General features: G+C 50.6%; 48 protein-coding genes, 2 tRNA genes and 2 pseudogenes (1 of these 52 running past the window's edge). 27 read left to right on the top strand and 25 right to left on the bottom strand.

Going from position 1 to position 57,671, the window contains the following annotated elements:
• The 6 genes from CFERDRAFT_RS08080 to bchE all read left to right on the top strand — a co-directional run.
• A protein-coding gene (locus CFERDRAFT_RS08080; RefSeq protein WP_006366725.1) for a TonB-dependent receptor crosses the window boundary here: on the top strand, window positions 1–2,217 show its 3' portion. 201 nt of this gene lie to the left of the window's left edge; the window shows 2,217 of its 2,418 coding nt (coding positions 202–2,418); its start codon lies off the left edge, out of view; it ends in the stop codon at window positions 2,215–2,217.
• Between the two features lie 148 nt (window positions 2,218–2,365).
• Window positions 2,366–6,169, top strand: a complete 3,804-nt coding sequence (gene bchH, locus CFERDRAFT_RS08075) for a magnesium chelatase subunit H (protein ID WP_006366724.1) — start codon at window positions 2,366–2,368, stop codon at window positions 6,167–6,169.
• Between the two features lie 389 nt (window positions 6,170–6,558).
• Entirely contained in the window at window positions 6,559–6,972 is a 414-nt protein-coding gene (locus tag CFERDRAFT_RS08070) for a hypothetical protein (protein ID WP_040433516.1), read from the top strand.
• A 130-nt stretch (window positions 6,973–7,102) separates the two neighbouring features.
• A complete protein-coding gene (locus CFERDRAFT_RS08065; RefSeq protein ID WP_006366723.1) occupies window positions 7,103–10,933 on the top strand; it encodes a magnesium chelatase subunit H in 3,831 nt (1,276 codons plus the stop codon).
• 49 nt (window positions 10,934–10,982) lie between these two features.
• Window positions 10,983–11,681, top strand: coding sequence for a magnesium protoporphyrin IX methyltransferase (gene bchM, locus CFERDRAFT_RS08060; protein WP_040433515.1), 699 nt, complete (start codon window positions 10,983–10,985; stop codon window positions 11,679–11,681).
• A gap of 147 nt (window positions 11,682–11,828) precedes the next feature.
• Window positions 11,829–13,469, top strand: a complete 1,641-nt coding sequence (gene bchE / locus CFERDRAFT_RS08055) for a magnesium-protoporphyrin IX monomethyl ester anaerobic oxidative cyclase (protein ID WP_006366721.1) — start codon at window positions 11,829–11,831, stop codon at window positions 13,467–13,469.
• A 70-nt stretch (window positions 13,470–13,539) separates the two neighbouring features.
• Here bchE and CFERDRAFT_RS08050 read toward each other — a convergent pair whose 3' ends face one another.
• From CFERDRAFT_RS08050 to CFERDRAFT_RS08025, 5 genes are all read right to left on the bottom strand, one after another.
• Window positions 13,540–13,959, bottom strand: a complete 420-nt coding sequence (locus tag CFERDRAFT_RS08050) for an Hsp20/alpha crystallin family protein (RefSeq protein WP_006366720.1) — start codon at window positions 13,957–13,959, stop codon at window positions 13,540–13,542.
• Between the two features lie 290 nt (window positions 13,960–14,249).
• On the bottom strand, window positions 14,250–15,185 hold the full coding sequence (gene trxB / locus CFERDRAFT_RS08040) for a thioredoxin-disulfide reductase (protein WP_040433520.1): 936 nt from the start codon (window positions 15,183–15,185) through the stop codon (window positions 14,250–14,252).
• 58 nt (window positions 15,186–15,243) lie between these two features.
• Window positions 15,244–15,573 (bottom strand): thioredoxin, encoded by a 330-nt coding sequence (trxA, locus tag CFERDRAFT_RS08035; RefSeq protein ID WP_006366718.1) that lies wholly within the window; start codon window positions 15,571–15,573, stop codon window positions 15,244–15,246.
• A 338-nt stretch (window positions 15,574–15,911) separates the two neighbouring features.
• The gene (locus tag CFERDRAFT_RS08030; RefSeq protein WP_006366717.1) at window positions 15,912–16,808 is read right to left on the bottom strand and encodes a DUF4438 domain-containing protein; all 897 of its coding nucleotides are present in this window, start codon (window positions 16,806–16,808) and stop codon (window positions 15,912–15,914) included.
• A gap of 32 nt (window positions 16,809–16,840) precedes the next feature.
• The gene (locus CFERDRAFT_RS08025; protein ID WP_156778037.1) at window positions 16,841–17,575 is read right to left on the bottom strand and encodes a hypothetical protein; all 735 of its coding nucleotides are present in this window, start codon (window positions 17,573–17,575) and stop codon (window positions 16,841–16,843) included.
• A gap of 546 nt (window positions 17,576–18,121) precedes the next feature.
• On the opposite strand from CFERDRAFT_RS08025, the gene CFERDRAFT_RS08020 reads away from it, so the two are divergent.
• The 3 genes from CFERDRAFT_RS08020 to CFERDRAFT_RS08010 all read left to right on the top strand — a co-directional run bounded on the left by CFERDRAFT_RS08020 (window position 18,122) and on the right by CFERDRAFT_RS08010 (window position 20,880).
• The gene (locus CFERDRAFT_RS08020) at window positions 18,122–18,733 is read left to right on the top strand and encodes a hypothetical protein (RefSeq protein ID WP_006366715.1); all 612 of its coding nucleotides are present in this window, start codon (window positions 18,122–18,124) and stop codon (window positions 18,731–18,733) included.
• Between the two features lie 525 nt (window positions 18,734–19,258).
• On the top strand, window positions 19,259–19,756 hold the full coding sequence (locus CFERDRAFT_RS08015) for a hypothetical protein (RefSeq protein ID WP_006366733.1): 498 nt from the start codon (window positions 19,259–19,261) through the stop codon (window positions 19,754–19,756).
• A 62-nt stretch (window positions 19,757–19,818) separates the two neighbouring features.
• Entirely contained in the window at window positions 19,819–20,880 is a 1,062-nt protein-coding gene (locus CFERDRAFT_RS08010; RefSeq protein WP_006366714.1) for a radical SAM/SPASM domain-containing protein, read from the top strand.
• A gap of 217 nt (window positions 20,881–21,097) precedes the next feature.
• Here the strand turns inward: CFERDRAFT_RS08010 and CFERDRAFT_RS08005 are convergent, their stop codons facing one another.
• The 8 genes from CFERDRAFT_RS08005 to CFERDRAFT_RS07970 form a co-directional block, all read right to left on the bottom strand.
• On the bottom strand, window positions 21,098–22,333 hold the full coding sequence (locus CFERDRAFT_RS08005; protein WP_006366713.1) for an ABC transporter permease: 1,236 nt from the start codon (window positions 22,331–22,333) through the stop codon (window positions 21,098–21,100).
• 77 nt (window positions 22,334–22,410) lie between these two features.
• Window positions 22,411–23,676, bottom strand: a complete 1,266-nt coding sequence (locus CFERDRAFT_RS08000; protein WP_006366712.1) for an ABC transporter permease — start codon at window positions 23,674–23,676, stop codon at window positions 22,411–22,413.
• Window positions 23,673–24,362: an ABC transporter ATP-binding protein gene (locus CFERDRAFT_RS07995; RefSeq protein WP_040433512.1), complete on the bottom strand. Its 690-nt coding sequence runs from the start codon at window positions 24,360–24,362 to the stop codon at window positions 23,673–23,675. Before CFERDRAFT_RS07995 ends, CFERDRAFT_RS08000 begins: the two co-directional genes overlap by 4 nt.
• An 8-nt stretch (window positions 24,363–24,370) precedes the next feature.
• Complete coding sequence (locus CFERDRAFT_RS07990) at window positions 24,371–25,624, bottom strand: efflux RND transporter periplasmic adaptor subunit (protein ID WP_006366710.1); 1,254 nt, start codon at window positions 25,622–25,624, stop codon at window positions 24,371–24,373.
• Window positions 25,625–25,651: 27 nt separating this feature from the next.
• Window positions 25,652–27,088 carry a TolC family protein gene (locus tag CFERDRAFT_RS07985; RefSeq protein WP_006366709.1) on the bottom strand — a complete coding sequence of 479 codons (1,437 nt, stop codon included), beginning with the start codon at window positions 27,086–27,088 and terminating at the stop codon, window positions 25,652–25,654.
• Between the two features lie 76 nt (window positions 27,089–27,164).
• On the bottom strand, window positions 27,165–27,785 hold the full coding sequence (locus CFERDRAFT_RS07980) for a hypothetical protein (protein WP_006366707.1): 621 nt from the start codon (window positions 27,783–27,785) through the stop codon (window positions 27,165–27,167).
• On the bottom strand, window positions 27,782–28,891 hold the full coding sequence (locus CFERDRAFT_RS07975) for a D-alanine--D-alanine ligase family protein (protein WP_006366706.1): 1,110 nt from the start codon (window positions 28,889–28,891) through the stop codon (window positions 27,782–27,784). The genes CFERDRAFT_RS07980 and CFERDRAFT_RS07975 overlap by 4 nt, the downstream gene beginning before the upstream one ends.
• A 16-nt stretch (window positions 28,892–28,907) precedes the next feature.
• Window positions 28,908–29,321 (bottom strand): CoA-binding protein, encoded by a 414-nt coding sequence (locus tag CFERDRAFT_RS07970; RefSeq protein ID WP_006366705.1) that lies wholly within the window; start codon window positions 29,319–29,321, stop codon window positions 28,908–28,910.
• A 259-nt stretch (window positions 29,322–29,580) separates the two neighbouring features.
• Between CFERDRAFT_RS07970 and CFERDRAFT_RS07965 the strand changes: the two genes are divergently transcribed.
• The 15 genes and pseudogenes from CFERDRAFT_RS07965 (at window position 29,581) to CFERDRAFT_RS12110 (ending at window position 41,863) form a co-directional block, all read left to right on the top strand.
• Window positions 29,581–29,895, top strand: a complete 315-nt coding sequence (locus CFERDRAFT_RS07965) for a DUF4136 domain-containing protein (RefSeq protein ID WP_006366704.1) — start codon at window positions 29,581–29,583, stop codon at window positions 29,893–29,895.
• Between the two features lie 64 nt (window positions 29,896–29,959).
• Window positions 29,960–30,196: pseudogene (locus tag CFERDRAFT_RS12385) on the top strand (DUF4136 domain-containing protein); the annotation flags it as partial.
• Between the two features lie 154 nt (window positions 30,197–30,350).
• Window positions 30,351–31,181, top strand: coding sequence for a lipoate--protein ligase family protein (locus CFERDRAFT_RS07955; RefSeq protein ID WP_006366702.1), 831 nt, complete (start codon window positions 30,351–30,353; stop codon window positions 31,179–31,181).
• A complete protein-coding gene (panB, locus tag CFERDRAFT_RS07950; RefSeq protein WP_006366701.1) occupies window positions 31,178–32,011 on the top strand; it encodes a 3-methyl-2-oxobutanoate hydroxymethyltransferase in 834 nt (277 codons plus the stop codon). The genes CFERDRAFT_RS07955 and panB overlap by 4 nt, the downstream gene beginning before the upstream one ends.
• Window positions 32,012–32,222: 211 nt before the next feature.
• Window positions 32,223–32,945, top strand: a complete 723-nt coding sequence (pssA, locus tag CFERDRAFT_RS07945; protein WP_006366700.1) for a CDP-diacylglycerol--serine O-phosphatidyltransferase — start codon at window positions 32,223–32,225, stop codon at window positions 32,943–32,945.
• Window positions 32,946–32,973: 28 nt separating this feature from the next.
• Window positions 32,974–33,228, top strand: coding sequence for a phosphoribosylformylglycinamidine synthase subunit PurS (gene purS / locus CFERDRAFT_RS07940; protein ID WP_040433508.1), 255 nt, complete (start codon window positions 32,974–32,976; stop codon window positions 33,226–33,228).
• A gap of 15 nt (window positions 33,229–33,243) precedes the next feature.
• A complete protein-coding gene (gene purQ, locus CFERDRAFT_RS07935; RefSeq protein ID WP_006366699.1) occupies window positions 33,244–33,948 on the top strand; it encodes a phosphoribosylformylglycinamidine synthase subunit PurQ in 705 nt (234 codons plus the stop codon).
• 42 nt (window positions 33,949–33,990) lie between these two features.
• A complete protein-coding gene (locus tag CFERDRAFT_RS07930) occupies window positions 33,991–35,247 on the top strand; it encodes an MFS transporter (protein WP_006366698.1) in 1,257 nt (418 codons plus the stop codon).
• Window positions 35,248–35,265: 18 nt separating this feature from the next.
• Window positions 35,266–36,555 (top strand): YihY family inner membrane protein, encoded by a 1,290-nt coding sequence (locus CFERDRAFT_RS07925; RefSeq protein WP_006366697.1) that lies wholly within the window; start codon window positions 35,266–35,268, stop codon window positions 36,553–36,555.
• The gene (gene dnaX, locus CFERDRAFT_RS07920) at window positions 36,555–37,763 is read left to right on the top strand and encodes a DNA polymerase III subunit gamma/tau (protein WP_006366696.1); all 1,209 of its coding nucleotides are present in this window, start codon (window positions 36,555–36,557) and stop codon (window positions 37,761–37,763) included. Before CFERDRAFT_RS07925 ends, dnaX begins: the two co-directional genes overlap by 1 nt.
• Before the next feature lie 140 nt (window positions 37,764–37,903).
• Complete coding sequence (locus tag CFERDRAFT_RS11745; RefSeq protein ID WP_006366695.1) at window positions 37,904–38,326, top strand: hypothetical protein; 423 nt, start codon at window positions 37,904–37,906, stop codon at window positions 38,324–38,326.
• Window positions 38,327–38,413: 87 nt separating this feature from the next.
• Window positions 38,414–40,237, top strand: a complete 1,824-nt coding sequence (aspS, locus tag CFERDRAFT_RS07915; protein WP_040433506.1) for an aspartate--tRNA ligase — start codon at window positions 38,414–38,416, stop codon at window positions 40,235–40,237.
• A gap of 196 nt (window positions 40,238–40,433) precedes the next feature.
• The gene (locus CFERDRAFT_RS07910; protein ID WP_040433504.1) at window positions 40,434–40,667 is read left to right on the top strand and encodes a type II toxin-antitoxin system Phd/YefM family antitoxin; all 234 of its coding nucleotides are present in this window, start codon (window positions 40,434–40,436) and stop codon (window positions 40,665–40,667) included.
• A complete protein-coding gene (locus CFERDRAFT_RS07905; RefSeq protein ID WP_040433502.1) occupies window positions 40,664–41,059 on the top strand; it encodes a type II toxin-antitoxin system VapC family toxin in 396 nt (131 codons plus the stop codon). Before CFERDRAFT_RS07910 ends, CFERDRAFT_RS07905 begins: the two co-directional genes overlap by 4 nt.
• Before the next feature lie 258 nt (window positions 41,060–41,317).
• Complete coding sequence (locus tag CFERDRAFT_RS12110) at window positions 41,318–41,863, top strand: transposase (RefSeq protein ID WP_006366731.1); 546 nt, start codon at window positions 41,318–41,320, stop codon at window positions 41,861–41,863.
• Window positions 41,864–41,906: 43 nt separating this feature from the next.
• On the opposite strand, the gene CFERDRAFT_RS07900 is transcribed toward CFERDRAFT_RS12110, so the two are convergent.
• From CFERDRAFT_RS07900 to CFERDRAFT_RS07845, 12 genes are all read right to left on the bottom strand, one after another.
• A complete protein-coding gene (locus CFERDRAFT_RS07900) occupies window positions 41,907–43,316 on the bottom strand; it encodes a B12-binding domain-containing radical SAM protein (protein ID WP_006366693.1) in 1,410 nt (469 codons plus the stop codon).
• Between the two features lie 161 nt (window positions 43,317–43,477).
• Window positions 43,478–43,927, bottom strand: coding sequence for a hotdog fold thioesterase (locus tag CFERDRAFT_RS07895; protein ID WP_006366692.1), 450 nt, complete (start codon window positions 43,925–43,927; stop codon window positions 43,478–43,480).
• A 32-nt stretch (window positions 43,928–43,959) separates the two neighbouring features.
• Window positions 43,960–44,032: transfer RNA gene (locus tag CFERDRAFT_RS07890), tRNA-Gly, on the bottom strand.
• 7 nt (window positions 44,033–44,039) lie between these two features.
• A tRNA-Met gene (locus tag CFERDRAFT_RS07885) sits at window positions 44,040–44,116 on the bottom strand.
• Between the two features lie 78 nt (window positions 44,117–44,194).
• Window positions 44,195–44,926: a 2-C-methyl-D-erythritol 4-phosphate cytidylyltransferase gene (gene ispD, locus CFERDRAFT_RS07880; RefSeq protein WP_006366691.1), complete on the bottom strand. Its 732-nt coding sequence runs from the start codon at window positions 44,924–44,926 to the stop codon at window positions 44,195–44,197.
• A gap of 23 nt (window positions 44,927–44,949) precedes the next feature.
• Window positions 44,950–45,990 (bottom strand): tRNA preQ1(34) S-adenosylmethionine ribosyltransferase-isomerase QueA, encoded by a 1,041-nt coding sequence (gene queA, locus CFERDRAFT_RS07875; RefSeq protein ID WP_006366690.1) that lies wholly within the window; start codon window positions 45,988–45,990, stop codon window positions 44,950–44,952.
• A gap of 116 nt (window positions 45,991–46,106) precedes the next feature.
• Window positions 46,107–49,268 (bottom strand): HAD-IA family hydrolase, encoded by a 3,162-nt coding sequence (locus CFERDRAFT_RS07870; protein WP_006366689.1) that lies wholly within the window; start codon window positions 49,266–49,268, stop codon window positions 46,107–46,109.
• A 23-nt stretch (window positions 49,269–49,291) separates the two neighbouring features.
• Window positions 49,292–50,554 carry a hypothetical protein gene (locus tag CFERDRAFT_RS07865; protein WP_006366688.1) on the bottom strand — a complete coding sequence of 421 codons (1,263 nt, stop codon included), beginning with the start codon at window positions 50,552–50,554 and terminating at the stop codon, window positions 49,292–49,294.
• 149 nt (window positions 50,555–50,703) lie between these two features.
• Window positions 50,704–51,342: a dTMP kinase gene (gene tmk / locus CFERDRAFT_RS07860; RefSeq protein ID WP_006366687.1), complete on the bottom strand. Its 639-nt coding sequence runs from the start codon at window positions 51,340–51,342 to the stop codon at window positions 50,704–50,706.
• Window positions 51,343–51,371: 29 nt separating this feature from the next.
• Entirely contained in the window at window positions 51,372–52,070 is a 699-nt protein-coding gene (locus CFERDRAFT_RS07855; protein WP_006366686.1) for an SDR family oxidoreductase, read from the bottom strand.
• A gap of 11 nt (window positions 52,071–52,081) precedes the next feature.
• Entirely contained in the window at window positions 52,082–53,569 is a 1,488-nt protein-coding gene (locus CFERDRAFT_RS07850) for an amino acid permease (RefSeq protein ID WP_006366685.1), read from the bottom strand.
• Between the two features lie 135 nt (window positions 53,570–53,704).
• On the bottom strand, window positions 53,705–54,397 hold the full coding sequence (locus tag CFERDRAFT_RS07845) for a zinc metallopeptidase (RefSeq protein WP_006366684.1): 693 nt from the start codon (window positions 54,395–54,397) through the stop codon (window positions 53,705–53,707).
• Window positions 54,398–54,808: 411 nt separating this feature from the next.
• On the opposite strand from CFERDRAFT_RS07845, the gene CFERDRAFT_RS07840 reads away from it, so the two are divergent.
• The 3 genes and pseudogenes from CFERDRAFT_RS07840 to CFERDRAFT_RS07830 all read left to right on the top strand — a co-directional run.
• Window positions 54,809–55,621: a phosphate ABC transporter substrate-binding protein gene (locus CFERDRAFT_RS07840; RefSeq protein WP_006366683.1), complete on the top strand. Its 813-nt coding sequence runs from the start codon at window positions 54,809–54,811 to the stop codon at window positions 55,619–55,621.
• A 207-nt stretch (window positions 55,622–55,828) separates the two neighbouring features.
• Entirely contained in the window at window positions 55,829–56,992 is a 1,164-nt protein-coding gene (locus CFERDRAFT_RS07835) for a PstC family ABC transporter permease (RefSeq protein WP_006366682.1), read from the top strand.
• A gap of 48 nt (window positions 56,993–57,040) precedes the next feature.
• Window positions 57,041–57,671: pseudogene (locus CFERDRAFT_RS07830) on the top strand (phosphate ABC transporter permease PstA); the annotation flags it as partial.

Raw genomic sequence — 57,671 nt, 5'->3', positions numbered from 1 at the left:
GACATGAATGGCAACTTTACACTCCCCAGTGTTCCCGCAAAACAGCAGAAAATCTCCATCTCCATTGTAGGTTACGCCCCGGCAAGCCAGGTTGTAACCGTTGCTAACGGCCAGACTTACCAGATCAACCTGCAGATCGGCCAGACCACCATTATGGCTTCCGAAGTCGTGGTCGGTGCTTCGCTCTACAAGCAGAACCGCCTTGATGTACCGGTAACCGCCAACGTGGTCTCACAGGAAAAGATCAAGCAGCAGGCCAACCCGACTCTTGACAGAGTGATTGAGGATGTTCCCGGTGTTGTGGTAACCCGCGCAGGCGGCCAGACCTCCTCCGGTGTTCAGATCCGCGGTTCCAACACCTATCAGGGTGGCGGTATCGGCACCCGTGTGACCGCCCTGTATGACGGCTTTCCCATCAATGCACCGGAGTCCGGTGAAGTGGCCTGGTCTTCGGTCAACATGAATGCCGCAGACAAGGTTGAAATCCTCAAAGGTGCTGCTGCAACCCTCTACGGTTCAAGCGCCATGGGCGGTGTTGTAAACGTTTTCGGTCACCTTCCGGACAAACTCGAAGTAAAAGCCGGTTTAAATGGCGGCTTCTACGCTCAGCCCCCGTCAACCGACCAGAGTGTGTTTTACAATGACAAGCATACCCCATGGTTCTGGAACACCTATGTCGGTTTCGGCAACAAGAGCGGAAAACTGAACTACAACATCCTCTACACAACCAGCCGGGATGATGGCTACCGCCAAAATGCCAATACGATACTTGATGATATAAAACTAAAAGTTCGTTACGATATCGATGCCAGCCAGTATCTCCTGCTCAGCGCCTTTTACAATCAGACTGAAGGCGGCTATGCCTATGAGTGGTATACCGGAGACAGCTTCACGGTATTCACCGCCCATCCTGAACGTGGCTATGATATCAATAACAACCAGTACTATTACGATGACATGATCAAGCGTAATAATGCACTGGTCGGTCTGAACTATGTCAACCTTATCAGTGACAATCTCAGCATTGATACCCGGCTGTTCTTTACCCATAACGGAACCAGATATTTGTACAATACAACTACTGCACCACAGATTTCTATACCTTTCTATAATAAAGCTGTGGGCGATTTCAACGAAACCTATTCCAATCGTTTCGGTGCAGGCACAAAAATCGACTGGAGAGCAAACGACAACAACAGGGTGCTGTTGGGTGCCGAGGGAAGTACAACCGATGTCATGACAACCCAGCTTACCGCCCAGTGGCCGACAGCAAATGTCCTTGGCGATATCAGGGAAGACAATCGGGCTCTCTTTGTTCAGGATGAGGTGAAGGTGACGGACAAACTGACCTCCCTGCTCTCACTTCGCTATGACTGGAGCGGTATCAATGCCGATCTGGCACAGTCATCAGCAGGTGGCTCCTATGTAGCGATTGAGCACAAATCAGTCGATGCGTTCAGTCCCCGTGTTGCACTCAACTTCAAAGCAATGGATGATATGTCCCTGCGAGCTTCATGGGGCAAGAGTTTCCGTGCGCCTACCCTCTACGAACGCTTTGTTCGCAGTGCAGGACCATACACCGGATCACCTAATCCGGCGCTGAACAAGGAGACCATGACCGCTTATGAGGTTGGCATGTTCAAGGAGTTCGGAGACCAGCTCTCACTGGATATAGCAGGATTCCTGAACAACTATAATGACCTTATCGAGTCGGTCATTACCCAATCAACCAGAGCGTTTCAGTACAGGAACATCACCAAAGCGCGTATCTTTGGCGTGGAAACCGGTCTGAACTACAGACCCTCATCCGACCTGGCATTCAACGCGGCATACACCTACATGAAGGCCAAAAACCGGTCCTATGTAGCAGGTGCGGATGCGACGAACGACCTGAACCCTGATCCATACTGGCTTGCATACCGTCCTGAGCATACCGCTTCTGCCGGCGCAACATGGAAACCAACCGGCAAGCTTTCGCTTAACGTGAATGCTCGCTATGTATCTCTTTACAAATCGGTTACGTCACATCCAAACGCAACCAGTGCCAACTATCCTGGTGATTTTGTGATATTCAATACCGGTCTGAAGTATCAGGCTGCTGAAACCGCTTCGGTGAGCCTGCTTTGCAAAAACATCGGCAATACGCAGTATGAAGAGGCCGAGTGGTTCCGTGCTCCCGGACGCAGCTATGTTGCAGGTGTAGATTTCACCTTCTGAGAAATCCACAGGCACTTTAGCTATCACTTCTGACGCCAGCCCCTCCCCCGGAGGGGCTGGCTTTTTTAATCGTTAGCATTCATCAAGGGATTTTATTACATTTTCAATCCTGTTACAACCACATCAAACGCACATCTTTTGTAATTCTATGCATGATAAAATCAGAATTGCCGCTATTGTCGGGATGGAGCAATGCAATCAGCGGGTATGGCGCGAGGTCACGGCTAAAATTTCCGCACATGCCGAATTGACCCAATGGACCGATCAGGACCTTGAACATCAGAACCCTGAAACGGCTGAAGCCATCCGCAATGCCGACTGCATTTTCACCACACTGATACAGTTCAAGGGACAGGCTGACTGGCTTCAGGAGCAGATAAAACAGTCGAAGGTGAAAACCATCTTTGCCTATGAGTCTATGCCTGAAGTGATGCAGATGACAAAAATAGGCAGTTATGTCGTCTCCGGAGACGGAAGCGGTATGCCCGATATCGTCAAAAAGGTTGCCAAGATGCTGGTAAAGGGACGCGATGAGGATGCGCTTTACGGCTACATGAAGCTGCTGAAAATCATGCGCACCATGCTGCCCCTCATCCCGAAAAAGGCAAAGGATTTCAAGAACTGGATGCAGGTTTACACCTACTGGATGAACCCGACCACTGATAATCTGGCATCGATGTTCAACTACATCATGGCAGAGTACTTTGAAGCGGGAGTCAAGGTTGAAAAGGTGGTTGAGGTCCCGACGATGGGCTTCTATCACCCGGATGCACCGGAGTACCAGAAGGATCTGCACCACTACGAAAAATGGCTGCACAAGCATAAGAAAGGTTCTGAGAAAAACAGAAACATCGGCCTCCTCTTTTTCCGCAAGCATCTGTTGCAGGAGAAGGAGTATATCGACAATACAATCCGGGCTATTGAAGCAAAAGGACTTAATCCCCTGCCGGTTTTTGTCATGGGTGTTGAGGGTCACGTTGCTGCCAGGGAGTGGTTTACCCATAACAATATCGACATGCTCGTCAACATGATGGGCTTCGGATTTGTGGGCGGCCCGGCGGGCGCAACCACACCGGGCGCATCATCAGCCGCGCGTGACGAGATTCTGGGCAAGATCAATGCACCTTACGTCGTTTCACAACCGCTTTTCATACAGGACGTTGCCTCCTGGAAATCGCAGGGCGTGGTACCTCTCCAGTCTGCGATGACCTACTCACTGCCGGAAATGGACGGTGCCGTATGCCCGGTTGTACTCGGAGCGATCAAGGATGGCCGTCTTCAGACTGTTCCTGACCGTCTTGAGAGGCTTGCAGGAATCGCCAAAAAATTTTCCGAACTGCGTCAGCTTCCGAACAAGGCCAAAAAGGTTGCCCTTGTAGTCTACGACTATCCGCCCGGCATGGGTAAAAAGGCAAGCGCAGCTCTGCTGGACGTACCGAAAAGTATCTACAATATTCTGTTGACGCTTAAAGCTGAAGGGTACAATGTCGGCGAACTGCCGGAATCACCGGAAGCCCTGCTTGCGATGCTCGACAAAGCTACCGATTACGAAATTCAGGCACATGAGCAGGAGTGCTTTGCCATTGACCGCGAGACCTTCAACAGCATCACCAGTTCAAGAGAGCGTGAACGCATTGAAGGGCGCTGGAGCGGCTTCCCCGGCGAGATCGGGCCGATCAAGCCCGACAAGCTCTTTATCGGCGGACTCACACTCGGAAACGTCTTTATCGGTGTTCAGCCGCGCCTCGGCATCCAGGGCGACCCGATGCGCCTGCTCTTCGACAAGGAGAATACACCGCACCATCAGTATATCGCCTTCTATCGCTGGATCAGCCGCGTCTTCGGTGCGAGTGCCATGGTACATATCGGCATGCACGGCACGGCAGAGTGGATGCCCGGTCTTCAGCTCGGTGTAACCGGTGACTGCTGGTCTGATGCCCTGCTCGGTGAGGTACCGCATTTCTATATCTACCCGATCAACAACCCGAGCGAGGCTAACATCGCCAAGCGTCGCGGCTACGCCACCATGATTTCGCACAACATTCCTCCGCTTGCCAGAGCCGGGCTCTACAAGGAGTTGCCTGCCTTCAAGGAGATGCTCAATGACTACCGCGAGCGAGGACTTGAAAAGATTGTGGATGTCGAAACCGAAGAGGTCATTCTCACCAAGGCGCAGCAACTCAATCTGACTGATGACTGCCCGCGAATTGAGGGCGAAAGCTTCCAGGACTATATCAGCCGTCTCTACACCTACATGATGGAGCTTGAAGGACGCCTGATATCCAACTCGCTGCACGTCTTTGGCGAAACACCGAAGCTTGAAACCCAGGTAACAACGATCACCGAATACCTGAAGGTACGCGGCAATGAAAAATCGCTGCCATCCATCATCATGCAGGCTATCGGTGAAGACAAACTCTTTGGCGATTATGCCTCGCTCGCAACCCGCGCCCGCAAGGGAGAACCACAGGCCATGAAGGCCCGTGAACAGGTGGACGATCATACTCGCGAGTTTATCCAGCAGACCATTTTCGGCAAGAGCAATCCGGCAACTGTCTTTAACGTGCTTACCGGCGGAGCAAAAATTTCGCAGGAGATGGGTGAAGCCATAAACACCGCACTCCAGGAAGGAGTTGCTCTCAAGCGCGCTCTGGAGGATAACAGCAATGAGATGAAGGGATTCCTCCGCGCCCTTTGCGGCCAGTATATCCCTTCGGGCTCAGGTGGTGATCTGGTGCGTGACGGAGCAGGGATTCTGCCGACCGGACGCAACATCCACGCCATTGACCCGTGGCGCATTCCTTCGGAACTGGCCTTCAAGCGCGGAAGGCAGATTGCCGACTCCATTATCAACCGCCACGTTGAAGAGAACAACGGCGAGTACCCGGAAACTATTGCACAGGTACTCTGGGGACTTGACACCATCAAAAGCAAGGGTGAAGCTGTTGCCGTCATCATTCATCTCATGGGCGCCGAACCGGCTTACGATGCGCAGGGCAAAATCAGTCACTACAGCCTCGTTCCGCTCGAAAAGCTCGGCCGTCCGAGAATCGACGTCCTGATCCAGATCAGCTCGATCTTCCGTGACACCTTCGGAGTCCTTGTCGATCACCTTGACAAACTGGTCAAGGATGCCGCAAAAGCCATTGAGCCGCATGAGATGAACCACATCAAAAAGCATGTGGATGCGGCACTTAAAGCGGGCAGTGATTTCGAGAGCGCAACCTCGCGTCTCTTCACCCAGGCACCCGGCGCTTACGGTTCACAGGTTGAGGAGCTTGTTGAAGATTCCGCATGGGAGTCGGAGGAGGATCTCGACAACATGTTCATCAAGCGCACCGGTTTTGCCTACGGCGGCAACCGATACGGTGACCAGCAGACCGATATTCTCAAAGGTCTGCTCAGTACAGTTGACCGGGTTGTCCAGCAGGTTGACTCGGCAGAGTTCGGCATTACCGATATTGACCGCTACTTCTCCTCATCGGGAGCACTTCAGCTCTCGGCCCGACGCCGCAACCCGAAAGGTGACAATGTGAAACTGAACTACGTAGAGACCTTTACGGCCGATGTTAAAATCGACGATGCCGACAAGGCTCTCAAGGTGGAGTTCCGCAGCAAGCTGCTCAACCCGAAATGGTTCGAGACCATGCTGGAACAGGGTCACAGCGGAGCAACCGAAATCAGCAACCGGTTTACCTACATGCTGGGATGGGATGCCGTCACCAAGGGTGTAGACGACTGGGTCTACAAGGAGGCTGCTGAAACCTACGCAATGGACCCGAAAATGCGTGAACGCCTGATGAAGGTCAATCCAAAAGCCTTCAAGAACATTGTAGGTCGTATGCTTGAAGCAAGCGGCCGAGGAATGTGGAGCGCCGATCCGGAGATGATCGAAAAACTTCAGGAGATCTACTCCGATCTCGAAGACCGTCTGGAAGGCATCGAGGTGTAAGCTGCATCACACAAAGATCATTAAACAAAAAAGCACGGTTCACCCCGTGCTTTTTTGTTTTAAAAAAAGAGAAGTGGACGTAAGTGGACGAAGAAATGGTGGACATCTAATGGACAGAGTGGACAAGAGTGAAAAGATTTTGTATAGCGGTCGCGGAGGCCGGGAAGTACAGCACCTGTATGACTTACAGGACTTATGGGCGATTTAAGGACCTGAAAGCAGGTTTAGCTTGAGTTGATTGGTTGCACTGATATTTCTCTTCGTCGTTGAAGTCACTATTGTCCTTTAAGTCTTTTTTTTTGACAAATCTTCTCAGCACCCGGCACACCCAAGAAAGCCCGTTTCATTATTACCTCCCCTTTTGGTATATTACTTCTAAAACAACCCCTATGAACAAAAGGCACTGCAATATAGCACGCGACATCTGGCGTTCAATTGAGGTGTTCATCTTCTTCGTCGTCTCCGTTGTCGGCTTTAACCTGCTTGTCAAGACTGGGTCATTCAACTCCAAGTCAAAAACGAACTCTCTCTCTGAGGGGATTGTAGCTTCCGGAGACCGTTCACTTCCCGGTATTTCACTGCCCCCCGGTTTCGGAATTGATCGTCTGAGCGGGTTATTAAACGCTTCTCTCGGTTCAGAGAGATCCCATCCTTCGTTTCCCGGATTCACATCCATAGTGCATATCCCTTATCATACCCTTCAGAACTGCATCCATATTCCGAATAACCGGATATTTTCAACACCTTCATCTCTCGGTAAACCCTCCAACCTCTTCCAGCAGAATCGTATCCTGCTGATCTGAAACCTCTTTACGCTCCCTGCTCTTCAGCTGCCATTACAGCTATCTGGAAAGAGTAACGCTTCACGATGCCGGACACCTCAAAAGAGGGTGTAAGCGTTTGGCAATCACGTTCGATAAAGAGGTTTACCCTATGCGTTTTGTATTTCTGACCATGGAAGCCACCAATAACAGCACCCTTAAAGCGGCTGCCGGTGTGCTTAACAGGAAGTTCCAGCTCGATCTGGAGGTTTCTGTCTTCAGTCTCGGACTCCATAACAGCGTTAAACTCTGGGAAACGCTTGAAACAGCCTTGCCAAATGCCGATTTCGTGTTTGGTTCAATGCTCTTCAGCGAGGATATTGTTCGCCCCCTCGAAAAGATGCTGAACACACTCTCATGCCCGGTCTGCATGATAACAAGCAATCCCGCCCTGGTTTCCCAGACCCGGCTTGGTCGTTTTTCGCTTCGCAAGCCAAAAAAGGATGAGTCGAAGGAAACCGGGATATTCCAGAAGTGGGCGGCAAAGCTGAAACCAAAACAGAGCCACGGTGAGAGCCAGCGCCAGCTTGCACTGGTACGAAGTGTGAGTAAAATCATGAAGCACATCCCGGGGAAGGCTCGTGATATCCATACCTTTATTGCCGCACACCAGTTCTGGCTGAATGGTTCACAGGAGAATCTGGAACGCTTTCTCTCTCTTCTGGTTGACCGGTATGCTCCCGGATGGAAAGGCAAACTGCCGCAGGAGGATCCGCTCTTTTATCCCGATGCAGCCATCTGCCATCCCGAAGCGCCCGAACCATTTTTTACGGCTGCCAAATTTCTCGACTGGCAGCAAAAAAAGAGGCCTGACCTCAAGCTCGGCCCTGTAGCAATCCTTGCCATGCGTTCAACCGTACTGAGCAAAAACACGGCGCACCTCAACACTCTGGTTCGATCGTTTGAGAGGAAAGGGATCAACAGCTTCATTGCCTACAGCGGCGGGCTGGATTTTCGCCCGGCACTCGAACAGTTTTTCAATCCTGAAACACCCGGTTCACTGAAACCCTCACTCCTGGTAAACGCTACAGGGTTTTCTCTGGTAGGGGGGCCTGCGGAAACAAAAGCTGCTGAGGCGGTTGCCGTGCTGAAAAAACTTGATATCCCCTGCTTCAATCTCATACCGCTCTCTTTTCAGCCCATCGAGCAGTGGCGTGAAAGCATGCTTGGCCTGACACCGATGCAGACCGCACTGAGTGTAGCTGTGCCTGAACTGGACGGCACCATAGAACCACAGGTCTATGCCGGTACAGAAACCGGAAGTGAACAGACCGTTCCGCTTGTGCAGGAGATAGAGATTATTTCCCGCAGAGTCCAGCGACTGCTCAACCTTCAGCAGTCACCGCTGGCCGACAAAAAAATTGCTGTCGTTCTCTTCAATTTTCCGCCAAATCTCGGCAATGCCGGAACGGCCGCATATCTCAATGTTTTCGAAAGCCTGCACCGCCTGCTCCTCGAAATGAACACAGCAGGATATACTGTAGAGGTACCGGAAAGCGCTGAAGCGCTTAAAGATCTGCTGCTTGAGGGGAACCGGCTCATCTACGGCACTGACGGAAATGTGGAGGCTCATCTCCCCCTGGAAGAGTACCGCAGGCTCTTTCCGGCCTATGAGCGTATTGAGCCCTTCTGGGGAGACGCTCCGGGCGAGATCCTGAACGACAGAAGCCGTTTCCATATTCTCGGCTGCTCACTTGGCAATATCTTCATCGGCCAGCAGCCGAGTTTCGGTTACGAACGCGACCCGATGCGTCTTCTCATGGCCAAAGATGCCGCACCGAACCATGCGTTTGCCGCCTTCTACACCTGGCTTGAACACTGCTTTAACGCTGATGCGGTTCTTCACTTCGGCACCCATGGAGCACTTGAGTTCATGCCCGGCAAGCAGACCGGTCTTTCAGCCGCATGCTGGCCAAAACTGCTCATCGGCTCACTGCCTAACTTCTACTGCTATTGTGTAAACAATCCAAGCGAAGGAGCCATTGCCAAACGCCGGGGGTTTGCCACACTGTTGAGCTACCTCTCCCCTCCACTCGAACATGCCGGCCTCTACAAGGATTTGCGAAAACTGAAGGATCTTGTTGCTGCTTTCCGCACGGCATTCTCCCGGGAGCTGCTTCTTGAGATCAGGGAGCTGGCTGCCGCTCTTGAGCTTGACACCGCCCTGAACGAGTCAGAGGCCGAAGAGTATGTCACACGGCTGCTGAATGAACTCTACACTATCGAGGAGCGGATGATTCCGCTCGGATTGCACATCATGGGCGAAGCGCAATCGCCAGGCAGCCTCATAGAGCATCTCGCTCTTCTCTCGGCACACAGCCGCCCTGAACTTGACGGAATTTCACTCAATGAACTGATATGCCGTCACCTGCACTATGACTTCCATCAACTGCAGGATATGATGGGAAGTGAGCGCGATGCACAGGTAAAATGGCAGAAGGTTTCCGCAATCGCCCGTGAAGCCGTCAGGCTCTTTATCGGACACCTCGATCCGGAGAATCACCCCGATCTGCCGATAGCAAGACTGCTTGAAGGAAGCCTTGCTGTCAGAATCACGGACGCTGATAACTATCTTCGCCGTGAAACCGGTATCAAGCCCGCAGAACTCCATCGACTGTGGCACTTCCTGAACACGGTACTGATCCACCTTGCCGACAACCGGGAACTCAAGGCCGTGCTGCACGCGCTTGAGGGGAAATTCACCCCTCCATCTCCCGGCAATGATCTGGTTCGCAATCCGGAGATTGTCCCGACAGGCCGTAACATTCACAGTCTCGACCCCTACACGATCCCCTCCTCATTTGCACAGCAGAGCGGTAAACGGCTTGCTGAAGAACTCCTTCTTCACTACCGGGAGGAGAGCGGTGAACTGCCGGAATCCATCGCCCTGATCCTCTGGGGAACGGATAACCTCAAAAGTGATGGCGAGGGCGTTGCCCAGGCACTCGCACTCATGGGAGCAACAGCCAAAACCGATGAACTGGGCAAGATCAGCGATGTAGAACTTGTTCCCCTCAGCGAACTTGGTCGCCCGCGCATTGATGTCGTCATGACCATCAGCGGTATTTTCCGCGATCTGCTCTCCGTGCAGGTGCGATTGCTCGACAGGGCGGCACGGATGGCCGCTGCGGCTGATGAGCCGGAAGAGATGAACTTCATACGCAAGCATGTGCTGGCTGAGATGCAGGAGAGTACCTGCTCCTTTGAGGAGGCCTCGAACCGGGTCTATTCGAACGCTCCCGGAAGCTACGGCGCAAATGTCAATCACCTGGTAGAGAGCAGCAGCTGGGAGGAGGAGAATCAGCTTGCCGATGCCTTCGTCAGTCGCAAAAGTTTTGCCGTAACCCCGGCCGGAGAGTGGCAGGAGTGCCCTCAGGCCCTACGCGCCGCACTGAAACATGTGACCCTCACTTTCCAGAATATTGACAGCTATGAAATCGGTATTTCTGATATTGATCATTATTATGAGTATCTTGGCGGAGTTTCAAAAACCGTGGAGCAGCTTAGCAAGGCAAAACCGAAGGTGATGGTGGGCGATATCAACGGTACGGGTAAAAAGCAGAGAATCTGTTCGCTTGAAAAAATGGTCTCGCTTGAAGCCCGCACCAAGCTGCTCAACCCGAAATGGTACGATGCCATGCTGGAACACGGTTATGAGGGAGTTCGAGAGATTGAGTCCCATCTCAGCAACACCTATGGATGGAGTGCTACAGCGTCAGCAGTAAAAAACTGGACGTACGATCAGTTCAGTGAAACGTTCCTCCAGGATAAAGCCATGCTGGAACGCCTTACCGCTCTTAATCCGCATGCTACCATATCGATGACCCGGAGGCTGCTTGAGGCACACTCTCGTGGATTCTGGGAAGCAGAAGAGGGCACGATCGAAGAGCTGCAGGAGCTCTATGCAGACCTTGAAACAAGAATCGAAGGGGCTCATCAGTGAGTGCCTGCAACGTTTATTAACTACATCACGAAACATCAAAACTTATACCATGAGCAGTTCCTCTTTCAATGCTGAAGAGCACAAAAAAATGCTCCGTTCGTATTTCAATGGGCAGGGCTTCCAGCGCTGGGCCTCCATATACGGGGATGACAAGCTCTCCTCCGTACGCAATACCGTCCGTCAGGGTCATGCGGTCATGATGGACAAGGCATTTGACTGGTTGCAGAAACTTGGACTGCCGAAAGGAGCAACCGTGCTTGATGCAGGATGCGGTACAGGACTTTTCAGCATCAGACTTGCAAAAGCCGGTTATAAGGTAAAGTCTGTAGATATAGCCTCGCAGATGGTAGGAAAGGCAAAAGAGGAGGCCATAAAGCAGGGTGTTGACGGAAACATCGAGTTCGAAGTCAATACCATTGAATCGGTCAGCGGCACCTATGATGCTGTGGTCTGTTTTGACGTGCTGATCCATTACCCGGCAGAAGGATTTGCCGAGGCCTTCCGGAATCTGAGCAGCCTGACAAAAGGGTCGGTTATTTTCACCTATGCACCATATAACAATATTCTTGCCTTCCAGCACTGGATCGGAGGCTACTTCCCGAAAAAGGAACGGAGAACAACCATCCAGATGATCCGCGATGAGGAGATGCAGCGGGCAATGGAAAAAGCCGGCATGCAGGTGAAAAGTCGCGAAAAAATCAGTTTTGGTTTTTATCACACCATGCTGATGAATGCATCGCACAAGTAGGTGCGGTTTATGCTAAAACCATAAGAGATTTTTCCAAATAAATTGTAAATTAAAAGTCAAGGGATTTTTTTCTGGCAGATCGGCGTTCCCGTTACCGCGAAAAGAGATTCCTATTTTGTAAAAAACATATCTGGAGGGTGAAGACTGATGAAAATACTGATGGTTCAGCCAAATTATCATTCAGGTGGAGCTGAAATTGCAGGTAACTGGACGCCAAGCTGGGTTGCCTATATCGGTGGTGCCCTGAAACAGGCAGGATTTGACCAAGTGCGCTTCGTTGACGCCATGGCCGACAATCTTGAAGACGATCAGATTGAAGAGATCATCAGAAAAAACAAGCCTGATGTTGTGATGGCCACCAATATTACCCCATCTATCTTCAAGGCACAGGATATCATGAAGGTCGCCAAAAAGGTCGACCCGAAGATCAGAACCATCATGGGCGGTATTCATTCCACCTTCATGTACCCGCAGGTACTGAGCGAGGCACCGGAAACCGACTATGTGGTACGCGGTGAAGGCGAAGAGGTAACCGTCAACCTCATCCGGGAGATTGCCGCCGGTACCGACAGAGAGAACCGCGCAAACATCACCGGTATTGCCTATCTTGATGACGAGGGCAAGGTTTTTGCAACCGCAGCACATCCGGTGATCGAGGACCTCGATACCCTTACCCCCGACTGGAGTCTCTACGACTGGGATAAATATATCTACACCCCGCTCAACTGCCGTCTTGCTGTACCGAACTTTGCAAGAGGATGTCCCTTTACCTGTACCTTCTGCTCACAGTGGCAGTTCTGGCGCCGGTACCGTGCACGCAGTCCGAAACTTTTTGTTGACGAAATCGAGGTACTGGTCAAAAAATATAACGTTGGATTCTTTATCCTTGCCGACGAAGAGCCGACCATCAACAAGCAGAAGTTCGTTTCACTCTGTCAGGAGCTTATCGACCGCAAACTCAACGTCTCCTGGGGTATCAACACCCGCGTGACCGACATCATGCGTGATGCCGACCTGCTTCCCTTCTTCCGCAAGGCGGGCCTTGTGCACGTCTCGCTTGGAACCGAGGCTGCAAGCCAGATGAACCTGAACCGGTTCCGCAAAGAGACAACCATTGAGGAGAACAAGTATGCCATCAAGCTGCTTCAGAAAAACGGTATTGTGGCCGAAGCGCAGTTTGTGATGGGACTTGAGCATGAAACTCCCGAGACCATTGAGGAGACCTACCAGCTCTGCAAGGACTGGGATCCCGATATGGCAAACTGGACAATCTACACTCCATGGCCATTCTCCGATCTCTTCAAGGAGCTTGGCGACAGGGTTGAGGTTCGCGACTACTCCAAGTACAACTTTGTTACCCCGATCATCAAGCCGGATAACATGGAGCGTGAGGATGTGCTCAAAGGCGTGCTGAAATCATATGCACGGTTCTATGCACGCAAAACCTTCTTCAGCTACCCCTGGATCAAGGACCCCTATGTGCGCAAGTACATGCTCGGATGCCTGAAGGCATTTGCGCAGACAACCATTACCAAGCGCTTTTACGATATCGACCGCGTCAAGACCAAGAACAACAAGATTGAAATCGATCTTGGATTTGACAAGTCAAGAATCCTGACACAGAATGAGGTCAAAAACCTCAAGGAGCTGCGTCCGGAGATGGTTGCCGACATGAGCTTCGGTCTCAAGGAGGCTGGGTATCAGCGTGAGCATGACGAGCATAACTGGGATGAGTTCGATGAAACCACCATCAAGGACCGCACCTCATCAACCGTGCGCAACTGCTGATTCATTCCTGACCGGTTACAACAAAAAAACCCTCCACACCGGAGGGTTTTTTTGTTACACATGCTGTTTCCTATTTGATGGAAATCTCCTTGCCGGTTTTGGGCTTCGGTTCCGACTTGGGGAGAACGATCTTCAACACACCGTTATCGTAGGATGCCTCGATCTTTTCAGCATTGATGTTCTCTCCAACAGTAAAACTCCTGCTCAGGCTTCCCCACGAACGTTCAATGCGATGATATCCCTTCTTCTTCTCCTCCTCGCTCTGGGTTCTTTCCGCAGTGATGCAAAGCACATCATCATCCATTGAGACCTTAACATCCTCTTTCTTGACGCCCGGAAGATCGGCCTCGATATTGATGACATTTTCATCCTCACTGATATCAACCTTGAATGAGGGCGCGATCATAGAAGAGAAAAAAGGTGATACCTTGTCGTTGAAAACATCCTCAAACATTCTCAACGGATCCCTTCCATAAAGTTTGAGTGACATGACTGCATCTCCATCTTTTAAGGGTTTTAAAAGTCGAATTTGAATCTATCACAACAGGAAGAACAAGAACACATCCACAATGAAAAAAATTCCCGGCGGGCATGGAAGAAGAAGCCAGGTGTCAGGGGTCAGGGGTCAGGCATAAAAGATAGCACCTGTCCCGAGAGAAAAAAGGACCCAAAGGACTTCAAGGACTACAGGGACGAAGAAAAACCCCAGGGACTACCAACATCCGCCCCTACAGGGCTTAAAACCTAATACCTCTTCACCTATCACTTAGCTCATTCTTCTCAGCGTATCGTTTCAAGAAAGCGCTCGGTATCAACCGCTGCCATGCAGCCGGTTCCTACGGCTGTAACAGCCTGGCGGTAGTTAAAGTCCTGAACATCACCGCAGGCAAAAACACCGGCCACACTGGTTTCCGATGATGATTTTTTGGTCTTGATATATCCGTAGTCATCAAGATCAAGCTGCCCCTTGAACAAAGCGGTATTCGGAGAGTGACCGATAGCCAGAAACACCCCGTCACATGAGTGCTCAACAAGTTCGCCGGTCTTGACGTTTTTCAGACGGATCCCGGTTACCTGCATGCCATCTCCGAGAATTTCATCAACGACCTCATTGAGCAGCATCCTGATTTTTGGATTTTTTTGAACTCTCAGACTCATGATTTTTGATGACCGGAACTCTTCCCGACGATGAACAAGCACTACTTCCGAGGCAAATTTTGTAAGGTAGAGCGCCTCTTCCATGGCCGTATCACCGCCACCGATAACAAAAACCTTGCTGTCACGGAAAAAAAATCCGTCACAGGTTGCGCAGGCAGAAACACCCTTCCCGCGATAGCGGTCTTCCGACTCAATACCGAGCCATTTGGCACAGGCCCCGGTTGCAACAATGAGTGCGTGGGTAAAGAGTTCACGACCGTCTTCAAGCTGAAGAGAGAAGGGGCTTCTGGAAAGATCAACCTCGGTCACGCTCCCTGCAAGAAATTCCGCGCCGAACTTTGCTGCCTGCTCACGCATTTTAGACATCAGTTCAGGCCCGCGGATCCCTTCAGGAAAACCGGGGAAATTCTCGATTTCGGTGGTGATCATGAGCTGACCGCCCGGCTGCAAACCTTCAATAATAAGCGGCTTGAGATTGGATCTTCCGGTGTAGATTGCTGCCGTATATCCCGCAGGCCCGGTGCCCATGATAACGATATCACGCACTTCTCTTTCCATATTGGTCATGATGTTGTAATTAATAAAACTCTTTACCCACTTGCCTGCTTCTGCATAATCATGCGAGATGCAGATCCATTTTCCTCGAAATCTGGTTTTTCGGTATGGCTCCGAGCAACTGATCTACAACCTGGCCGTTCTTGAAAATAAGCAGGCTCGGTATACTTCGGATGCCATACCGGGCTGCTGTGGCAGGATTCTCATCAACATTGACTTTTGCTACTACCGCTCTGCCGGCATACTCTCCGGCAAGTTCATCAATAACCGGACCAAGCATCATGCAAGGACCGCACCAGGTTGCCCAGAAATCAACCAGAGCCACTTTATCCGACTCAAGAATCTCGGTTGTGAAATTCTGGTCCGTTGCCGCAAGATATTTTTCGCTCATCTCTCTTTACCGTTTAAGTTAAAAACTACAACGATTTTATGATAACCATTGCATCATTAAACCGCTCTTAAGAAATACTTAAATTTCGCTTATAAAAAGAGAAAAGGGCAGGCGATAATCATTGCTTCTTTCGACCGGCATGTAGCTCGGTAACAGCACTCTTCCAATCTCTGACGGTCGTGTGAGAGGCGCGAGATGCCTGATGCAGCAAACATCGCAATGGCATCCGCCGTTACGTCTCAGAGAAATCCTCAGGCAAGTATACGCATAAACGGCTACGGAGCCGCAACTCCTCTCCAGGAGTACCGGACAGGGTTCAGGCTATGCATTGCATACCTTCATGCTGGAATTTTCAGGGTGGTTCCAAAGCCAAGTCGGTCGGCAATATTGGCTTCAGGATCGATAAACGGCCTGATAAGCGGCGAAGCACAGGTCATGAGCGTAGTAACCCCCGGCCCATGACCGGCTTCCATGCAGTCGCTGTGTACGACAATACCGATAGAGATTGCGCCCCTCCGGTATGCTCTTCCATAGCGATTATCATGATCCTGCAACGCAACAAAATCACCGAAACGGATTTTGTCAATACCATACTCCCTGACCGTTTCACCGTCACTCGTCATAATATCATAATCACCTTTTGCAACATGTGCGGATCCGATACCTGAACCCATGCAGACAGCAGGAATAACGGTGGTAACCGGAACTTCAAGCACACCACCGTCAAGTTCACGGATCTTCAGGGCCTGAAGCAGGTCGGGATCAAGATTGAACAGGGTAACAGCCGGATAATCCGTGAGCTTAAGGCCCTGACCTTTCCCCCGGATTATAATGGTATCGCTGTAAAGCAGCTTCTCCTTGACCTCACGCGTGAAATCGACAATCACATGCTCTGACCCTCCATGATGGCCGAGAACACGGCCTTCCGCCCCTTTGGCCTCACCGGTGACAACAGTGGCAACATTACCTGCACAGGAGTAAATCTGCACTCCTACGTTGGGATGTTCGAAAGGTTTCTGGGTATCGGCAGTACAGCTTACTCCCGGCTCTATATGATCCCCCTGCCATCCGAATGCAGGATCTCCCGCCTGAACATTCAGGGTAATGCCTCCGATTGAAGGAAGAATAAACGGCGTGCCGTGGTGGTCAACCTCCCAATTACCTCTGGTTCTCGGCTGCCCCGGCTGACACTGCAGTAAAAACTCCACTAAATGCGGTTCGTTTGTTTTAAGCATGAGTTCTTAATAATGGTTATAGGCACATACAGTTATGCATCAAGACCCGGTCGTACAAATGACCTTGCTGCAGGAAAAACAACCTCAACTGAACGGCGAAGCCGGTCAAGATGAACAAGAAGAGAGAGCGTACTATCCTCCTGTGAGGGTAATCCGGTATAAAGCAGACTCCATGCGGCAAGTGAGCGATCAATAGTAATAAGAGCAATTTTGGCCGTACCGTTGGCATCATTATCCGGTTCATTGATCCCGGAAGCGATATCGTTCATTCTGCCTTCAACAGCACGGACAATTTTAGGATAAATAAAATACTGATAGTGCCTTATAATCTCAACAGGTTCTCTGAAAGAGGGCTGATTAGGGTTCATGAGCAGAGACTCCTCCTCGAAAATATCATCAGCCGCAGCAAACCATTCATTGACCATACCGGCATAGAGAAGAGCTGCTGCAGAACAGGGATGTTCACGGGCATTACGATACTTACTGTCCGGCGGTTCGGAGAGCACGGTCTCTTTTTGCAGATCATCAACACCAAGACCCTGCTTTATGGCCATTTCCCGAATGTAACGCATAGCATTGACAAGAGCTTCACCCATCTCCTGCCAAAACCCGGCATTCAGTGCATCAAACTCGTGCAGAGCACTGCCGCTCTTCTGCTCCCCGGATTCAACCTGAAACTGAAGACAGCGAGCGGTAAATGCACAACGCTCACACCAGCGGTCACAATAACTAAAAATACCCGGAATCAGGTCAGCTTCACCGGCCATGGTCATACAGTTTAGTCATGCATACTATTACTGAGCGATCAAACAGAAGGTTCCGTCAGTTGGAAAGAGTGCCTGAAAGTAAAACAGGGGTTCAGGAAAATACAAAAAACCCGAAAGCCTCCAATCAAACGAGCGTTTGCAAAGCTCTTTATCGAGTCTTTTCAAACATTCATCCATCAAAACACCGTTACGGAGTAACGTGTATAGAGCAACGGATTTTACTGCCGGGTAAAGCGTATTAAAACCCCACTGGAAGCACAAATCGTCTCACAATATGTCTCATCAAACGGATCGTGGCACCAAAAACGAGACGTATCACCTCTGAATACCGTTATGGCCGGCTCGTTTTCGCCGGGTATATGTCTCAACTGCAAACAGGAGCATATTTATCCGCAAAACCATACAATATGAAGAGATATCGTCAATGAAAGAACGTTCATGCGAACCGGTTATGAACTGTTTTCAGCCATTTGGCACGGTAGTTGATGCATTATATACAGAATCAGAAACACAAAATTATCAACTACGACCAAACAGGATACGATCATGAAAAGCAACAAAACTCTTCGCACCCTTGCTCTCGGAGCCGCACTTCTCGGTCTCTCGGTTATGCCCTCAACAGCTATGGCAACACCGGTCTCCCAGTCAGGAACGACCACCACGACCGTGACGATGCCTGAGTACCTTGTTCTGCACTACTACAGCGCGGTTGCCCTGAACTTCTCGGCCACCTCGTCAAGCGCATCGCAGACCGGTTCACCGTTATCGGCAACATGGACAACCCTCGGTGATACCTCAACAACTCTTGCTGCATCGGCAACAGAGGTCGGCCCGACATCCGCCAACATCACGCTGAAGAATGCCTGGGCGATTGCCGGTCTGTCAAGCAGCGGAACCGCAACGGTATCGATTACCGGAACTGATTTCTCGGCAACGAGGGTCGGCTCGACCTCCAAGATCGGTGTAACCGGATACGGACTTGCTTCAACCAATGGTGTAAGCGGCGCGGTTACAGGAGCAACGGTTACAACACTGCTTCGCGGTGTTACCGGCCAGACCCAGACCGTTGGAGATGTCAAGATGACACTCAACTTCTCGAACACGACAGAGTCCGGTGCCCATGCAGGATCGTTCACGATTACCGCACAGACTATCTGATAGTTAAAACATCAAACCCGAAGTTTCCTCAAGGAAAAGCGGATGAAAAGCAAGGCTCAAAAAACGGGGCCTTGCTTTTTTTATGTATGAGGCTTGTAAGTAAAGAGTAAAATGTGGAAATTAAAAAATAAAAATTACATGAAATGCGACGTGATATGCCGTCTGATCTGAGGAGATGATGATGGCTTCTCGTTCCATGTGCTTTACTGATCGAGTTACAGTCATATTCGGTCACGAAATCAGCAACCCCAGGCCTTTACAGAGAGATATATGCAGCCTGAAAGAACTGAATTCATGGTTGAGCGAGATATTCTGATTTACAGGAAAAAGCCTTTTTCCTGTGGGCTTGATGCTGTTATACACCCTCCCTGTTACTTGCTTCAAAGGGATGGTTCGACTTTGCATTATTTAACAAAAGGCAAGAGATGGGCCTATAAGATCAGGGCGCCATAACAGGTCAGGCCAGACAATTTATTTGTGAGGTATCAATAACAGACAATCAAAAACCTAAAATCAGGAGCGAATATGTCACAGATTACTGCTATTCAGGCAAGTCTAAAAGGTACAGGCGTCATCTGTACAGGGTTGGAAAGAAAAAGTGCAAGAATCAGAAACGGAATTGGAAGCACAATAGCAGATGTTCTTGGATGGGATGTTATTGTCAGGGGTGAAGATGGAAGCTGCTATGGATATTATGCAGCACAGCCACCATTGATTGGATTGACCCAGCCTCAACCCGTTACTTGTCCGCTTGGCATAGTGCCTTTTGATGGATATAAAATAGATATTGATGAAGCTATAAAAATTTTTCATAGTCAGAACGGTGGAGATCAATTTACAGCAATAACCCTTTCCTGGCCGCTCACTTATCCGGAAGCACCGGAGCCCTACTGGCATTTCAGAACCAATCTGGGTGATACTGTGGTTATCGGTGCCAATTCGGGTCAGTGTTTAGGACATCCTTCATATCGTCTTCTTTATGGAACTCCGCCTGTTCCTCTTTACCAAGCTCCTTCAAAATAAACTGTTGTCAGACAGGCCGGGAAAAGGGTTTCCCGGCCTGTTTATTTTAATAAATAGAAATCATGATGAGTAGAAATAACTACACTCCGAAAAATTGCGTTTGGGAGTTGACCCTGCAATGCAATATGAACTGCATTCATTGCGGCTCCCGTGCAGGGCATAAACGTGAAAATGAATTATCGAATGAGGAGGCATTACGAGTGGTGGATGAGCTTATAGCCCTTTCTTGCGAGTATGTTACGTTTATAGGGGGAGAAATTTTTCTCTATAACGGTTGGGAGAAGATTGCCCGCAAACTGTCAGATGGCAGGGTAACGGTGAATTTGATCACCAATGGATTTCTCTTTGGAGACAAACAGGTAGAAGAGGTGCGATATGCCAATTTATCCAATGTGGCTCTTTCTATAGATGGTATGGAAGAAAATCATAACAGGATCAGAAATAAGAGCAATTCTTTTCATCGGGTAAGACAAACCATGGATCGCCTGAACAAAGAACATATCCCGATAGGAGTCAATACGACACTGCTGGATAGCAATTTTGATGATCTTGAAGAGCTGTATCATTTTCTGCTTGAGAATAATGTGCTGACATGGCAACTGCAACTTGCTAACCCGATGGGAAATTTAAGCCGCAGTAAAGAGCAGATGATTTCCATCGAAAACATCAGGAAGCTGACAGCGTTTATCAGAGAGAAGCGTGATGAAGACAGAATGCACGTTTATACCGGCGATAATATCGGCTATTACGGGGAAAACGAAAAATATATACGTGGTCTGCCGGGTAATATCAACTACTGGTCTGGATGTCAGGCTGGTTTATGCGTTGTTGGTATCGACAGTATCGGAAACGTAAAAGGATGCGAGTCTCTCTATGATGATATTTTTATAGAAGGGAATCTTCGTAAAGAAACACTCTCTGAAATCTGGTTTAACGAGAACAACTTTTCCTATAACCGGAAATTTGATCCTGCATTATTGGCAGGAAAATGCAAAAAGTGTGATATGGGAATATTCTGCAAGGCCGGTTGCCGAGGTGCCTGCTATTTTACCAAACAAGATTTTTTTGAAAATGCCTACTGTATCTATGAAATGAGTTCAAATCATCAAACCGGAATCGTTTGAGTGAACGACACCATTCTGAACAGTATCTACTGACAACATGTGTTGTTTCTGCTTTTCTTCTGTCAGTTTTTCTGTACCCCTTCATTTACAGCTTTTGATGTCTGATATTGCGGGCGATCTGTTCGACAATGAGCTTAAAGCGTGAGCCTTGTCTCTGGCGAAATCAGTGCCTTTATCCCTCAGGTTAATCGGGTAATCCGACGGTCAGTTGCCTCTCCTATTTCGGGCGCAGGGCTTCAACCGGATTCAGGTTTGCTGCTTTCCAGGCGGGGAAGAGTCCGAATGCCATGCCGATGGCGGAGCAGACGACCATGGAGACGGTTATCCAGAGGATGGGAAAAATGGGCGGGAGATTGAATTTAAGTGCTAAAATATTACCGGCCGAGACGCCGACAAGTACGCCGATCAACCCTCCGGCGATGGAGAGAAAGAGTGCTTCAAAGAGGAACTGGCGGAGAATCGTGGTTCGTGGAGCTCCGATCGATTTTCTGATTCCGATCTCCCGGGTTCTCTCGGTGACGCTGACAAGCATGATGTTCATGATGCCTACTCCGGCGGTCAGCAGTGCCATAAAGCTGATAATGAATGCCCCGGTACTGATAGCAATCTTGATATCGCGGAAGGAGTCGATGAGCGATTCGTTGGTTCTGATTTCAAAGTCGTTGACATCCTTTATGGTGAGCCCCCGGGCGAGCCGCATGGCGCCGATTGCCCGGTCGATGGTCTGCTGATACTCTTTGCGTGACAGCGCTTCAACCGTTATGCTGAGGCTGCTGTTTTCATTGATATGCTGAAGGAAGCGGGTTATGGGGATAAGCACAAAGTTATCCTGGCTCTGGCCGAACGCAGCCCCTTTTTTTACGAATACACCGGCAACGGTGTAAACTTCGCCGTTGACCTTGATAAATTTGTTCAGCGGGTTTTCTCCGGAAGGGAAGAGGGTTTCGGCAAGCTCGCTGCCGATGACGGCGCTGTTTCTTGCCGTACGGATATCATTTTCCGACAGGTTTCTTCCGGCTGCGATTGCGAAGCCGTTTGATGCAGCAAAGTTTTCATCACCGCCGGTCATGGCAACATCGGGGTTGGTGGTGCGGTTGGCATATTTTGCCAGATTGGCAGGTCTGACAATGATGAAGCCGATATTGCGGACTCTGCCTTCCATATATTTCCGGAAGAGGAGCGCCTGCTTGTAGGTGATCTCTTTGCGGTTGGCATAGAAGTTCCTGCTGTGTCCGCTGCCGAATACCATTGCGGGGTCTTTCTGTATCTGGAAGGTGTTGGCTCCGAGGCTGGTGAGGCCTGATTCAACGCTTTTATCAATGGCATCCAGGGCGGTCATGACGGCGATGATGGAGAAGACGCCTACGGCCACCCCCATGATGGTCAGCCATGAGCGGAGCTTGTTGACGGTCAGGGAGGTGATCGCCTGGATGACCGTTTCACGTAATAGCATCAGGGTCCCCCGGAAAATTTATTATCCCGATCTTGCGCTGAGCCCGCTCTCGGCCGTGTGCCGAGGTTTGCGGTTTGTTATTCATAACGAAGTGAGTCTGCCGGGTCGAGCTTTGAGGCTGTTACAGCCGGAGCGAGGCCCGAAACAATGCCGGTCAGTACCGAAACGGCAAGACTTGCCATGACAAGGTTCAGTGAGAACTCAACGGGAAAGTCAGGCATGATTTTTTCAATGGCAAACGTTAAGGAGAGGGAGGTGACAAGCCCGACAAATCCACCAATGAGACAGATCATCACCGATTCAATAAGAAACTGCAAAAGGATGGTCTGCCGTCTGGCTCCGAGTGCCTTGCGCAGTCCAATCTCCCTGGTGCGCTCCTTGACGCTGACGAAGGTGATGTTCATGATGCCGATGGCGCCGACAAAGAGCGACATGCCGGTGATGAAGATACCGGCAACAGCAATGCCGTTTTTAATAGGATCAAGCTGACTTTTGAAGGCCTTCTGCTCGTTGATCGAGAAGTCTGCCTCTTTTCCTGCCGGAATTCTCCGGATGCGTCGCATAAGCCCGAGCAGCTCCTCCTTAGCAGGTTCGACCCGGCTCTGCTCTTTTATTTTGACCCTGATGGTGATGAACATATTCTTTCCGTAGATCCGCTCAAAGGCGCCAAGCGGCATGATGATCTGGTTGTCAAAACTGAAGAGCCCGAGAAACTTCCCCTGTTTTCTGAATGTTCCGATAATACGGCACTTGCGGCTCTTGAGCTGGATCGATTTACCGAGTGCGGACTCATTGGGAAAGAGCCCGGTTGCGATATCATCTCCTACAACACAGACCATTTCACTTCCGGCGGACTCTGCAGGGGTAAAGAACCTGCCTGCCGAAAGCGCTCCGGATGCGGTTTGCAGGTAGTCATGGGTGGTGCCGAGGGAGAAGACCTGCTCAAGGTTCCGGTCCCGGTATTTTGCGGTTGCAATATAGGTTGACATCTGCGGCACGGCAATGGAGAGCTCGGAGCGCGGATCATCGGCGATGATCCTGTTGAGCTGGGCGGCATACTCTGTTTTCAGGTCGGGACGGTTGCGGTAGAGCCACCACTGGCCCATGGTGCTCCAAGAGGATTTCTGTACATAGATGACATCGTAACCGAGCATGGCCAGACTTTTTTCAAAACCGCGATCAATGCCGTTGATTGCCGTTCCCATCATGGTTATGGCGACAATGCCGATAATGACACCGAGCGCAGTCAGAAAGGAGCGGGTTTTATTTGCCCTGATTTGGAAGAGGGCCATTTTCAGGCTCTCTGCGGTTTCGTACCGGAACTGTTGGTAGTTCAGGTTCATTGGGGCTTGTCGCTCTCTATTTTTCCATCCCTCAGCCGGATGATGCGGCGCGTGTATCGGGCAATATCCTCCTCATGCGTTATGAGGATAATGGTGTTGCCTGCCTCGGAGAGTTCGCCGAAGATCTTCATGATCTCATGGCTGGTTGCGGTATCGAGGTTTCCAGTGGGCTCATCGGCCAGAATAATTGAGGGCTTGTTGATGAGCGCCCTCGCGATGGCGACCCGCTGAATCTGTCCGCCGGAGAGCTCTGCGGGTTTGTGCGTTATCCTATCGCCGAGGCCTACCCTCTGGAGCGCTTCTCTTGCTCGGGCCTCACGCTCTTCAGGAGAGACACCGGCATAGATGAGCGGCAGCTCGACATTGCGCAGGCAGTTGAGGCGGGGAAGGAGGTTGAAGGTCTGGAAGACGAAGCCAATTTCGCGGTTCCTGATACGGGCGAGTTCATCATCATCCATCTCGGCAACCTGCTGACCGTTGAGCTCATAGATGCCGGAGGTTGGAGTGTCCAGGCATCCGATGATATTCATGAGCGTTGATTTTCCGCTGCCGGATGGTCCCATGATTGCCGCGTAGTCATTCAGACCGAAGTCGAGATCGATCGAGTCAAGAGCTTTTACAACCTGGTCGCCCATTTCGTAGAATTTGCAGAGCGACTGCATGGAGATGATTGATGGTGTCGGCATTCCTGGCACTATTGCTGCTGCTTTTTGACAAGGCGGCCATCCGAGAGCTCTGTGGTAATGGCGGTGTAGCTGCCGGAAACCACCTCCTCTCCTTTTTTAAGCCCCCCGGTGACGATGATATGGGTGTTGTCCGTTGTACCGGTTTTGACCGGGCGGAACCAGGCTTTGCCACCATTGATAACAAAGACACCCTGCCGGCTCTCCGGAGCCCTGGTTTTAGAGATTATGGTGATGTCGCTTTTTTCAGGCTTTACCATTTGTGCAGCGGCACCGCTGCTTCTCATCGTTACGCTCTGGATGGGAACAACGAGCGCATCTTTTACCCGTTGAGCCTCAATATCCGCAGTAGCACTCATACCGGGTTTCAGGAGCCGGTCATGATTGAAGATCCGGATTTTCACCGAGAAATTGGTGACCTCCTCCTGGGTTCCGGCGGCTTTCGAGATGGCTGAATTGGATATTTCATGCACAATGCCCCTGAAGATACGATCCCCGTAGGCATCAACCGTAATTGATACGGGATTGCCCGCTTTGACATTCACGATATCGTTTTCATTGACTTCAACCTTGACCTGCATGCTGTCGAGGTTTGCCAGTCGCAGTACCTCCGTTCCTGGAAACTGACCCGTTCCGACCACCCGCTCACCGGGCTTGCTGTTCAGGGCGATAATGGATCCGCTGATCGGAGCCCGGACAATGCTCTTTTTAAGGCGGTCCTGGTTCTGGTCCAGAAGGCTTTTGTTCTGTGCTATGGTATAGAGCGACGACTGGTAGGTGGCCCGTGCGGCCTGTGCATTGGTTTTTGATGCAATGAAGTCGGACTCGGAGATCAGTCTTTCCCTGTAGAGCAGTGAAGCCTTGCGGAAATCATCTTCAGCCTTGAGTTTCCGGGACTGAGCTTCAAGGTTCTGTGAGCGGGCCGCATTAAGCTGTGCAAGGCTCTGTTCAACCTGGTTGATGTAGATGTCGGGCTGAATTTTGAAGAGCAGATCGCCCTGGCTCACACTTTGACCATCCTTGACGGGAAGTTCAATAATTTCACCCGAGACGTCGGGCGACATGGCAACAACAAGCTCAGGTTCTATTTTCCCGGTTGCCGTAACAAGATGGACAACCTCTTTGATAAAGGCTTTTTCGGTTGTTACCACTACCGGCTTTTCCCTGAGCCGGATCACGGCAAAGAGCACACCGCCGGCGATTAACAGTGCGGCACACCCTAACAGTATGTTTCTTTTGTTTAAAAGGGATTTCTGTTTAGTCATTGTTATGCTCTGCTGAATTCATGTTGGTTATTGCAGTGGTATGCCTGATCGGTAATCAAGCACACTTCTCTGCAGTGCAAGGTTGTAGGTGGCCTGGGAGAGGTTGGAGCGGGCACTGAAACGTGTTGCTCTTGCCGAGCTGAGTTCAATAAAGCCTGCCGCACCGAGTTCATGCTTTCTTTTTACCCCTTCATAAGCTGACTCGGCAGCGGCCATACTCACCTTTGCAGCTTCAATCTGAGCGAACGCCGAGTTGTATTCACTTGCGGCCTGCTGGAGATCAATAATGATATTGAATTTAAGATCTTCAGTGTCGAGCTCACGGTTCAGATAGTTGATTCTGGATGACTGAACGTTGTAGCTGGTCTGAAATCCGTCGAAGATCGCCCAGGAGAGGTTGAGCCCTATGCTGTAGCCGATTGTCTGCCGAAGCTGATCGGAAACAGTGGGAAATGTTGATTCATAGATTCTGCCGCCGATGTTCTGGCTGAGAGAGGCGGTTCCGGAGCTGCCTGTGGTGATATTCAAATCAAGCTTGGGATACCAGGCGGCTCTGGCGCTGGTGATCTGCCATTTTGCTGCTGATGTCTCAAGCCGGCTGCCTTTCAGGTCCATGCGCTCTTCAAGGGCAAGGTTGATCAGCTTGTTGATATCGGGTTTGCTTTCGGGCGGTTTTTTCAGTTCTTCGGGAAGCGGTTCAAGGATAAAAACGGTTTCGGGATCGATCTGCAGTCTGCGCAGCAGTTCAAGCCTGCTGTGCTGGAGGCGGGTTTGGGCTTTGATGACCGAAAGGTTGCTCTGTGCGGCCTCAGCCTGCTGCTGGTAGCGATCGATCATGGATTTCAGTCCAATCTGAAACTGCCTCTCGGTAAGGGTCAACTGGTCCAGAGTTGAAAGATGATTCTCCTTTGCGATTTCAAGCAGCTCACGGTCAAGCAGGAGCTGATAGTATGCCTGGGTTACATCAAATGCGACAGTCTGGATGGCACGCGACAGGGAGTACTCGGAAGCGCGCTTCCTCTGCAGTGCGGCCTGCAGTGAAGCATAGTCCCTGAAGCCGTTGAAGAGGTTGAGAGAGGTCGAGAGCGTCATGCTGACGGTTTCACTCTCTGTCCTGATTTTCGATATAGGCTCTCCGGGGAAAATTTGCGAATAGGACTGGTTGAGTGAATAGGGAGTGTAGTTGGCTGAAAGGGAGAGTTTCGGCAGAAAACTGCCGTAACTTCTCAGCACATCGGCACTCTGGAGCTTTACGTTATTTGATGCTTTAAGGGTTGATGTCGCATTTTTCAATGCTATCTCAATGCATTTGGAGAGTGACAACTTTTTTTCAACGACTTCAGCGCCCGTTGCGGTTACGGGAAGAGCTGAAAAAAACAGTGCAAAAGAGAGATATAACAGGAGTCTGGAAATCAAGTGACTTGGCGATGACCCGATTGTGTGTCTGGAGCAAGGAATCTTCATAATGTGTAAATGATAGAGTTCTATACCCGTAAGGCCGCGTTAATAGTTCCATGCAGACGGGTTTGGTCGAGTCTCTTCAGAGCCGTTCAAGCAGCGAATCGATCTCCTGCTGATAGTGCTCAGCGTTCTGCGGCTTGAGCAGGATGAGCATGGTATAGATCCGGATTGCTTTTTTGTAGGCTCCCTGGGCAGTGAAAAGGGTTGCAAGTGTCTCTGTCGGAACGGCAATGGCCATATCGTCTGAAAAAGGTTGTTTCTGCTCCAGAAGCGGAGTCGGGTCGGCGTTCTCGGTGGTTTTTACCGGCTCGAACTCCATGAGGGCGGCGGTGAGTTTTTCAAGCTCATCGGTGACGGGGTCAAACATGGTTTCCGGAGTGCCTGGATCCTGTGCAGCAATGATAGCCTGAAGCTCCACAAGCTCCTGCCATGCCACCTGATTTGCCGGGGCAATGGTGCAGCATTTTCTGAGATACTCACCGGCAAGCGCGTAATTTTCGAGGCCTCTCTGTGCTTTGGCGTAGAGCAGGCAGAAGAGATAGGAGTCCGGAAAGTGATCGATATACGGCTGGAGTTTTTCAATACCCGACTCGCATCTTCCCCGTGAAATGTCCAGTGAGACCTCTGCAAAAAAAAGGTGCGGATCGCTCATCATGGCATGCTCATTTGCAGGAGCGCTGTCGTAATCGGAAAAGGTCATGAGCGTTTTTCACTGCCTGGGTTGCAGGGGGTGCTCCCGTTCATAGCCAGTTCCAGCAGCCGAGTGGCAAGTTCGGGGAACGGGATTCCACTGGCCTCCATCAACTTCGGGTACATGCTGATATCGGTGAAGCCCGGAATGGTATTGACCTCGTTAAGTATGATGCTTTTGCTCTCTTCATCAACAAAAAAATCGATTCGCGACATGCCCCGGCATCCGAGAGCCTTGAATGCCCTGAGAGCAAGCTCTCTGACTTTTTCCTGGAGCACGGAGGGAATGCGGGCAGGAATGAAGGTTTTTGCGCTGTTGTGAATATACTTGTCCTCATAGTCATAGAAGTCGCTGCCGGGCTCGATCTCTCCGCATACCGATACCTCCGGTTGCGCATTGCCGAGAACAGCCACTTCAATCTCTCTGCCTTTTATGGCCTTTTCGACCAGTATTTTTGTGTCGAGCGTGCATGCGGTTTTCAGGGCGAGAGGGAGCTCTGCCGGATTATGCACTTTTGAAATACCGACAGAGGAGCCGAGGTTTGCCGGTTTGATGAAGAGGGGGTACTCAAACTCTCTGTCTATACGGGTATGAAACGAATCCGGGTCGGCAAGGTAATCACTGCTTAAAAGCGTTATTCCGGGCGCGACAGCTATGCCTGCATCGGCTACGCACAGTTTTGTAAGGGCTTTGTCCATCGTCACAGCCGAGGCCAGAACCCCGCATCCGGTATAGGGAATGGCGCAGGTGTCGAGGAATCCCTGGATCCGTCCGTCCTCACCATAGGAACCATGGAGCACCAGAAAAGCTACATCGATTCCGGTAGCGGTGAAGTTGCGGTCGAAAGGATGCTGCCCGGACTCCTTTGTCATGCGACGGAGGGTTTTGCCGGCGGCGTCAAGTGAAGAGCTTCTCAGCAGCGTTGCAAGGTCAAAGTTCAGAATATCACGGGCAATGCCATCCAGCAGCCACTCTCCGTCATGCGTGATATAGATCGGGATAACCCGGTAGCGGTCAGTATTGATGTTTGCAGCAATTGATTTTGCTGATATAATCGAGATTTCGTGTTCAGCAGATCTTCCACCAAAAATGATTGCGACGGTTACAGGTGCCATGTGGAGCTATAAGGGTTTAGTGATAACGTGATTGATGTTCTACAGCGATACAGCGGTTTTCAATAACAAGCAGACCTGCTTCGCGTGCTTTCCCGGCGGCCTCCATGTTACTGATACCTGACTGCATCCAGATAACCTTTGCTCCGATTGAGATCGCTTCATCAACTATTGGCGGAACATCCTCCGCTTTACGGAAAATATTGACAATCTCAATTTTCCCCCGGATCTCCGGCGGCATCAGCGAGAGAGAGGGGTAGCAGCGCAACCCAAGAACCTCTTTGACGGTGGGATTGACAGGATAGATGGTATATCCATGCTCCATCATATATCTTGCAACCTGGTAACTCGGCCGATCGGGTTTCGCAGATATTCCCGCAACAGCAATGTGGCGAAATGATGTGAGGATGCGCTCTATAATCGTTCTCTGCATGGATCAGACGGAGACATTGGATATTGTGTAACAATGATTACTGAAACAAAATACCTGTCTGGCTTGATACAAACAATCTACAGTTAAAAAATAATAGGAAAATAAGGATGGCTTCGGCTTCTGTGCGCTGTATGAGGGTGGTGACGGAGAGATTACAGCTAAAGGAAACGAACTGAAAAATTGATTCGTTACCTTTGATTGAACGGGTTGATAAAACAGAGTTGCTTTTTCAGGGAATTCTCATCGGAGGGCTCTTGTCATGTTTTCATTCCGCATTACGGCAATTACCGGATGGTGCACTCTCTGCTGCCTGCTTCTGCTGAGCGGCTGCAGCAGTGTCTATGTCTCTTCAGACTTTGATCCATCCATAGACCGGTCACGATATGTTACCTATAACTGGTCCTCCGGGGAGGATGTTGTCAATGCGGACAAGGTTTCCCTGGAGATCTCTCCCTTTGTTTACAATCGTACCCGCCGCTCGGTAGATCGCGAACTGGCAGCCAGGGGGTATCTGCTTCAAAAAAAGGTCAGGTTGATTTTCTGGTCAAAATTCAGCTGCAGAAAGCCGTTGTGAGCTCAATGTATCTTGAGCCGTATTATACCCCGCGCTATCTTTCAGGGCTTATCGTAACGGGAGTCGCTATTTTGCCGAGCCGTTCTGGCCACCCTATGGTTCAGCCGCCTGGGTTCGTTACCATGAAGAGGGATATCTTGTGATTGATATCATTGACGCGCTCTCCGGTGCTCCTGCCTGGAGGGGTTCATCCTGGGGTGTAATCAGGGATCGTCAGGATTCAGAGCTCATGCAGCAGGATATCGACCGGATGGTCTCACCTATTCTTGAAAAGTTTTCTCCCCTGAAAAAAAAGAGGTGAATGCCTTTTGAGCCGTGGTGGCGCAAGCAACACGGTTTACTCGCAAGGAAATAGTTGCGGCTGCGCGCTCTTTTTTGTTGCCATATCCTTTTCAGCTATCTTGAGCAGTTGAATATGGCGCTTGCGATGAATCCCGTGAACTGTTTTACAGCTTGTGAATCCTCTTTTTTCAAAGGTTTATTGTGTTGATACCGGTTTTCATACCGGCGAAGAGAACATGGCGTTCGACCGGATGATGATGGCGGCATTTCTTGATGGACGGTTTCAGGCGCGTTTCGGATACGGGAGTTGTCTCTGGCGTTTCTATGCATGGAGACCATTTGCCATTACACTGGGCTACAATCAGCGAGAGTCGGATATTGATATGAGAGCCGCTGCGGCGGCGGGTATTGATGTTGTCCGGAGGCCGACCGGCGGCAGAGCGGTTTTTCATGCTGAAGAGTTTACCTACAGTTTCATTACTGATTCATTGGCAGAGAACAGCACCCACTACCGGATGGTCCATGAGGTGATCATGCTTGCTCTTGAAGCGCTCGGCATCAGGGCGGAGTTCTGCCGTTCCACCCTTTCCGGGCCGGATCAGGTGCCCGGCAGCGGGTCGGTCAGCTGTTTTACGGCTTCTGCCCGCTATGAACTGCAGGTAGATGGTCGTAAACTTGTCGGGTCGGCTCAGCGCAGAACAGGGGATATTCTGCTGCAGCATGGCTCGCTTCCTCTTTCCGTCACGCACAGGGAGCTTTGGCGTTATATTGCCTCACCGGCTGGGGATGCTCGCGAGCGTGTCAGCAACGAGATGGAGCAAAAAAGCACCACGCTTGAAGAGATTCTCGGCTACATTCCGCCATATCAGCGCATTGCAGAATTGATGCTGCAATCGGCAGGAGTAGAGCACCGTCTGGAGCCGGTAGTGCTTCAGCCCGACGAATTATCGGATTTTCTTGAAGGTTATGATTATACACAATCCATTAAGCAGCAAGCATCATGAACAGACGCGTTCAGCATAAAGCAGCTCATGTAACGACCAGAAGACTGCTTGATATGAAGCAGGGGAAAGAGAAAATATCAGTTCTGACAGCCTATGACTATACCATGGCCAGAATTCTTGATCGTGCAGGAGTTGATGTTATTCTTGTGGGGGATTCTGCAAGCAATGTTTTTGCCGGGCACAGTACGACCCTGCCTATTACCATCGAGGAGATGATCTATCATGCAAAAGCGGTGGTCAAGGGGGTTCAGGATGAGAGCAACAGGGCAATGGTGGTGGTGGATATGCCGTTCATGAGCTACCAGATTTCAGGAGATGAGGCCCTGCGCAATGCCGGAAAGATTATGAAGGAGCATGAGTGCGATGCGCTGAAGCTTGAGGGAGGCATGATCATTGCCGATACGGTGAAACGAATCACTGATGTCGGTATTCCTGTCATGGGTCATCTCGGGCTCATGCCGCAGTCGATCTACAAATACGGAAGCTACAAGGTGAGGGCAGAGGAGGAGAGGGAGGCTGACCAGCTTCTTGAAGATGCACGCGCTCTTGAGGAGTCGGGTGCCTTTGCGGTTGTGCTTGAAAAAATCCCATCGGCGCTGGCCGCTGAAGTTACCCGTTCACTGACCATTCCGACTATCGGAATCGGTGCAGGTGTAGAGTGTGATGGTCAGGTGCTTGTCATCAATGATATTCTTGGTCTCAACAGGGAGTTTCATCCACGATTCGTCAGGCAGTATGCCGACTTGAATACGGTGATTGAAGATGCGGTCAAGTCCTATGTTCATGATGTCCGAGAGCGATCTTTTCCTTCAGCGGATGAAAGCTATTGAACGGGAGTGCCCGGCAACTCTTTTCTGTTTAAAAGCTTGATGAACGATTGTACTTTTCATATCAACACCCATTCCAAGGCGTATTGCTGGTTTTGGGTAATTTTTTCCCGGATGCTGGATATTTCTCTTTATGGCTGATGCTGGCAAGAAAAAGGTTCAAAAACGCTATCCTCCTTTTCTGAAAAACAGCTCAAAGTGACCTGGTTACAACTTGTTTCCTGTTTGTTTCGCGTTCGTTTGTCCATCGGTTTTTACCTTCATGAACATGGTCAGCGGCTACATCTCGATTGTCATGTCGGGTGAGTGGAGTTTTGTTGCCGCCTGCTGGTTTATCATTCTGGCCGCTTTTTTTGATACGATAGACGGTCTGGTTGCAAGAGTTACCAAAGGGACTTCCGATTTCGGTTTTGAGCTTGATTCGCTTTCAGATCTTGTCTCTTTCGGTGCGGCTCCGGCCTATCTGGTTTACAAGTTCGGTCTTGAGGGATTGCCGGGCATGACCGGAATTTTTGTCAGCTCCCTGCTTATGATCGGCAGCGGGCTTCGACTTGCCCGCTTCAACATCAGCATGATTGATTACAAGAAGGAGTCCTTTTCCGGTCTTCCGACTCCTGCCCAGGCTTTGACCATAACCGGATTTGTGCTCTGGATGACCGGGGATCCGCTCTTTCCCCTCAATATGATGCAGAGTGTTCTGGCATGGCTCTCCACCGCTCTTGCCCTGCTCATGGTCAGCAAGGTCAACTATGATGCACTGCCCAAGCCGACGGTGGATTCCTTCCGCCGTAAACCTGTACAGATGTCGCTCTACATTGTGGCAATGTTTTGTGTTCTTGTCTTTCACTCGAAAGCTTTTTTTCTTGCCATGTTGTTGTATATTCTGCTCGGTATTGTACGGTCAATTTCACTGCTGTATCGTCAATGGCAGACCTGATTTATTTTCATCAACCATCCGCGTGATAATGCCCTATACTGCAAAAATTAAGGTGACCCTGCGCCAGTCCATACTTGATGTTCAGGGCAAGGCTGTCGAGCATGCTTTGAAAAATCTCGGATACCAGAGTGTTGAGTCGGCAAGAATCGGCAAATATATCGAGGTAACTATCAATGAACAGGATCCGGTTCAGGCTGAACGCATCGGCAACGAGATCTGTCAGAAACTCTTATCGAATCCGGTAATGGAGAATTACTCTCTGGAGCTGGAAAAAGTAAATTAATTACCACTCTCAACCATGGCTGATGTAACTGTAGGGGTCGTTGTATTTCCGGGTTCAAACTGTGATCATGATACCGAGCATGCTGTTGCCTCCTTTGACGGTGTGCGGCCGCTCATGCTCTGGCATAATGAACATGATCTGCAGGGTGTGAAGGCGATTATTCTGCCCGGCGGCTTTTCCTATGGCGACTATCTCCGAGCCGGATCAATTGCCCGTTTCTCTCCCATCATGCAGGAGGTTATAGAGTTTGCCCGCAAGGGGTTCCCTGTGCTCGGCATCTGCAATGGATTTCAGGTGCTGCTTGAGAGCAAGCTTCTCGAAGGTGCGCTGTCGCGCAACCGCGACAAGAAGTTTCTCTGCACACAGACCACCATCAAGGCGGTGAACTGCTCGACCATCTTTACTTCGCTCTACAGCGAGGGTCAGGTTCTGAGAATTCCTATTGCGCATGGAGAGGGAAACTATTTTGCGCCGGCCGAAGTCATTGAAAGCCTTGAAGAGCATGAGCAGATTGTGTTCAGATACTGCGATGCCGAAGGCAACGTGAGTGACGGGAGCAATCCGAACGGTTCGGTGAAAAATATTGCCGGTATCATCAACCGTCAGGGCAACGTACTCGGTCTGATGCCGCATCCCGAGAGAGCCAGTGAGAAGCTGCTCGGCTCGGATGACGGACGCTCACTCCTTGAATCACTCTTTCACCATATTGCCGGAGTCTGAAGGGTTCACTCCATTCACTCACAAGTTAAACCGGAACCTGTCGTGACGCAGAAATACAAGGTGTTCTCCTGGCTGCTTTTTGATTTTGCCAATACCTCTTTCAGCGTGATGATGGTGACCTTTGCTTTTCCCCTCTACTTCAAGAATGTCATCTGCGCCGGGGAGCCTTCCGGCGATGCGCTCTGGGGCTTCAGCGTCAGCCTCTCCATGCTGCTTGTCGCGCTCATTTCGCCAGTGCTCGGTGCTGCGGCGGACTATTCAGGAAAACGAAAACGCTTTCTTTTCGTTTTCACCCTCACCTCGGTTGTTGCAACGGCCCTTCTTTTTTTTTCCGGACCAGGCACAGCGCTTACAGCTGCCGCACTCTTTATTCTTGCCAATATGGGATTTGAGGGCGGTCTGGTTTTTTATGATGCCTACCTCAAGGAGCTTGCCTCCGACAAGAGTCTCGGCAGGGTATCCGGCTATGGATTTGCGATGGGCTATCTTGGCGCCCTCTCCATCCTGCTGCTTATGAAACCGCTTCTCAGCGGGGGTATTGTGCTCTCCAATGCATCGAATATCCGGCAGAGCTTTCTCTGGGTGGCACTCTTTTTTGCCCTGTTTGCCACACCGCTCTTTCTCACGCTCCGTGACGGGAAGAGGGAGGTGCGTTCTCCGCTCTCTTTTGCGGCGATCGGTCGTTCCGTCAAAGAGGTGCAGTATACGGTTCGCCATATCATGAACTATCCCGATCTTGCCCGCTTCCTTCTGGCCTACTTTTTCTATAATGACGCTATTTTAACCGTCATCGCATTTTCGTCGATCTATGCCCAGAATACCTTCGGTTTTACAACCGGGGAGCTGATTGTCTTCTTTATGCTTGTACAGACAACCGCAATTGCCGGTTCGGTTGTTTTCGGTTTTGTTACCGACAGGATCGGGCCGAAACGTACCATTGTTATCACTCTTTTTATCTGGTTTGCGGTTGTATTGCTGGCTATTCTCTCCGACAGCAAGGAGCTCTTTTTTTATACCGGGATGCTTGCCGGTCTCTCGATGGGCTCCTCCCAGGCGGCTTCCCGATCCATGATGGCCCGGCTTACACCGGCGGAACATGTTACCGAGTTTTTCGGTTTTTATGATGGCACCTTCGGCAAGGCTTCGGCCATAGCCGGTCCGCTTGTCTTCGGTCTTGTCTCTGCACAGGCAGGGAGTCAGCGGGTGGCTCTCGGCTCACTGCTGCTCTTTTTTTTAACAGGCCTCCTGCTTATGACCAGGGTGGGATCAGCCGGAAGCAGGCAGGCTTTTGAAGCGTGAAGGGGTTCACAGAGGCAAATGTTGATCAAGATGAAAACAGGAGAGGAGAGATTGAAACTGCAGAATGGTGGCCATTTTGGAAGTGCCGGCTATCTGCGGGCGTTTATTCCGTTTTTCTGGAAAAATCTCATTCATGACCGGATCTTTCTCGGTGCCGGTTCTCTGGCTTTTCAGACGCTGCTTTCCATTGTGCCCTTTCTTGCCGTTGTGCTCTCCATATTGAGCGTATTTGCCGTTTTCACTCCCCTCAAACACAATATTGAGGAGTTTCTTGTCCAGAATTTCATGCCCGGAGCAGGGGGTATTCTCAATCACTACCTGAACGATTTTATCGGCAAGACTGCGACGGTTCCTCTGCTTGGCGGACTGTTTCTTTTTATCATTGCGCTCTCGCTTATTTCCACAATCGATCATACGCTCAATGAGATCTGGGAGGTCCACTCTCCGCGAAAGATGTTCCAGGGTTTTACCCTCTACTGGACGGTACTGACGCTTGGTCCTGTGCTTATCGGCAGCTCTCTTGCGGCCGGTTCCTACGTCTGGTATACGGTATTTACCGAAGGACCGATGCTTGAGGTGAAAACCAGGCTGCTCTCCTATCTGCCCTTCATCAACTCGGTCGTTGCGTTTTTTCTTCTCTACATGCTTGTGCCGAACTGCCGGGTGAGGTTTCTGCATGCCATATCCGGCGCATTTGCTGCTGCCGTGCTTTTTGAGCTGTCAAAAAAATGGTTCAGCTTCTATATCGCAAATGTTGCAACCTTCGAGCATATTTACGGGGCGTTATCGGTTATACCGATGCTCTTTTTCTGGATCTATCTCGGCTGGGTTGTCGTGCTTACCGGTGCGGAGTTTGTTTTCTGTCTCGGCGCCCTGAAACCTGCCGGAAATGCGCCGGAACCCTTCAATCCCCTGCGGGGTATTCCGGAAATTCTCTCGGTTCTCGCTCTTGTCTATGCTGCGCAGAAGAGCGGAAGCTATATGAACATGAAGAAGATTCTTAAAAACCTGCATCCGGCAATGCCCTCTTTCCTGAAAGAGATTGTTGATATGCTTCTGCAGCATGACGTTATCCATGTCACAGCCGGAGGCGATCTGGCAATCAGTCGCGATCTGCATACCCTGAAATTATATGATCTCTATGAAATAATTCCTCCGGGGTTTGGCGTCATGGAAAACGGTCTGATGGATTTCGAAGGTAATAGCTTACATTTAGGAACGATAAAGAGAGCTGTATCGGAGAGCCTGAGATGCAGTATGGATATTCCTCTTGTCACCTTGTTAGAGGATAATAATCAACAGCAATAATGAGTTACCAGGTTATAGCCCGTAAGTACAGACCGAGCAAGTTTGCAGATATTACGGCGCAGGAACATATTACCCGCACCATCCAGAACTCGCTTCGCATGGGACGGCTCGGCCATGGTTATATTTTTTCGGGATTGCGCGGTGTCGGTAAAACCACTGCGGCAAGAGTTTTTGCCAAGGCGGTCAACTGCCAGAGAATGATGGAGGATCCGGTTTATCTTCAGGAGGTGACCGAGCCCTGCGGAGAGTGCGAAAGCTGTCGTGATTTTGATTCGGGTACAAGCCTCAATATTTCGGAGTTTGATGCGGCTTCCAACAACAGTGTTGACGATATCCGCGCGCTGAGGGAGAATGTCCGCTACGGCCCACAGAAAGGGAAGTACAGGGTCTATATTATCGATGAGGTGCATATGCTCTCCATTGCGGCATTTAATGCATTTCTGAAGACGCTTGAAGAGCCCCCGCCTCACGCCATATTCATCTTTGCCACAACAGAGCTGCACAAGATTCCGGCGACCATTGCCTCCCGCTGTCAGCGCTTTAATTTCAAGAGGATACCGCTGCCCGATATCCAGAAGCAGCTCCAGACGATATGCGATGCTGAAAAGATAACGGTTGAAGGCGATGCGCTTCAGCTCATCGGGCGCAAGGCCCAGGGCTCGATGCGCGATGCGCAGAGCATTCTTGACCAGGTTATCGCCTTTACTGCCGAAAATGATCATGAGGGGAGTATCAGTTACCAGAGTGTGGCCGAGCTTCTGAACTACATTGACGATGAGCACATGTTTGGTGTGACCGATGCGGTTCTGGAGCGTAACCATGCTGCTATGCTTGAGGTTGCGCAGTTTGTTATCCGCAACGGTTATGATGAACAGGATTTTCTTGAAAAGCTGATTGAGCATCTGCGCAACATTCTCGTTGTGCTCAATTTGTCTTCCACCCGTCTTGTTGAGCGTCCTGATGCAGTTCGAGAGCGTTATCAACGGGATGCAACCAAATTCTCACCTTTTTCGCTTATGCAGATGGTTGAGTTTCTCCTGCAGACCCAGAAAGAGCTGAAGTTTCAGTTTGAATACCAGTTCCGTTTTGAGCTGGCCCTGCTCAAGCTTATTGATATTGATCAGATAGTGCCGGGTGCAGGTGTTGCGAGTGTGCAGCCGCCGCAACTTGTGCAGCCTCAAAAAAAAAAGCCTCTGACAAGCCTCTGACTCCCGTTCCGCCATCCGCTCCACCGGCTTCAACCCCTTCAGTTTCTCCAAAACGACAGGGCGCGGCTGATCTTGATCTCGGCTCCTGGCAGAAAAAACTTTCAGGATTTGCCACTGTTCCCGATCTGCGGGAGCGCCGGATGCATAAGGAGCTCCAGAGCTCGACAGAGGGGCAGGCCGGAGCACCTGAACAGCTTGCCAGTCTTGATGCGTTACGGGTTGAGTGGCGTCAGTTTCTTGACCATCTTGCCCGGAAAACGCATAACTTCATGGCAACCCATCTCCAGTCATGTGAGCTTGCCTCCTGCACTCCCGGAGGAGTTCTTGAGATGGTTTGCTGCCGGAAGTTCTCCTATGAAGAGCTGCTCCAGGATCGTGAGCTTCTGCAGCGAGAGCTGTCGGAGTTTTATGCGATGCCGCTCCAGCTCCGTCTTCGCTATGACGCCGAGAAGGATGCCTGTACACGGGAGAAGTCGGTTTTTACCCTCTTCCAGGAGCTTTCACAGACCAATGAAGTTCTCCGCTTTCTCATCAGGGAGTTCGGAGGTGAACTGGTATACTGAGAGTGCTTTACAAGTTTTATAAATCATGAAAAATTCCCCATATTCACTCTTTTAATTTTCTCAATGCCAAAGGACGATAGCATCACTATGAGTATAGCTGCAGGCCGAACAACGCATGCTCTTCAGAACCGTTTCCGCTCAGAATATTGCGGTTTGTTGAGCCCTGAGCTTGAGCACAGCACCGTCAGACTTGGCGGATGGGTTCACAGAAAACGCGATCACGGCGGACTTATTTTTATCGATCTGCGCGATCATACCGGAATCAGTCAGCTTGTTATCCAGCCTGAGCAGCACGATCTCTTTGAAGCTGCCGGTCAGCTCCATTCAGAGTCGGTTATCTGTATTGAGGGTGAGGTGGTTCTCCGGAGTCCCTCCACGATCAATCCAAAGCTTGCATCGGGTGAGATCGAAGTGGTTGTCAGCAGGCTTACCGTTGAGAGTAATGCCCAGCCCCTGCCCTTTCCTGTAGCCGATGAGGTGCAGACCTCGGAAGAGCTGCGCCTTAAATACCGTTTTATCGATCTTCGCCGTGAGAAGATCCACGAGAATATTATTTTCCGCAGCCGCCTTACCGCTGCGATCCGCCGTTATCTTGAGGAGAGGGAGTTTATCGAGATACAGACTCCGATTCTTACCTCAAGTTCGCCGGAAGGTGCAAGGGACTTTCTTGTGCCAAGCCGCCTCCACCCCGGTAAATTCTATGCACTGCCGCAGGCGCCCCAGCAGTTCAAACAGCTTCTGATGGTTTCGGGCTTTCCCCGCTACTTTCAGATAGCACCGTGCTTCAGGGATGAGGATGCCCGTGCCGACCGCAGTCCCGGCGAGTTCTATCAGCTTGATATGGAGATGGCCTTCATTGAGCAGGATGACCTCTTTGCCATCCTTGAGGGGATGGTTGAGCATCTGACGCGCACCATGTCGGAGAAACGTATCACGCAGTTCCCTTTCCCCCGCATCAGCTACAAGGATGTCATGAACCGCTTCGGAACGGACAAGCCCGATTTGAGAATTCCGATTGAAATCAGTGATGTCACCTCGCTCTTTGTGAACTCCTCATTCAAGGTTTTTGCAAGCAACACCGTGCCGGGCACCTGCGTCAAGGCGCTGCTGCTCAAGGGGCGCGGCCATGAGTCGAGGCTCTTCTACGACAAGGCCGAGAAGCGCGCCCGCGAGCTCGGTTCGGGCGGTCTTGCCTATATCCAGTTCCGCGAAGAGGGGCCGAAAGGTCCGGTTGTGAAGTTCCTCAGTGAAGAGGATCTGGCAACCCTGAAATCGCATCTCGGTGTTGAAACCGGCGATGTGGTCTTTTTCGGAGCAGGGAAGTGGGAGCAGACTTGCCGGATCATGGGCGGCATGAGAACATACTTCGGCGATCTCTTTACGCTCGACAAGGATGAGCTCTCCTTCTGCTGGATTGTGGACTTTCCGATGTTCGAGTATAATGAGGAGGCCAAAAAGATCGACTTCTCCCATAACCCCTTCTCCATGCCTCAGGGGGAGATGGAGGCGCTTGAGACGAAGTCTCCGCTCGACATCCTTGCCTACCAGTACGATATCGTCTGCAACGGTATCGAGCTCTCCAGCGGAGCTATCCGTAACCACAGGCCTGACATCATGTACAAGGCCTTCGAGATTGCCGGATACCCGAAAGAGGAGGTTGATCTCCGTTTTGGTCACATGATCGAAGCCTTCAAGCTCGGCGCTCCTCCCCACGGAGGCATCGCTCCCGGTCTCGACCGCCTGGTGATGATTCTGCGCGACGAGCAGAACATCCGCGAGGTTATCGCCTTCCCGATGAACCAGTCGGCGCAGGATCTCATGATGTCCTCCCCATCCGAAGTCACCCCCCAGCAGTTGAAAGAGCTGCACCTGCGGGTTGAACTGCCGAAAAAGGATGAACCCAAGAAATAAATGAATGCAAAAGAGGCTGACAGTGTCAGCCTCTTTTTGTTATGATATTTCGGTTCAGTTCATTCGTCCCGGCCATTCCATCCGGTTTAATCCCAATCGGGCGCCAGTTTGATAACCCTCCCTTCGCAAAACCATTTGAAAATTGCCATTCATTTTGTACAATAGGGTTGTACGTTAATAGATAAATGGAAATATAATGGCGACCATTGCGGTGAGTGAGTTGCGTTCCAACCTGAAAAAAGTGATGCAACGCGTTGAACATGGTGAAACCGTTGAGGTTACCTCAATGGGCAAAGTAGTTGCCCATATTGTACCTCCAGTAAACACCCAAAAGATTGCACGAATGAAACTGAAGGAGATTTCCGGAACGGCGGTTCTGCACGACGTGCTTTCACCTGTTGATGAACAATGGGAGGCAGGGAAAGAGTGATCACCGTTGATACGCACATAATTCTATGGGATGCCCTCCAGCCGGAATTGCTGAGCAATAAGGCCAAATCTGCATTACAAAAGGCCAATGATTCAGATGGGATACTTTTCTGCTCAATTTCCTTGTGGGAAATTGCCATGCTCATGAAGAAAAAGAGAGTTGAAATCGATTTATCGTACTCTGAGTTGATTGATTTGCTCAAGGCTGCAAATAACTATGTTTTCCAGGAAATCACTCCGCAAATTGCGCAGCTCTCTGTAACCCTTCCCGCAACAATCAACAGTGATCCCGCAGACAGAATCATCAGCGCATCTTCTCTTGTGACAAAAACTCCGCTGGTGACCGCAGATCGTAACCTCCGGGCCGCCCCGATGCTTCATACCATCTGGTGAATTCAGAAAAGCGCTGTCAAATTAATACACTCTTCAGTTGGGAGCTGTGCTTCGTTTACGTCAACCAGCCGGCAATTCCGATGTCTATGCAATTGCCCTGATTGCGTGTTTTGATTTGTCTATACAGTAATTATACGTAATTTTAGGTAAAAAATTCGGTATAGGTGCAGACGTATTGTGTAGGGGCGAATTGTAAGGGCGAAAAATTTTTCGCCCCTACACCCCAATCCCAATAAATTATTCGACATCGCATCATCCATGAAATGCGATCCCACCCAAAATCTTCACCGCCGTTCCATCAGGTTATCGGGATACGATTATTCCCGGTCGGGAGCCTATTTCATAACCATTTGTACCCACAATCGTTTTTCGCTGTTCGGTCAAATTACCGATGGCGAAATGCATTTGAACGATTCAGGCAGGATGATTGAACGGTGTTGGAATGAAATACCTGTGCATTTTCCACATGTTGAATTGGATGCATTCGTTGTTATGCCCAATCATGTTCACGGGATTGTGGCTATTGCCGATTCACCAAACCCGCCCAGAAAACCACCAATAACGCCCATACAGCCCAGTGGCACATCAAAAACCATCGGGTCAATTGTTCGTGGGTTCAAAATCGGGGTTACAACATGGATGCGTCAAAACACAAATGTCCATGACGTCTGGCAACGTAATTACTGGGAACGCATCATCCGTAACGAACCGGAATTGAATCGCATCAGGGAATATATCCTCAATAATCCGGTCAACTGGGATTCGGATTCATTGTACGTCGTAAACCCTCAATGCAACAGGTAAAGGTCGGTTCCGCACATTTTCTTCTCCTCCCGCCAGAAATCCCTCAATAGTAATACTCGGTTGAGAGCTTTTTGGTGAAGCGGTGCATCATGTAGTTGACAAACCAGACCCAGTTGAGCGGTTTGCCTTTCATGCGCTGCATGATGGAGCGGCCTTTGTATACCTCTTTCTGGAGCTTGACAAAGTTTGAGAGCAGCTTTTCGCCCGACATTTTGCTCGGTTCGAACATGTAGTGATAGGTGTCGTACTTGTCCCAGTCGAAGTGGCGGATGCGGGGCTTCATCTCGTCGAAATAGGGGGTGCCGGGGAAGGGGGTCACCAGCGAAAATACCGGGAACTCGATCCGGTTCTTCATGATGAAGTCGTAGGTGAGCTGGAAGCTCTCTTCGGTATCGTTGTCAAAACCGAACATGAAGTAGCCCTGGATGGCAATGCCGTTCTTGTGGAGATTGCTCACCACGGTCTCATAGTTGCCCAGGCGGTTGGATCCCTTATGGACACTTTTCAGGGTTTCGGGATTGAGCGACTCAAAGCCGATGCTGAGCAAATCGCAGCCTGAACGTCCGGCCAGCTCAGCGACTTCAGGCTTGTCGAGAAAGTTCATGGAGATATTGGCGTTCCAGTGCACGCCGAGTTTTGCCATCTCTTCAAGCAGCGTCATGAAGTACTGCGGGCGGAAGCTGATGTTGTCATCCATGAAGGAGAAGTTGATCTTCTCCTTGTTGAGCCGTTTCTGGTGGTAGCGCATCTCGTCAAGCACCAGGTCAAGCTCGCGGTAGCGGTAGTTTTTGCCGTATATGGTCGGTGTGGTGCAGAAGTTGCATCCAACAGGGCATCCCTTTGTTGCCAAAATGGGAATCAGGGAGCTGTATTTTTTTGCCGAAGGTGAAGTGAGGGCGTAACTGAAATCGGGGTGGATCATGCTGCCCATCGGCTTCAGCTCTTTGGCCCGGTAGATGGGCTTCATTTTACCGGTGAGCACATCGGTGGCCAGCTCCGTCCAGATCGACTCTATTTCGCCGTAGACCACGCTGGTGCAGTGCGCAGCAGCCTCATCATGCAGCATGGTGGGATGAACCCCTCCAAGGATAACTGTCTTGCCCTGACGCAGTGCGGCGTCACCGATCCGGTAGGCCTTGGTGGCGTTCAGGGTGCGTGAAGTAATGGCAACAACATCGAATCCCGAAAGATCTTCAGGGACGCTATTACCGAGCCGCTCATCAATAAAGGTGACATCAAAGAGCTTGCCGACAAGGGTGGCAACCATGATCAGATTCAAGGGCATGCTCACCGATCCTGAATCCACCATCATGCTGGTGTTGCTTATCGGCTGGACAAGAAGCCACTTTTTGCGTGATTTCTGCTGTGCGGCAAGCTGATGAAGAACTTCCTCTGAGATATCTGAGGCGGGTTGAAGCGGAGAGACGACAGTATCTGATTGTATGGTCTGCATACCCTGTAATCTGCAATAGGTGTGTAAAAACTTTTACTACGAAAGGTACAAGGTATGAAAACTTTTCAATAAAACTGACCGCAGACCCCAAAAAACATCACTGTGGCAGCGCTATTTCATTGCCCTGTGGGGTTTGGGGGTGAGACGACGATCTCCGGGATTCAGGCTGTTGGTGCTTTTTTCAGAACAGCAACGGTAAAGCGGCTTACACAAACCAGTTTACCCTCATCACTCTTTATTCTGATATCCCAGACCTGCGAGCTTCTGCCGAGATGGAGGGGGGTTGCTCTGGCATGGACAAAGCCGCTTTTGACCGGTCGGATATGGTTGGCATTGATCTCCTGGCCGACAATGTAGAACTGCTCGCGGTCAACAGCGTAGGATGCTGCAATGCTTCCAACAGTTTCAGCCAGGGCAAGGGATGCGCCTCCGTGCAGAATACCGATACGCTGGATGGTGCGGTGGTCAACGGGCATTCTGGCGGTCATGAAGTCCATGCCGATTTCGGTCATTTCTATGCCGAGATGACGGGCCATCTGGCCATCAATGATCTGGGTGGAGTTGATCTCCTCAATGGTGACAGGTCCCTGAAAAATGGAAGATGGTGTCATGAGAGGGGGAATAAGAGTTGTTCCGGTAGATGAGCGGGTGACGAGATTCGAACTCGCGACATTTTGCTTGGGAAGCAAACACTCTACCAACTGAGTTACACCCGCTTTACCTTGGTGGTGAGAGAGGGAGTTGAACCCTCGACCTCAGGGTTATGAATCCTGTGCTCTAACCAACTGAGCTACCTCACCATTTTCCGGGCTGAAAATATACAATAGCAGTAATCAATAAACAAGCACTGTGTGCTTTATTTGTTCTTTTTCCTGTTGTTACCTGCCGCTTGTAATCTGGCTGTAAATCGCTTCGGCAACCGGGATATCTTCGGGAGTTGTAATCTTGATGTTGTGATAACCGGTCTCGAAAATTTTGACAGGCTGCTCAGGAAAAAACCGCTCAACCAGTGCGGCATCGTCCGTTGCATACCACCCTTCAAGCAGCGCCTGTTCATGAGCCTGAACGAGCAGTGATGAGCTGAATCCCTGGGGGGTCTGTACCTGGAGCAGCCTGCTGCGCTCAAGCGTTGCGCCGAAAAACTCCGGATCGGTTCCGATATACTTGATGGTATCCTTGGGGCGGTTTGCCGGTACACAGGCGCCATACTGCATGGAGAGCCGGGCTATTTCATCGATCTCTTCCGGCTGTATGAACGGCCGAGCCCCGTCATGAACCAGAATGGTATCCGGAGCTGTGCCGGAGGTGCGCATTTGGCCTTCAATCGCCTTGATACAGTTGTAGACCGAATCCTGCCGCTCCTTTCCACCCTCAATAACCGCTTTCAGCTTGGTGAATCCTGATTTGGCAGCCATCTCTTCAAGTGTAGGGATGTTCTCCTCTTTTGTGGCAATATAGATCGCCGTGACGGATTTGGCCTGCTGAAAGGCACGAATGGTATGATGAATAACCGGATAGCCTCCGATCGAAAGCAGCTGCTTGCTCTGCCCCTCCTTGAGCTGCATTCGTTTTCCTATACCGCTGGCGGCAATAATGGCAAAGGAGTTCATGATAAAGAGGGAAGTACTTCCGGTTAATGGATGAACATGGCATCTCCATATGCCAGAAATTGATAATCACCCTTCAGTGCTGTTTTATAGGCCTCCATCAGCAACCGGTGTTCTGCAAAGGCGCTGACGGCCATAAGCAGAGTGGTTTCGGGCTGCTGAAAATTGGTCAAAAGCGCATCGGTTACCTTGAACTGGTAGGGCGGGTAGATGAATTTGTCGGTCCACCCTCTTCCGAATTTGATCTTGCCATCAACCGTGGCATTGGCTTCGAGCACACGGCATGTCGTGGTACCTACAGCAATGATCCGGCCGGTTTTGTTGACCTTGGTCTCATTGATCTCCATTGCAGTCTGGTAGGGAATATTGAAATATTCCGAATCCATCTTGTGTTTCGATACATCCTCGACCTCGATGGCGTTGAAGGTGCTCAGGCTCGGGTGGAGGGTGATGGGCAGGATTTTAACGCCGATTTTCTGGATTTTCTGAAGGAGGGGCATGGTGAAATGGAGCCCGGCCATCGGTGCTACAACGGCTCCTGTCTGGCTTGCATAGACGGTCTGATAGTTCTCCTTGTCCGATTCAACCGGTGGACGGGTGAAGTAGGGCGGCAGGGGGATGTTGCCGATCCGTTCAACAAGGCTGAAGACATCGATCTCCGGATTGAGAAACCGTATGGTTCTTCCCCTGGAGGTGGTGTTGTCAACAACCTCGGCTACGACATCCTCCTCGAAATAGATTTTGTTCCCTACCCTTACCTTTCTTGCCGGATCAACGAGTACGTCCCAGAGTCCGGCCTCCTTGTTAAGTACCCTGAGCAGAAAGACTTCGATCTTGGCATCGGTTTTCTCCTTCTGACCGAATATTTTTGCCGGAAATACCCTGCTGTTGTTCAGAATCAGCAGGTCGCCTTTTTTGAAATAGGATACGATATCGTCGAACATCTTATGATCAATATCCTTTTTTCTGCGGTTCAATACCATCAGCCTGCATTTGTCTCTGGGCTCGGTCGGCTGATCGGCTATTTTTGTTTTAGGCAGGGTATATCGAAAATTGGACAGGCGCATAAGGGGTCAGGCAGTATGTCATCGATTATGAAACGAATCAAAAAAAGAAAATAAGGCTTTTTCAGAGGCAAAAAAAACAATTACGGGGAGCGGTGCTTCCGCCCCCCGTCAGGTTATCATTTCGCCGAGTGGTAGGCAACTCCTTTTTTCAGGGTGATATGCTCTCCTACAATGCAGGCGGGAATTGTACTCTCGGCTGCGTCAATCAGGGTTACTTCGACATTGTTTCTTGAAATGGCGATAGTATAACTGTTATTGCGGAAACAGACATTCAGGGTCAGTTTTTTCCACTGGTCAGGCAGGTTGGGATGGACATTGAGCTTCTCGTTGTAGAAGGAGATACCGGCAAAGTAACGGGTAACCGTATCAAGAGTACCGGCCATGACACCGCAGTGAATACCCTCCTGGGTCGTGCCGCCCTGGGTATCCTCAATATCGCTTTTCAGGGCTTCGGCAAACCATTTCCATGCCATCTCATGGCCGTCCTCAAGGTAGCTGGAGATAATGCTGTGGACAACCTTGCTCAGGGTGGAGCCATGACTTGTTCTGGGCTCATAGTAGGCGTAGTTGTTTCTGACCAGCGTAAAGGAGTCCGGCAGCCGGTAACCGATCTTTCCGAGCAGTTCGGCTACCTCGCCCGGTGAGAGGGTGTAGAAGGTCATCAGGACATCCGGCTGTTTTGCAACCTTGTAGAGATCGGGAGAATCGCCCTCGGCTTTCAGGATCCTGTCCATCCGGTGGATGTTGCCGTATGTGGTCCGGTAGTGTTTCCAGTCCAGCTCCTTGAGGCCCATGTAGCCATCGAACTGCTCGATAACCCCCGCTTCATCAATCAGGATATTGAGGTTGTTGCTGATATCACGCCACTGCTGCAGTTCGTCAAAGCCGAGATGGATTTTCTCAATCAGGTGGCGGAGAATTGCAGGGTCGATGGTTTCACCGATTTCAACAGCTTTTCCGAGGAGCCATACCGTCATGATGTTGGTATAGGCATTATCCTTCAGTCCCTCCTTGCCGCTTCCGGGAAGGGTTTCATGGAACTCGTCCGGTCCCATAACGCCTTCGATATGGTATTTGCCGGTCTCGGCAGAGTGGTGGGCGATGGAGGCCCAGAACCGTGCAATCTCAAACATCAGCTCGGCACCGCAGGCATTCAGGAAGTCGGTATCACCGGTATCGTAGATGTAACGCCAGACGTTGTAGAACACCGCAATCGATACGTGGCGCTGCATACGGCTGAGGTCGGGTCCCCAGTGACCGCTTTTGGGATTAAAGTGGATGATCTGCGTATCCTCATGGCCGTCATCGGCGGTCTGCCAGGGGAACATCGCTCCCTTGTAGCCGTTCTCACGGGCATACTCCCTTGCGGCATCGAGCCGGTTGAAGCGGTACATGAGCAGCGCTTTGGAGATCTCGGGGAAATGGCGGTTGAAGAAGGGGAGAATAAAGATCTCATCCCAGAAGATATGACCGCGATAGGCTTCACCGTTAAGGCCCCTGGCCGGCATACCGGCGTCAATTGAGGGGTTGTGGGGTGATGCGGTGCAGAGCATATGATAGGTATGCAGACGGAGCAGTTTCTGACTGTAGCGGTCGCCTTCAATCTGGATGTCAGCCTTCGCCCAGATTTTTTTCCAGGCAGCGGTACTTGCTTCAAGCAGAGCGTCGAACGAGACCTCTTTTTCAACGGCAGCTCTGGCGGCTTTCAGTGCGTCTGTGCTGTTGTGGTCGAGAGATGTATGAATGGTGACCAGTTTTTCAATGGTGCAGCTTTTTTCGGGCGTCAGATGGAGCTGGAAGAGTTCGCCGATGTAGCGGCTTTCGCTGATTACCGTGCGTTTGGGCTCAATCTGCTTTCCATGCGACAGAACCCGTGTTCTGGCTGCCGTTACAATTTCATAGTGAGAGACATTGGTACGAACATGCAGCAGCATGCTTTTCTGATCAGCGGCAGATCCGACGTGATCAAGATGGTCACAGGAGAGTTCGCTGTAACGGGCAACTCCCTTGTTCTGGATCCTGCCATCAATCGAGGAGCGGAACTCGACGGTTGCACTGTAGTTGACCGGTTTCAGGGTGAACTTCAGGGCGCAGCGGTGCGGGTCGTCCATGCTCGCAAACCGCCTGCTGGTGATTTTGGTTAGTCGGCCGAGATTGTCCTGTATGACCAGCGTTCTCTCCATGGAGCCGTCGGAGAGTGACAGGTTCTGATGATAGCTGAGTATTTTCTGCTCGAAAGGATCGATGAACTCACCGCCGCCGATTCTGAACTCTATCGGCAGCCAGTTCGGTGTGTTGACAAAGTCGTTGTTGAAAATGGTCTGACCGTGTACATCGGAGGGGAGTTTATTGAAGATTCCGGCAATATAGGTGCCGGGGTAGTGATGGTGTGATATTGATGAACCTTCGTAGGTCCCCCTGACGCCAAGGTAGCCGTTGCCGGTTGATGTGAGTGTTTCACGCAGCTTTTCATCCTTGGGGGAGAACTCGGTGTAGGTCAGGTTCCACCCTTCATGTTCAAGCCCATCGGTAAACCACTGTTCGATCTCCTCAATGGTTATTTCAGCCAGATCCCTGACAACAATATCGGCGCCGTTTTCTTTCAGCTTTCCGCCTTCAATATCACGGGCAATGCCGAGTACCATGCCGAAATTCCCTCTGGATCCCGCCTGAACACCCGAAATGGCATCCTCAACCACAACGCACTCATGCGGCTCAAGACCGAGATTACGGGCTGCGGTTACAAAAATATCAGGGTTGGGTTTGCCTTTAAGGCCCATCACAATGGAGACCTCACCGTCTACACGGGTTTCAAAGAGATGTTCAAGTTTTGAGAGCTTCAGGATAAGCTGGCAGTTGCGGCTTGAGGAGGCTATGCCGATTCTGACCCCTTTTGCGATCAGATTGTTGATGAGCTCAACGGATGAGGTGTAGACTTCCGGTCCCTCCTTGATGAGGATTTCGGTGAAGAGGCTGTTTTTGCGGTTTCCGAGGCCGCAAACCGTCTCCTTTTCCGGATTGTCATCCAGTTCCCCGAAAGGCAGTTCGATGTCGCGCGAGGCAAGGAAGCTTTTGACGCCCTCCATGCGGGGTTTGCCATCTACATATTTGTGATAATCGTGAGCCGGATCAAATGGAACGTACGGTTCGTTGTTGATTTCGGCATGATTTTTCAGGAAAAAATTGAACATGGACTCCCATGCCAGACTGTGCACTTTTGCGGTGCCTGTGATCACTCCATCCAGATCAAAAATCGCGCCTTTGAAGAGGTTGCTCATACCGTTGAAAAAAAATTAGGTGATTATAATGAAAGGAGCCCGAGAATAGTCAGAAGAATATCAGGGTAGGGGACGGTAAAGCTGTTGGGACAGATATCGGCAACGGTCTGCCTGAGCTTCTCATCCCTGGTTACAAAAACAGCCCAGACATCATCAAACATCTCCATCGCCTTTTTCAGCATGGGAATGTCCGAAGGGGTATCGCCGCAGACAAGATGCGGGCCTTTTGTGGTGGCCATATCCAGTTTGCTGCAGATAAAGGCAAGGCCGTCTCCCTTGTCAAAATCCTTGATCGGTGCCTCTGCAGAGGAGCCATCAATGGTCAGAATGATCTCTATATCAAGCCCGGTATCCTCAATTCTGAAATTTCTGCCGCTCGGATCTATTTCCCGCACTACACCTTTGACCCTTTCAAGAAAAGCAGCTGATTCATCATCCTTGATTGAACGGCTGATATCCTGCCGGGCGACCGTGGTCTGGCCGAACTTGATCTGCAGGGCGGAACCGATAAAGTTGAATTTTTCGAAATTCGGATCCTGCAGCAGCACCAGCATCCGGTCGTTCAGGAGGCGGATCAGTTTCTGCTTCTGTTCATCAATGGGGAAGCTGTTGAAATCTTCATTGAGATCAATAAATTCGCGTCCCTTTGAGCCGGCATAGACAAAGGTATTGCTCGGATTGATCGAGACGTTGAGGATGCCGAAATCTTTAAGCGGAGCTGAGGTGATGATGATAGGGTAGCGGCAGCAGTTTTTGGCAAAACGGGTAAGGAATACCGAGTTATAGATTGGCTGAACCGAGGATCGGTATCGTCCGCAGTAGTTGTTGGTGGTTCCGTCCCGATCGGTAATGAACGCGTTGAACTGTTTTCCCCTGAGAGTCCTGACTCCGTTGTTGACATAGGAGCGGAATTCCGGCATGAACTTGGCCAGGTAATCGATAAACTTGTCTTCACCGTATTCCAGATAGTAGATATCCTTCTGGAGCTCCCTGATCTCATAGGTCAGATCAACCTCTATCTGCTTCATGCCGTCAAGTCGAAGCAGGCGGTGTCCGGTGTCATCATCAATATAGATGGTCTCCAGTGAGTAGAGCGCATTTTTCAGTGACTCTACACAGGTCTGCCCGACAACCCTCTGCTTGATGATGTTTTTGACAATCGGTTCCCGCAGTTCGCGAGTCTCTGCCTTGAGCTGGTAAAGCTCTTTCAGCGTTCTGATATCCTGCAAGGTAATCGAGGATGTATAGGTGCTCAGATGACGCTCTTTAAGAATACTCTCGTGCATGCGCGACCGGTATAAGGAGGTGACGATTTTGTAATCAAGTGTATAGCAATCTAATCAAAAATCCGCTTAAAATCTTCAGAAAACTTTGATAAATAACACTCCGGTAACAATTGAATCCTCAGGCATTTGATCGGTGCCAAAGTACGCGTTCATGTTTGCAAACGCTCATGCAGCAGTGCGATTATACGACGGTGAATCTCTTCGGGTTTCTCAAGGGCATTCAGACAGAACATGCGTCCGTTGCTCTCTTTCAGGATATTGAGGTAACCCTGACGGACATTTTGATAGAATTGCAGTCCCGAGCGCTCCATGCGGTCCAGTTCACTGCTGTCGAATGCGAGAGGAATCGATTTTGCGGAAAATTTTCTGCTGAGGGCCTCTTCCGGCTTGATATCAAGATAGAAGGTGATATCGGGGGTTATACCGCATGTTGAAATCGCAATAATAGAGCGGAGCAGCTCGAGGTCGATACCGCGTCCATATCCCTGATAGGCGGTTGTGGAATCAAAAAAACGATCGAGAATAACAATTTTATTTTCTGCAAGTGCAGGTTTGATGACCTCATGTATGAGCTCGGCCCTGCTTGCCGAAAAGAGCAGGAGCTCTCCGACGGGGCTTATTTCGTGGCGGCTTTCGAGAAGTATGAGACGGATTTTTTCAGCAACTTCGGTTCCTCCCGGTTCCCTGAGGGTCAGCACCTCCCGGCCACTGTCGGCCAGATAGCTGACAAGTTTTTTTATCTGTGTTGATTTTCCTGCACCGTCGATCCCTTCAAAGGTTATCAGCATTGATGTTGATGATGAATTGGGTTTTTGATTTAATTCGGCTGACCGGTCGGGCGAATAAGGATTTCATTGACATCGACATGTGGTGGCTGGCTCACGGCATAGATGACAGCCCGGGCAATATCGTCGGGCTGAAGTTCCGGAGTATCGGGTTTCTGGATGTTGTCCCAGAAGGGAGTGTCCACAACTCCCGGTTCAACCAGCGTTACGCGGACTCCTCTTCCCGCCATTTCGTTGCGGATAGCCTGGGCCATACCGGTGACCGCCCACTTGGTGGCAGAGTAGAGGTTTCTGATGGAGGTGGTACGACCAACCACTGAGCCGGTAAGAAGAAAGTGACCGCCGGTTTTTACCAGTTCCGGCAGAGTCAGGCGGGCTGTGGCAGCGGCACCGAATACATTGACCAGCACCATCTCCTTCCACTCTTCAGCCTTATCTTCACCGCCGAAAAAGGTTGAGCCTTTGGAAAATCCGGCGTTGGCAAAGACCACATCCAGTCGTCCGAACCGTTCGAGAGTCTCTTGCAGCATCTTCTGCTGGGATTGCCAGTTGGAGACATCGCAGGTGACGGCAAGCGAGCGGGCGGAGCCGAGTTCGCTCTGAAGCTGCTGAAGCTTTGCGGTGGAGCGGGCAGCTAACACAACAGTGAAGCCGGCTTCAACGGCACGCCGGGCGGTCGCTTCGCCGATACCGGTTGACGCTCCGGTGATGAGAAAGACTTTGCGGTTCATGGCTTCTCTGCTTATCGGTTCAGGTTGTTCAGGGCGCTGTGCTTGCGGCCATAGAAATAGTAGATTACCATGCCGATAAGCAGCCACACAATGAGTCGTATCCAGTTCTCGGCGGGAAGAGAGAACATGAGGGTGAGGCAGGTCAGAATACCTGCAAGCGGTACGAATGGCACCAGGGGAGCCCTGAAGGGGCGTTCAGCTTCAGGATGTTTTTTTCTCATGATAAGTACTGCGCTGCAGACAACAACAAAGGCGAAGAGCGTGCCGATATTGACCAGCTCCGCAAGAAGGCGCAAGGGGAGCAGCGCACCGAGAAGGGCAACAAACGACCCGGTCAGGATGGTGGATTTCCAGGGTGTTCTGAACTTTTCATGAATGGCGCCGAAAAATGATTTCGGCAGGAGGCCGTCCCGGGCCATAGCCAGAAAGATTCTCGGCTGGCTGAGCATCATCACCAGAAGCACCGAGGTGATGCCGGTGATGGCTCCAAGGGAGATGACAAACTGGGCCCAGCCGATGCCGACCTGCTTGAAAGCGTTGGAGACCGGTGCGTCAATACTGATAAGGTTGTAAGGGACCATGCCGGTGATGACGGCTGCTACAGAAATATAGAGAATGGTGCAGATGACGAGTGAGCTGATGAGCGCGATCGGGATATCGCGCTGGGGATTTTTAGCCTCCTCGGCATGGGTTGAAATGGAGTCGAAGCCGATATAGGCGAAGAAAATCATGGCCGCACCGGCAAGCACTCCGACCGGTGCTCCTTCAGGGCTCGCATCGCCGAGAATGGTCTTGCCGAAGATGGAGAGACCGGAATAGCCGAACGGAGCGAAGGGCGTCCAATTTTCAGGGTGGACGTGCATTGCCCCGAGTACGATGACGAGCAGCACGATGGCAACCTTGACGATAACCATCCCGGCATTGAACCGGGCACTCTCCCTGATGCCCTTGACAAGGATAACGGTGACGATAAAGGTAATGAGTACAGCCGGAAGATCAAGCCAGGCACCGGTAAAACTCATTACCCCTGTTGATGGATCAAAGTCAAGCGGTGCCTTGGCAAAGAGCAGGGGGACCCCGAGGCCGAATATACCGATGAAATCCTGGAAGTAGTGCGACCATCCGTGTGCAACGGTTGCCGAGGCAACTCCGTACTCCAGAATCAGATCCCATCCGATAATCCAGGCAAACAGTTCACCCAGTGTTGCATAGGCATAGGTGTAGGCTGATCCGGCAACCGGCACCATAGAAGCAAACTCGGCATAGCAGAGTGCGGCGAATATACAGGCCAGACCGGCAAGGGCAAATGAGAGCGTTACCGCAGGTCCGGCTTTATCATGAGCAGCAACACCGATAAGGACGAAGATTCCTGTCCCGATAATGGCGCCGACACCAAGACTGGTAAGGGCAACCGGCCCAAGCACCCTGTGCAGCCTGTGCTCACTTTTCATCTCCTCAAGCAGCAGCGAGAGCGGTTTTTTACGAAAACTGTTTTTCAATGATGAACGGGGTTATAATTGAAATTGCTTTGAAAAAAACGGACTGAACTTCCTTGATGGGCTCTTGTTGCATCTATAAGTCCTATAGGCCCTATATGTTGTATAGGACCAATAGGAAAAAAGTCAAAATTAATATTACGAGTCCCGGCGGTTCATGATGGAGAGGAAGTAGACAAGCTGCATGATGGCCTGGGCAGCGGCGGCAACATAGGTAAGCGCGGCAGCATTCAGTACGGCGTTGATTCCTTTCATCTCGGCACTTGAAACAATTCCCTGAGAGACAAGAAGCTCTTTTGCCCGGCGGCTTGCATCGAACTCCACCGGAAGGGTAACCAGAGCGAAGAGTGCAGTTGCGCCGAAAAGGGCTATCCCGGCCCATGCAAGAGTGGTGCCGAGTGTACCGGCAAGGAAAATACCGGCCATGAAAATAATCGGACCGAGATTGCTGCCGATAGAGACAGCCGGAACCATGATTGAACGCAGTTGCAGCGGCATATAGCCTGTTTTATCCTGAAGTGCATGTCCAGCTTCGTGAGCGGCAACACCTACCGAGGCTATACTTGCCAGACTGAAAACCTCTTCGCTCAGACGAAGAGCCTTGTGGCGCGGGTCATAGTGATCGGAAAGCATTCCGTGAGTGGCTTCAACCGTTACATTACCGACTCCTCCACGTTCCAGAATACGCCGTGCGGCCTGTGAGCCGCTGACACCGCTCTGGGTTGGTACCCGGGAGTATTTTTTAAAAGCGGATTTTACCTTGAACTGGGCCCATAACCCGAGAAGCATCGGAGGGAGGGCAAAAACAAAATAGAGAGGATCTAAATACATAGTGTCATTAATAGTTATCAGTTACAATTAGTTATCAGTTACAATTAGTTATCAGTTATCATTTACAATGCAAAAAAACAATAAAACCTCAACATAAGTTTCTTGAGTCAAAATAGTGACTGAATAGGCAACTGTCAAGCGTTATTGAAATTGAGCGGCAGGAGTATGCTCTGCACCCTGTTCATAAATGATGCATGAATACGGATAAAGTTAATAATGGACGGATCGCACTTTTTAGCACAGGAGTGTGTTGCTAGATATTTAAATTTCAATGTTATCGTGGAGGGAATTATCTTGAAGCGCGTCAGGTCATGTTCATCGTTTTATCCGGTTACCTGAACGCTTCCTTTTATGCATGACGCTGTGTTATGCGCTGAAGAAGCTTAACATCATCAAAGAAACTCTTGAAACATGATAAAAAAATTACTGCTGCTTGTTGCCCTTCTCTCTTTTACTGCGGAAGCAGGATCAGCTGCGCCTGTAAAAACCGTTGTACTTGATGGTTCGACTACTGTCGGCCCGGTTGCAAAATCATTTGCGGCATATTTTACAAGAAAATACGGGGTTCGAGTATCGGTCAGCGAGTCGGGAAGCGGCAACGGAGCCAAAAGCCTGATCAATGGATCGTGCACGATTGCAACACTCTCCCGACCAATGAAAGATGCGGAACTTGCCGCTGCAAGAAAAAAAGGTGTAAATCCGGTTGCAACGGTTGTGGCAATGGACGGTCTGGCAATTGTTGTGCATCCCTCCAATCCGGTTCGGGCAATGACAAAAACCCAGATCAGCAGCATCTATAACGGACGCATTACCAACTGGAAGCAGGTTGGCGGTCCAAATGCAAATATTGTGGTTATTCAGCGCGAATCAAACAGCGGTACGGCGGAGTCATTCAGGGATCTGGTTGTAGGCAAAGGTGTTCAGATCAAAGGGAGTGCCGAAACCCAGTCAAGCAATGGTTCTGTTAAAAGCAGAGTCAGTTCAACTCCTACAGCCATTGGTTATCTCGGTCTGGGCTTTGTAGACCGTTCGGTGAAAGCGGTTGCTGTTAATGGAGTGATGCCGGATGTTAAAACGGTCAGGAGCGGCAGCTATCCCGTAGCAAGACCGCTCTACTTCTATACCAATGGTCAGCCGACAGGGGTGGTCAAACAGTTTGTCGATTTACCGAAAACGGCAGATGGCAAAGGTATGATCAGTGAGCTTGGTTTTGTTAATCGCTGATTATTAAAATGGTTAGTCAACTCCCTTTCAATACGCCGGTGTTCATCAACGATACCGGCGTTTTTGTTCCGCATAGCTTTCCAATTGTTGCAAATTTGTAACATAACAACCTTTGGTTCCTTGCATGAAACCCCATAGATTAGGAGCTTTCAGGAGCAATTGGCCGGTGAAGACGAATTATTAGTCAAGCAAACAGACGCAACAGTTATGGCTGAAGAGAGGGGCGGGGAGCGGAACCGCACAAACACCTTTGTGGTAAGCAGCCGCAAGCGAACCATACAGAAGGCAGTAAACAGGGCAGGAGAGCTTCTTCTGCTGGTACTGGCCTCTTTTGTGGCAGTTGTCGTCCTGTTTATCTTTTATTTTGTTGCCCGCGATGCCATCCCGTTTTTTGAGCTGAGGGGCTTCAGCGAATTCTTCACAACTTCAGAGTGGTATCCGGCTGATGAGCCCGGGAAATTCGGTGCACTATCAATTATCTATGGCAGTCTGATGGTGACGCTCGGCTCGGCAATGATTGCCGTTCCGATGGGTATAGCTGCTGCAATATGTTTGAGTGATATTCTTCCGTTTTCCATACGCCAGTATGCCAAACCGGTCATCGAGATGCTTGCCGCCATTCCCTCGGTAGCGTTCGGTTTTTTCGCTCTTGTTGTTTTCGCTCCGCTGCTTCAGGACAAAGGAGGCGCTCTGTTGATGTGGGCCTGGTGGATTCTGGCAGCTCCCTTCACGGTGCTCTTTGTTATTGTCCTGTCCGACCTGCTGACTACCCGTATTAAAGACCCTGCGCGGCGTAAACAGCTCAACCTGTTATCGGTACTCCTCTTCGGCCTGCTTTCCGCCGGGCTTCTCTATCGCGTAGGCACCCTTCTGCATGCCATCGAGATTCTGACCGGTACCAACGCCTTGAACGTCTCCATTATTCTGAGTTTTATGGCACTGCCGACCATTGTCAGTGTTTCCGAAGATGCCCTTCAGGCGGTCGGGCGAGATATTCGTGAGGGCAGTTACGCGCTCGGAGCCACCAGGGCCGAGACAATTGTAAAAACAATTCTTCCGGCAGCCAGCAGCGGTATTCTTGCGGCCGTCATTCTCGGCATTATGCGTTCACTCGGTGAAACCATGGTGGTCTGGATGGCATCCGGCAACTCGGCCCACATTCCCGAGCCCTGGTTCAACTACCTTGAAGCAATCAGAACCCTGACCGCTACCATTGCCGGTGATATGGGTGAGGCCGACCAGGTTACCGGTTCAGCCCGCTATCACGTCCTGTTTGCCATGGGACTGCTTCTGCTTGTTATCAGCTTTATCTGTAATCTCGTCAGTGAAAGAATTGTGGTGCGCCAGCGCAGAATCCTCTCCGGCCAGTAGGTTCCGGAGAGTGTAGCTGCCGCATTTTGCTCATTTAACCCTGTTGTTATGAATCTCGGAACCAGGAAACTTCTGGATCGTTCGTTCACCTCTGTCGGTATCGGTTCAATTGTCATAATGGCGCTCGCCCTGATGGTCGTGCTGGTGCCGATTGTAACCAATGGGCTCGGAGCCGTGTTTTTTACCGGTACGGTTGAGCACCGCAAAATGCTGCTGAGTGAGTTCAACCGGGGTGACAGCCGGGAACTGGAGACAGCGATCGCATCGTCAGATCGATACCGGGCAAAGGTTTACGAGATGCTTTCCGGATTCGAGAGTGAAATGGCCGCGATGACGCCTGAGCGCCAGGATGAGTACCGCCCGAAATACGGGCAGGTCAAAACGGCCGTGCAGGCACTGCTCGGCCCTCTTCCGGGTGACCCTGAACCGATGCTGACCCGCTTCAAGTACGGTCAGACCCGGTGGGAGAAAGCCGAAGAGAAGCTGCACGACCTGCTCTATGAAACGAAATGGGATAACTCCGATCCCAATGCCATGTCGAAAGAGTACTTTGCAAACCGCAGTGAGAGCTTTGCAGGAACCTCCCTTGTCAAACTCTTTCCCTACGTCAGGGAGAACATGTCAAACATGCTGCTTCCGGAGTTTACGGTTTACTGGGGATTCATTACCGACAGCTCGG

The organism is Chlorobium ferrooxidans DSM 13031, assembly GCF_000168715.1.
GTDB lineage: Bacteria > Bacteroidota > Chlorobiia > Chlorobiales > Chlorobiaceae > Chlorobium > Chlorobium ferrooxidans.
Note: the sequence above shows the minus strand (reverse complement) of the source record. Positions and strands in the feature narration are given on the sequence as shown.

Bases quoted from the DNA above. Each gene is read 5' to 3' on its own strand.
- CFERDRAFT_RS07840 (WP_006366683.1), top strand. From the start codon at position 54,809: ATGATAAAAAAATTACTGCTGCTTGTTGCCCTTCTCTCTTTTACTGCG.
- CFERDRAFT_RS07995 (WP_040433512.1), bottom strand. From the start codon at position 24,362: ATGCCGACACCATCAATCATCTCCATGCAGTCGCTCTGCAAATTCTAC.
- CFERDRAFT_RS07900 (WP_006366693.1), bottom strand. From the start codon at position 43,316: ATGCAGACCATACAATCAGATACTGTCGTCTCTCCGCTTCAACCCGCC.
- tmk (WP_006366687.1), bottom strand. From the start codon at position 51,342: ATGCTGATAACCTTTGAAGGGATCGACGGTGCAGGAAAATCAACACAG.
- CFERDRAFT_RS08000 (WP_006366712.1), bottom strand. From the start codon at position 23,676: ATGAACCTGAACTACCAACAGTTCCGGTACGAAACCGCAGAGAGCCTG.
- CFERDRAFT_RS07895 (WP_006366692.1), bottom strand. From the start codon at position 43,927: ATGACACCATCTTCCATTTTTCAGGGACCTGTCACCATTGAGGAGATC.
- CFERDRAFT_RS07870 (WP_006366689.1), bottom strand. From the start codon at position 49,268: ATGAGCAACCTCTTCAAAGGCGCGATTTTTGATCTGGATGGAGTGATC.
- CFERDRAFT_RS07980 (WP_006366707.1), bottom strand. From the start codon at position 27,785: ATGACCTTTTCCGATTACGACAGCGCTCCTGCAAATGAGCATGCCATG.
- CFERDRAFT_RS07975 (WP_006366706.1), bottom strand. From the start codon at position 28,891: ATGGCACCTGTAACCGTCGCAATCATTTTTGGTGGAAGATCTGCTGAA.
- CFERDRAFT_RS07985 (WP_006366709.1), bottom strand. From the start codon at position 27,088: ATGAAGATTCCTTGCTCCAGACACACAATCGGGTCATCGCCAAGTCAC.
- bchE (WP_006366721.1), top strand. From the start codon at position 11,829: ATGAAAATACTGATGGTTCAGCCAAATTATCATTCAGGTGGAGCTGAA.
- CFERDRAFT_RS07910 (WP_040433504.1), top strand. From the start codon at position 40,434: ATGGCGACCATTGCGGTGAGTGAGTTGCGTTCCAACCTGAAAAAAGTG.
- CFERDRAFT_RS07845 (WP_006366684.1), bottom strand. From the start codon at position 54,397: ATGTATTTAGATCCTCTCTATTTTGTTTTTGCCCTCCCTCCGATGCTT.
- CFERDRAFT_RS08070 (WP_040433516.1), top strand. From the start codon at position 6,559: ATGAACAAAAGGCACTGCAATATAGCACGCGACATCTGGCGTTCAATT.
- CFERDRAFT_RS07990 (WP_006366710.1), bottom strand. From the start codon at position 25,624: ATGACTAAACAGAAATCCCTTTTAAACAAAAGAAACATACTGTTAGGG.
- CFERDRAFT_RS08030 (WP_006366717.1), bottom strand. From the start codon at position 16,808: ATGCTTAAAACAAACGAACCGCATTTAGTGGAGTTTTTACTGCAGTGT.
- CFERDRAFT_RS07925 (WP_006366697.1), top strand. From the start codon at position 35,266: ATGTTGATCAAGATGAAAACAGGAGAGGAGAGATTGAAACTGCAGAAT.
- bchM (WP_040433515.1), top strand. From the start codon at position 10,983: ATGAGCAGTTCCTCTTTCAATGCTGAAGAGCACAAAAAAATGCTCCGT.
- CFERDRAFT_RS07855 (WP_006366686.1), bottom strand. From the start codon at position 52,070: ATGAACCGCAAAGTCTTTCTCATCACCGGAGCGTCAACCGGTATCGGC.
- trxA (WP_006366718.1), bottom strand. From the start codon at position 15,573: ATGAGCGAAAAATATCTTGCGGCAACGGACCAGAATTTCACAACCGAG.
- purS (WP_040433508.1), top strand. From the start codon at position 32,974: ATGCCCTATACTGCAAAAATTAAGGTGACCCTGCGCCAGTCCATACTT.
- panB (WP_006366701.1), top strand. From the start codon at position 31,178: ATGAACAGACGCGTTCAGCATAAAGCAGCTCATGTAACGACCAGAAGA.
- CFERDRAFT_RS08010 (WP_006366714.1), top strand. From the start codon at position 19,819: ATGATGAGTAGAAATAACTACACTCCGAAAAATTGCGTTTGGGAGTTG.
- queA (WP_006366690.1), bottom strand. From the start codon at position 45,990: ATGCGCCTGTCCAATTTTCGATATACCCTGCCTAAAACAAAAATAGCC.
- CFERDRAFT_RS11745 (WP_006366695.1), top strand. From the start codon at position 37,904: ATGCATAAGGAGCTCCAGAGCTCGACAGAGGGGCAGGCCGGAGCACCT.
- purQ (WP_006366699.1), top strand. From the start codon at position 33,244: ATGGCTGATGTAACTGTAGGGGTCGTTGTATTTCCGGGTTCAAACTGT.
- dnaX (WP_006366696.1), top strand. From the start codon at position 36,555: ATGAGTTACCAGGTTATAGCCCGTAAGTACAGACCGAGCAAGTTTGCA.
- trxB (WP_040433520.1), bottom strand. From the start codon at position 15,185: ATGGAAAGAGAAGTGCGTGATATCGTTATCATGGGCACCGGGCCTGCG.
- CFERDRAFT_RS08020 (WP_006366715.1), top strand. From the start codon at position 18,122: ATGAAAAGCAACAAAACTCTTCGCACCCTTGCTCTCGGAGCCGCACTT.
- CFERDRAFT_RS08015 (WP_006366733.1), top strand. From the start codon at position 19,259: ATGTCACAGATTACTGCTATTCAGGCAAGTCTAAAAGGTACAGGCGTC.
- CFERDRAFT_RS08065 (WP_006366723.1), top strand. From the start codon at position 7,103: ATGCGTTTTGTATTTCTGACCATGGAAGCCACCAATAACAGCACCCTT.
- CFERDRAFT_RS07835 (WP_006366682.1), top strand. From the start codon at position 55,829: ATGGCTGAAGAGAGGGGCGGGGAGCGGAACCGCACAAACACCTTTGTG.
- CFERDRAFT_RS08025 (WP_156778037.1), bottom strand. From the start codon at position 17,575: ATGGCCGGTGAAGCTGACCTGATTCCGGGTATTTTTAGTTATTGTGAC.
- aspS (WP_040433506.1), top strand. From the start codon at position 38,414: ATGAGTATAGCTGCAGGCCGAACAACGCATGCTCTTCAGAACCGTTTC.
- CFERDRAFT_RS07970 (WP_006366705.1), bottom strand. From the start codon at position 29,321: ATGCAGAGAACGATTATAGAGCGCATCCTCACATCATTTCGCCACATT.
- ispD (WP_006366691.1), bottom strand. From the start codon at position 44,926: ATGAACTCCTTTGCCATTATTGCCGCCAGCGGTATAGGAAAACGAATG.
- CFERDRAFT_RS07965 (WP_006366704.1), top strand. From the start codon at position 29,581: ATGTTTTCATTCCGCATTACGGCAATTACCGGATGGTGCACTCTCTGC.
- bchH (WP_006366724.1), top strand. From the start codon at position 2,366: ATGCATGATAAAATCAGAATTGCCGCTATTGTCGGGATGGAGCAATGC.
- CFERDRAFT_RS08050 (WP_006366720.1), bottom strand. From the start codon at position 13,959: ATGTCACTCAAACTTTATGGAAGGGATCCGTTGAGAATGTTTGAGGAT.
- CFERDRAFT_RS12110 (WP_006366731.1), top strand. From the start codon at position 41,318: ATGAAATGCGATCCCACCCAAAATCTTCACCGCCGTTCCATCAGGTTA.
- CFERDRAFT_RS08005 (WP_006366713.1), bottom strand. From the start codon at position 22,333: ATGCTATTACGTGAAACGGTCATCCAGGCGATCACCTCCCTGACCGTC.
- CFERDRAFT_RS07865 (WP_006366688.1), bottom strand. From the start codon at position 50,554: ATGCACGAGAGTATTCTTAAAGAGCGTCATCTGAGCACCTATACATCC.